We start from the raw sequence: 41757 nt of genomic DNA, 5'->3' as shown, positions 1-41757 counted from the left end.
ACCTGGCTCCATCACTACAATCACCACAGACCCCACACCGGGATCGGCGGCCAGACCCCCTCAGCCCGCGTTCACAACGTCACGGGGAAGTACAGCTAGCCCATGTCCACCTACCCCGGAGGGGTTCATCAACCCCTCACACCTCACGTAGATCTGTTGGTACCAACCGCGCGCTGACGCGCGCGAAGGCAGCAACAAAACGAACCATCCGACCCACCTGGCTCCAACGCCTCGCCGCCAGACTCGCCGCACGACTCCCCTGGCTGGCCACAGGCCACATCGGCAGGCTCTGCGATGCCCTCGGCGCCCTGCCCATCAGCCCAGAATGGAGTGCCACAGACATCATCGAGACCCTCGATGCCAGAAACCACCACCTCGGCCTCCTGGCCCTGCCGCCCACCAGCCAACACGACCCAGCCGCCCTGCTAGCCCACCAGCTCGCTGACGCCCTGGCCCACGACATCAACGCCCACGCCAACCGCCTCACCCGCCACGCGCAGCACCAGCAGCAGATCGCAACGCGAGCCCAACAGATCGCCCAAACACGCGCAGACGCCCAGGCCCACGCCGCATACATGGCGGACGCCGCTGCACGGGGTCGCATCAGAGCTCAGCGTGAGCAGCTACGAGCACGACTCCGTGAGGTCCGTCTCCAGCGCCGAGGACACAACGGCAATGTTGCTAGCAAACAAGTAAGTGATCAAGCACATATGATAGGTTGACTGTATGCCCGTTAAGGAACATGCCAGAGTGGTAGCTGTGGTGAACACCAAGGGTGGAGTGGGGAAGACCACCACCGCGATCCTTCTCGCTCTCGCGCTCGCCAAGACCGGCGACACTGTCGAGCTTCGAGACACCGACCCTCAGGGATCGGCCTCCGAATGGATCGACCGCGCACGAGAAGATGGCCAACCGGTCCCGGTGACCCTCACAGTCGCCAATACCAGAACACTCAGCCATCCAAGCCCTGCCGACTGGGTCATCATCGACACCCCCCCAGGCCACGCGTCCACGATCGACAAGGCCATTGACGCAGCAGACTTCATCATCGTGCCCACAGGGGCATCAGCAATGGACATGGACCGTGCCTGGGAGACCCTCGGACTCCTCGCCGATCTCCCCCACGCTGTCCTCATCACCCGAGCCACAGCTCGCACGACAAACCTCGATGCCGTGCAATCAGTCCTGGCCCAGGAGAAGGTCGCCCGCTTCGACACCGTCATCCCGAAGAGAGAGGCGATCGCCGCGGCCTTCGGCGCAACAAACCTGGAGGACCTGTGGGGGTACGAGCAGGTCGCCGAGGAACTAAAGGAGGTGCTCTCATGAAGGACGCGAACAAGAAGGCAGTCCAGGGGATGGCCCGCCGGCCCCATCAGTCTCATCCCGAGGTCGGCAAGACATTCGACAGGAACTCCGAGGATCTCGTTCAGTTCGTCTGCTACCTCACACCCGACGAACGACGACGACTCAAGATCCTCTCAGCTCAGACCGACACCCCCATGACCAAGATCGTCTCCGATCTCATCCGGGCCGAGCTGAACAAGCAAGACATTTAGCAAGCATGCTAGCAAAAAAGTAAGCTTTGTAAATATCACGCATGAATCGGTAGGGACCCGTCACGACCAGCACGATGGAGCCCACGGCCAGCGCTGATCCTTTTCGATGTCCCGGTCGAGTGAGTGGGGAGGATGCTGGGCCTCTCAGATATCGTCGAGATACTTCGACCGGGCCTTCATGGCATGGATGATGAGTTCATAGCCGTCGTCGAAGACCAGGACAACGAGCTCAACGAGTCGGCCGGCGGGATCGGCCCCGATCATGAGCCACCGACGAGGATCATCTCCATCGTCGAGGGGGCGACAGGTCAGGACATGAATCGCGGCGTACAGCACCGAGGAGTCGTCGAGGCTATCGCGGGCATAGTGCTTGCGGGCCGACTGATGCAGTTCAGGCAACACGCGTCCACTCGCGGATCGCGGCGCGAATCGCATCCGACCGGGTGGTGATCCCCTCAGCCTCGGCCTTCGAGGTGAGCGCGGCGATCGTGGCCGCGTCCAGGCGCACTGGAACCACCGATCCGGGTCCATCCCCGACGGGCGGCCGGCCGCGGCGTGGCCTCGGGAGTCGTGACAGGTCGTAACCGGCCTCGGCCTCATCGGCCCAGGCCTGGATCTGCTCGTCGGTGACGGGCTTGCCATGCAGCAGGTGTCCACTCATGCTATTAGTGTATACGAAAAGCACCAAGATATGTATACGAAACAGATTTCGAGAGCCCGTTTGATAGTGAGCAAGCATGCGTGTTGACTAGCGTGCTAGCGAACAGTCTTCATCGCGCGGAGAGTCCGTCATGACGGCATCACGCCGTGACGGTAGCCAGTTCGGCCCAGTGCGTGGTGCCCCGGTTGGACAGCGTCTCGCGGCGAATCTGCCAGTCCGGGGGCTGTGATCCCAGCCCATCCCAGCCCGAGGGACCCTCGGCCGCAGGCCGCGTTGACCTGGTCGACCAGGGGCCCCAGCCGGGTCAGGCGCGGGTCGGGGGAGAAGGGGTCGAGCATCGGCTGGGCGCCGGCCGGCACCAGATCCAGCAACGAGATCCCGGCCCGGACGTACCGCCGGCCGGGCTCGATGCGATCCAGCAGCAGATCGCAGGCGGTCCTGACGATGGTCACCGGATCATCAGCGGGATGAGGGAGCCGGCCAGCCAGGCTCACCTGATGCACGGGGGAGACATACCAACTCGTGGAGGCGAAGACCCACAGCCCGGCGGCCACCGAGTGCTGGTGACGCAGCCGGGTCGCGGCCTGCTGGTCATAGATCGCCAGGACCTGATGCATCTGGGTCTGGTCGGTCACCGGGGTCGAGAACGACCGGGAGAACATGATCTGCCCGGTCCGGTCAGCATCGCGATCATCGACGCTGATGCAGTCGGTGCCGCGCAGCTCCAAGATCGTGCGGGCCACGTTCACGTTGAACCGCCGACGCATGACCCCCGGATCGGCGTCGCGCAGCTGGCGGGCAGTCCGGATCCCCATGGCGGCCAGTCGGGCGTCTAGGCGCCGGCCCACACCCCACAGATCGGCGACCGCGGTCGCCTCCAGGATCGCGTCGACCTGGCCGGGACTGTAGGCATCGAGACTGGCGACATGATCCAGAGCGGGGGAGTGCTTGGCCCCATGGGACGCCAACTTCGCCAGGGTGTGAGTGGGACCGATCCCCACCGAGACCGGGACCCCCAGGTCATGGAGGACCCGCCGGCGAATCCGCCGGCCCATCTCCGTCAGCTCGGCCGGCCGGCCGCGCACCCGCAGGAAAGCCTCATCGATCGAGTACACCTCCACCGCCGGGGTGTACTCACCCAGGATCGCCATGATCCGCGCCGAGATGCTGCAATAAAGCTCATAGTTGGAGCTACGGGCGACCACGCCGTGGCGGTCGGCCCAGGCCTTGAGCTTGAACCAGGGGACTCCCATCTCGATGCCCAGCGCCTTGGCCTCGGCCGAGCGGGCGACCACGCAGCCGTCGTTGTTGGACAGCACCACCAGGGGAACACCCTCCAGCTCGGGGTGGAACACCCGCTCGCACGCCGCGTAGCAGGAGTCCACGTCGACCAGCATCACCCGGGCCCGCCGGCCCGAAGCAGACGGGGTCAGTGGTGCAGATGGTGCAGGCATGTCGTCACCACACCCCAGACCCGCAAGTCACTGATCGGGCGGATCACCGGATAGGCCGGATTCGCCGGCCGCAGCTCGGGCCCGCCTTCGCCCAGGTGCAGTGTTTTGACCGTGAGCTCGTCATCGACGACAGCGATCACCACGTCCCCGTCGACCGGCTCCAGGGACCTGTCGACGACCAGCTCGTCACCGTTGAAGATTCCGGCCCCGATCATCGAGTCCCCGGCCACGCGCACGATGAAGGAGGCCGGCCGGTTGGCCAGCAGGTGCTCGTTGAGGTCGACATCCCCGTCGAAGTAGTCGGCGGCAGGCGAGGGCCAGCCCGCAGGCACCGACTCGGTGGCCACCGGCACACCCATCAGTGCCGTCTCGGTGGCCACCTGGCCCACGACCTAACATGCCCACACCGTAACCGGCGACTCCGACACCCGCCAGACCCGCCACGGTCGCGTCTGGTGGTGGAGAAAGGTGTTGACGTACCGGCCCTTGAGAGCTTAAATGGATCCAACGCCCCACCCGATGGGAACGGGGAAGTAGAGGCCAGGACACCTGCGGTTTCGTAGGGCCTGGCCTTCGCGCTGTCTACAGACTGATCACGATCTCCTGGATCGATGCGGCCACTCGCGCATCCAGCTCTGTGCCGGCGACGCGGGCGTCTCCCAGCGCACCCAGGACGATGTCGGGGGCCCACAGCAGCGGTTCCTCGGCGCCTCGACGCCACTCGGCTCTCAGTTCGCCTGTGATGACACCACGACCGCGCAGACCATCGACGCGGCGTCGGTCGGTCCGATCCTGGTGCGGTGTCCGGGACTCGAAGACAACTTTGGTGACACCGGCCTGGTCCAGTTCCCAGAGGAGACGCTCGAAGCAGCGTCCCCGCGCCCGTTCTTGCCGGATGTCGATCATCGGGGCTCCGATCACCACGACATGATGAAGGCACAGCTCCGGGATCGCGTCGATCACCGGTTTCTTGCCCGCCTCGCCGAGGTCCCTCCAGTGCAGCTTGTTACCTCGTGGGGCGAACCTCGTCAGCACTTCGGCTGCCGTGTCATAGGACTCGGGGCTGGTGATCGAGGCGCCGAGCAGGTACATGGGTTCGCCGACCGTCCTGATACTCTCGTCAATCCAGGCATCCATTGTGGTTCACCACTTCTCGACGAGATACCGAGGGATTCCAGAAGATGAAGTTCGAAAACTCGGTGTCGGCACCAACCGTCTGGGAATATCTGTGATTGATTCCGGTGGGGGAGAGAGTGCCGCGATGATCACCCATTGGAACCCCTCCTCTGTCCTGTCATGCCGGCCGGTCTGGACCGCCCGGATCTCAGCGGAACTATACCACCCAAATCACTAGGGGTAGTGTCGCATAGGAGCTGTCGGCACTAGATGTAGTGATTCTTCTGGTCTGATGCTGGTTGTGATCCCTGACTGGGGCTAGAGACTGGTTGATGCGGAGGGCCACCAGGACAGAAACATAGCGGGTTCCACCGACACTTCTTGTTGCACCGATGGACGATCGGCATCTTGCTGGTCCACATCAAATAGATCAGGGCTCTTTATCGTTAACAGGAGGGGTTGTCGTTTTGCTGGCTTGAAGTCTCTTCCGTCGGCGCTGGGGAGTAGGCACACTGATGTCATGTCTGAGAGTGATCGAGCGTCTGTGACTCCGATCGATGCAGCGCGCTGTCGCCGGCGTGGCGGGGGTCCGGGCAGTGACGCACTGGATCGCATCCTGAACGCCGGAATCGACCTGGCACGTGCCGAGCGCGCCGGGGGTTCACTGGACGAGGCTGAACTGATGGTTCTGGACTGCTGCGATGAGATTGGGGGAGTCCGGGCCATCGTGGCTGCCGAGGCCGGTGACCCGTACCCCAGACATCCGCAGGCACCGTGCGGCAAAGACATCAAGACGTGAAGGAGCCCCGGCCAGATGACAGGGGCTCCGCAGTCCGTTTGCTCAGCGGTGGTCGCGGAACCAGTTGAGGATCCCGCGGGCGTCTCGGATCTCCGTGCTGGACGCGCCCTTCTGGCCGTCGTCGTCCTGGTACGAGTAGTCCGCGCGGATGCCGATCTCGTCGGTGAACGTGTCCGTGTACGTCTCGTCCCGGGTGTACTTGCCGTCGGAGCTCCAGCCGGTGAAGCTCTTCGTGTGCGTGTCCGACCTGCCCCGGTAGTCGTCGTCGTAGTTGTCCACGAAGTCGCCCAGGAACTGCGCCTCGTCGTCGGACAGCCGCGCGCCGGACACGTCGACGTGCTCCCCGATGTGCTCGCGGAGCCTCTTCTTCTCGCTGCGGTCCATTGCGCCCTCCTGGCCTCTCCGGCCGTGCATGGCCTCGCGGACGATTCTCCCGCATCGGGTGCAGCTGCGCGAGGCCGGACCAGCCGAGCGAGCACGGCTGAGCCCCGGTGCCGGTCGGAATCGGGGCTCCTTTCCCATCATCGGGCGAACATGTCCCGCGGCCTGTTCTCGCGCGTCCTCATGAACGCGGCGAGGTCCTCGGGATCGACGCGCCACCGCGCCGCCCTATCGTGGCCGCCGACGTTGATGCCGAGCAGCTCATGGCGATCATCAATGCCACCCGCGACGACTTCGACCGCGCTCTGCTCGGCACCCTCGGGCTCATGGGACCTCGCTCCGGCGAGGCGCGCTCGCTGCTCGTCGGCGACCTGCGGGCCGGGCACCTCTCGGTGCTGAACGGCGGCTCGGGCACCGACACGACGAAGACACGGGATTCGCGCCGGGTGCTTCCCGTCCCCGCGCTGCTGCTGCCGTGGCTGACCGAGCTCGCCGGTGATCGCCCGAAGAGCGATTGGATGTTCCCGAGCCCGCGGAGGAAGGGCGCGCCGATTGCGAAGCAGTACGCGAACCAGGCGTTCACCCGCGCCGTGGCGCGGGCGAACGAGGACCGCGAGGAGAAGATCCCGCGGTACAGCGCCCATGCGCTCCGACACACGTTCGCGGCGATCTCGTTGTCGGAGGCCGAGGCCGATCTCTTGAGCGTCTCGCAGGCGCTGGGCCACGCCCGCCCTTCGATCACCCTGGACCGTTACGGACATCTGTCGAAACGGGGCCTGGCTCCGCTCATGGCGAAGATTGACGCCCTCGTAGCGAAGGCGTCTTGATCGGACCCGGCCGATAATCTTGGGCCATGGACCAGGATTGCGGCGACGACCCCCGGCGCTGCATCGAGAGCCAGGTCTGACCCGTGGCCACGCCCAACGAGATGAGGCTCGCGGATCTAAAGGCCAAGTACGAGGAGCAGCCCAGCTCTGTCACCTTCGATCGGCTGTACACGGACGAGGTGGAGTTAGGCCACATGTTCAGCGTCCTCCACAAGCAGCTCAACGAGCACTTCGAGAGCATCAACGGCCGGGCGCGGAGCACCCATCACTACTGGGCCGACAACAGCCGTGCGCTGCTCGCGCTGATCGACGACATCGACAAGGACCTCTACAGCCTCAAGCGGGCAGGCATCGACGTCGCGCTCGACCCGCGCTATCAGGACGGGATCGAGCACTGCCGGCCGTGGCTCTCGTACAGCGGCGGTAGCGCCGTCCCCGAGGACTTCGTCGAGATCAAGATCGTCAAGTACGAGCCGGTGCTCACGAGATCGGCTGCGTCCATCGTCCTCGCCAACCAGCCCGAGAGGGTCAAGCTGAAGATGGTTGGGTCCGGCTCCTTCGCGAACGTCTACTCATACATCGACCCTGAGTACGACATCAAGTTCGCAGTGAAGCGCGCGAAGAGAGGGATCTCCGAGCGCGACCTCGCCCGGTTCAAGCGTGAGTTCAAGATCATGAAGCGCCTGAGCTTCCCGTACATCGTCGAGGTCTACCGCTACGACGACAACCGAGACGAGTACCGGATGGAGTTCTGCAACGACACGCTCCGGGCCCACATCGGCAAGCGCAACGCAGCGCTGAAGTTCTCCACGAGGAAGCGCATCGCCCTGCAGTTCCTTTACGGCCTGAACTACATCCACAGCGCAGGCGTCCTGCACCGCGACATCAGCCTGCAGAATGTCCTCGTGAAGACCTACCCAAGCGGGGCCGTCATCGTGAAGCTCTCGGACTTCGGGCTCTCCAAGGAGGCGGATTCGGACTTCACGCTGACCAAGACCGAGCTCAAAGGCACGATCCGAGATCCACAGCTGGAGAGCCTCAAGGCCTACAGCACCGTCAACGAGATCTACTCGATCGGCTGGGTGCTCCACTTCATCTTCACCGGAAGGGAGTCGCTCTCGCACGGCATCGATCCCGTCACCCGCATCGTGAAGCGATGCACCGATCAGGACCCGGCCGGGAGGTACCAGACGGTCCTGGAGCTCATCGCAGACGTGGAGACCCTGGAGCCGGGCCCAACGGACGAACCCGCATGACGAGGTCCGCCAGGCCCCTCGACCTCTCACGGTTCAGCCCCTGATGCGCGAACCTCCTGCGAGCATTGCCAGGCACCGACGCGCCGTCCGCGGTCACACCAGCGCTACACCCTCGATTGTGATGAGCCACATTGCGGTGGATCAAGGGATTGGGAGTCTGGCGCCGTACCTGCGCGCGGCCGAGAGGGCAGCGGAGACTCGGGCTGTGGTGATGCTTCCTGGACGCGACAGCTACGGGGGGCTCACCGATGCTCTGATCAAGTATCGGGAGACGATCACTGAACGATCCCAGCAGTTCAGGGGTGATGGTCCAGTGGTGTCCTACCTCCCGAGTGTCGACGGAATCCAGTTCGCGCAGCGGCTGTCTGGAGGGTGGCTCGGCGTCATCGCCTCGACGTCGGGCTGGTTGGACGGATGGGCCCGCTATGTGGCTGCCATCGATGCTCACACCGGTGAGAAGTACCCAGAGTTGAGCCTAGCGGCTCGAGAGGCCATTGATGAGATCGATTGGTCTGGCAACAACGGCTGGCCAGGCAGGAAGGACCAGTTCATGGTTCGTCAAGTCAGGCAAGGAGTCATCCACGCCCGTTCCGTCGGTCTGAGTGACGTCGACATTTACGGGTCCATGGTCGCCCTTGGTCACGGCCAGAAATCCATCGTGCGACTCATGAGGCTCATCAGGGAACTCTGACATGTGGCTGACACTGAGCGGCGTGCTGTTGGGCGGAGTGATCTCCCTGGTCGGGGTCTGGCTCACGAATCACCTCGGCATCAAGGAGCACATGGTCGAGCGACAGGCGACAGCCAAGGAGCAGCGGCGCGTCTTTGAACGCAACACTCTGCAAGACCTGAACAAGGCCATCACGAAGGCCATGCGAGACGTCACCGTCATACACCTGGCCGATCTCGATGCCGAGACCAAGACGGGCACCTACGGCGGCCACCTATTGCCGGAGGGGATCGAGATCGGGCACCTCGAGCACGCTCAAGAGCTCGCACATCTGACCAACCTGGTGCTGGACGACCATCTGCGTGACGAGGTGATCGCGCTGCGAGCCGGGATGTCTCATCTTGGCATTCCTGGTCCGCGGACGCGTGCGCAGGGCGAGATGGAATACGCCCAGCTTTCCAATCAATGCGTCGATGTGCAGGAGAAGATAGCCAAGGTAGTACGCGAACTCTGGAGCCCTCCAGAAGCCATCTGATCCAGTCCTGCGGTCCCTATCAGACTGCGTCTGCCACGATATGGGTATCCCCGCCATTGAGATCGTGCGCAGCTCCTTCTGGTGGGACCGGCTCCTTGCGAGGAGAGCACGCGGTGGAATGGCGGGCGTGACGGGCTGGTCCTGTGCTCCTGGCCGGTGTGAGGTCGATACGCTGTGGCCCAGTCGGGGCGGAAGGGAAACGCTGGTGGCGAAGGTCAGGACGATCCAGGATGTGATCGAGGAGTTCGGCTGCGAGCCGTCTGCGGTGGTGCGGGGGACTCGGTTTGAGGAGTTGATGGCTGGCTACTTCTCCAAGGATGCGACTCTGGCGGCGACCTATGACGAGGTGTGGCGGTGGCCGGAGTGGCCTCACAATGAGGGCACCCATGACACGGGGATCGATCTGGTGGCGCGCGAGCGTGAGTCGGGTCGGTGGGCGGCGATCCAGTGCAAGTTCTACGACCCGCGCCACCGGTTGCAGAAGGCCGATATTGATTCGTTCTTCACGGCCTCGGGCCGTTCCTGGGACGGGGTGGTCTTCGACAACCGGATCATCATCTCGACCACGGACCGGTGGTCCCGTAACGCCGAGGAGGCGCTGCGTCATCAGAGTGTTCCGGTGCAGCGGATCGGGATGGCCGATATCGCCGAGTCGCGGGTGGACTGGATGTTCCACTCCGATGACCCGTTGGGGTTCACGGCGCGCAAGGCCGTCCGGTTCGGGTTGCGTCCCCATCAGAAGGAGGCGATCGACGCCATCGAGGCCGGCTTCGCCTCCCATGATCGGGGGCAGTGGATCTCGGCGTGTGGGACGGGTAAGACGTTCACGTCGTTGAAGTTGGCCGAGCGGCGTTGCGCTGAGAACGAGGGGCATTTGACGGTGTTGTTCCTGGCGCCGTCGATCTCGTTGGTCTCCCAGAGTCTGCGGGAGTGGCTGGCCCAGTCCCAGACCCCGATCCGTCCGCTGGTGGTGTGTTCGGACACCAAGGCCAGCCGTCAGGCCGAGGACATCACCGTTCACGACATTCCTCTGCCGACCACTGATCCGGACCGGCTTGTGGCCGAGATGGCCCATGGTGGGCGTCGCGGCAAACAGATGACGGTGATCTTCTCGACCTATCAGTCCATCGATGTGGTGGCCCGGGCGCAGAAGCAGTCTGGGGCGGGCCCGTTCGATCTGGTCCTGTGTGATGAAGCCCATCGCACCACCGGTGTCACCCTGGCCGGTGACACGAGTGAGTCGGCGTTCATCAAGGTCCACGACAACGCCTATCTGCCGGCGGCCAAGCGGCTCTACATGACCGCGACCCCCAGGATTTATGGCACCGATGTGAAGAAGAAGGCCGATGACGCGGCCGCGGTGTTGACCTCGATGGACGACGAGGCGATGTTCGGGCCGGTGTTCCACCGCCTGGGCTTCGGGCAGGCTGTGGAACGGGGCCTGCTGTCGGACTACAAGGTGATGATCCTGGCGGTGGCCAATGACGCCATCGACCCGGGCATGCAGGCCTGTCTGGCCGGTGAGGGTCACGAGTTGAGCCTGGATGATGCGGCGAGGATCGTGGGGTGCTGGAACGGGCTGGCCAAACGCACCACCGACATGGATTTCGGTGAGCATCCGACGCCCATGCAGCGGGCGGTGGCGTTCGCCGCCAACATCAAGGCCTCCAAGGCGTTCGCCGGGGCGCTGCCCCAGGTCGTCGACCAGGTCATCGGTGATGATGCCGGGTTGCAGGTCGAGGCCCATCACGTCGACGGGACGATGAACGCGCTGACCCGGGGCGAGGAGCTGGCCTGGCTCAAGGCCCCGGTTCCGGAGGGGGAGTGCCGGATTCTGTCGAATGCCCGGTGCCTGGCCGAGGGTGTGGACGTGCCGGCGTTGGATGCGGTGTTGTTCCTGTCCCCGCGTAACTCGCTGGTCGACGTGGTGCAGTCGGTGGGCCGGGTGATGCGCAAGGCCCCGGGCAAGGACTACGGGTATGTCATCTTGCCGGTGGCGATCGACGCCAGTGAGAAACCGGAGGTGGCGCTGCGCGACAACAAGCGCTTCAAGGTCGTCTGGGACGTCCTGAACGCCCTGCGGGCCCACGATGACCGGTTCGAGGCGATGATCAACACCATCGACCTGGACCACAGCACCGGCGGCAAGGTCTCCATCGACGTGTTCCCCCCCGCCGACGATGACAACCGGCCAGAGGGCCAGCAGCCGGGCACCAACCCGTTCGCCGGCACCCAGCCGCTGCTGGTGGGTTCGGACCTGTGGCGCGAAGCGATCCTGGGCCGCATCGTCAAGAAGTGCGGCCAGCGGGAGTACTGGGAGTCGTGGGCCGATGACGTGGTGGCCATCCACGCCAACCAGGTCCGCCGCATCACCGGCATCATTGCCGCCGCCCGCCGTGACGGGGCGCCGGTCGCCGGCCAGTTCGACATGTTCCTTCAAGGCCTGCGGGCCAACCTCAACGAGTCGATCGACGCCGCCCAGGCCGTTGACATGATCTCCCAGCACCTGATCACCCGGCCCGTGTTCCAGGCCCTGTTCCCGGCGGGCTCGTTCGCCGAGCGCAACCCGGTCTCGATCACGATGGGACAGATGGCCACCGCCCTGGAAGGCTACGGACTGGCCGCAGAAACCGCACGGTTGGACCGGTTCTACGACTCGGTGGGCCGCCGCGCCGCCCAGATCCGCACACCGGAGGGCCGCCAGAGTGTCATCCACCAGCTCTATGAGCAGTTCTTCCGCACAGCCTTCCCCGCGCAGTCGTCCTCGCTGGGGGTGGTCTACACCCCGGTGCCTGTCGTCGACTTCATCCTGCGAGCCGCCGACCAGGTGTGCCGCGACCAGTTCGGCTACGGCATCACCGATGCCGGTGTCCACGTCCAGGACCCGTTCACCGGCACCGGCACGTTCATCGTGCGGCTGTTGCAGTCGGGCATCATCGCCCCGGCGGACCTGGCCCGCAAATACACCGGGGAGTTGTGGGCCAACGAGTACATGCTGCTGGCCTACTACATCGCCGCAGTCAACATCGAGACGACCTACCAGGCCCTGGTCGCCTCCCAGCAGCCAGACCGTCCGGTGGACTATGCGCCGTTCCCCGGTGTCACGTTGACCGACACGTTCCAGATCACCGAGGACGGTGACCGGGTCGACACGAGCCTCATCCCGGTCAACAACCAGCGCATCGAGGCCCAGCTGGCCGCCCCGATCAAAGTGATCGTGGGCAACCCGCCCTACAGCGCCGGCCAGACCTCGGCCAACGACAACAACGCGAACCTGCCGTACCCGACGTTGGACGAGCGGATCGCCGACACCTACGCCAAGAGGTCTTCAGCAACTCTCAAGAACAGCCTCTACGACTCCTACATTCGGGCGTTCCGGTGGGCCACCGACCGTCTCGGTGACCAGGGCGTGGTCGCGTTCGTGACCAACAACGGCTGGCTGGACGGCAACACCGCCGACGGGATCCGCAAGACCTTCCAAGCAGAGTTCTCCGACATCTGGGTCTACAACCTCCGAGGCAACCAGCGCACCGCCGGAGAGCGTTCACGTCAGGAGGGGGGCAAGGTCTTCGGCTCCGGGTCACGGGCCGGTGTGGCCGTGCTGGTCGCTGCCAAGAATCCCCGCCGGACGGGATGCCGGATCCACTACCACGGGGTGCCGGACTACCAGTCACGCGAGGAGAAACTCGGCGACATCACCGACGCCACCTTGACCACCACCGCCTGGGCCACCATCACACCCAATACGGATGGGGACTGGCTCAACCAGCGCAACCCCGCCTTCCAGGCTTTCATGCCGATCGGCCTCAAGGACACCCGCGACCCGACGCCGCGCATCTTCACGCTGCACTCCAATGGACTCAAGACCAACCGGGACGCGTGGTGCTACAACTTCAGCCACAAGGCCGTCGAGGCGAACATGAGTCGGATGGTCGACGAGTACAACCTCGAGGCCACCACCTGGACCGGCGACGAGAGCAAGCTCACCACCGATCCCACACGGATCAGCTGGAGCGCCAACCTGAAGTCTGATGCGCTGCGGGGCCGAACCCACCAATTCAAGCCCGAGCGCATCTACGAGTCCCTCTACCGGCCGTTCTGCCACCAGAACGCCTACTTCGACCGGTCGCTCAACGAACGAGTGAACCAGCTCGAGTCCATCTTCCCCACCCCCACACACGACACCATCGGCTTCTACGTCGTCGGTCCGGGATCAGACAAACCCTTCTCATTGATCGCGACGAACCGTCTTCCAGATCTGGCGATGTGGGGGTCAAGCAGCGGCCAGTTCTTCCCTCGCTGGACCTATGAGCGGGCCGACAGCAGCGCCCAGGACGCCCTGCCTGCACCCGACGAGACCGTCGACGAGTGGGGCTACCGGCGAGTAGACAACATCACCGACCAGGCCCTGAAGACCTATCGCGACGCGTTCGGCGCGCAGGTGTCCAAGGACGACATCTTCTCCTACGTCTACGCCGTCCTCCACTCGCCGCAGTACCGTGCCGCGTTCGCCGCAGACCTCAAGCGCATGCTGCCCCGCATCCCGCTGGCCGCCTCCCGAGACGACTTCGAGCGGTTCGTCGCGGCCGGCCGAACGCTGGCTGACCTCCACATCGGCTACGAGACCGTCGAGCCCTACCCGCTGACAGAACACCTCGGCGACGACACCACCGGTCCCGAGGCCTACCGGGTCCAGAAAATGCGCTGGAAGGACAAGACCACCAAGAAAACCCTCATCTACAACGCTCACATCACCCTCGACGACATCCCCGCCGTCGCCAACGAGTACATGCTCGGCTCCAGATCGGCGCTGGAGTGGCTCATCGACCGCTACCAGGTCAAGACCGACAAAGCGTCTGGCATCATCAACGACCCCAACCAATGGGCCACCGAGCACGACGATCCCCGCTACATCATCGACCTGGTCAAGCGCGTGACCCGTGTCTCCGTGGACACGGTTCGTGTTGTTGACGCACTGCCGGAGCTTCCGCTGTGACCTCTTCTGAACTAATGATCGTGACCAGACAGGATCGGCTGTTATAGATGGGTAACGCAGCAGTGGGCCTACCCTGGTTTTTCGGCGCTCCTGACTCTTCCGTGGGTCATGGTCGGCCGGGGAGGGTGGGGCGGTGGCCGCCGAGGGTGAGCATGGCCAGGGCTATGAGGGCTTGTGGGGACCGGAACCCGAACGCGACGCGGGTGATGAGTCGGATCTTGGTGTTGACGGACTCGATACGTCCGTTGGAGAGGCCGTGCTCGATCGCGGCGAGGATCCGGTCGTGGTGTTTCACGATCGAGCGTTGGAGTTTCACGAAGGCGGGGATACGACATCGCCTGGCCCAGGAGATCCACCGGTCCAGTGCGTCGATGGCTTGCTCGTAGGGCAGCTTGAACACGACCCGTAGTCCTTCTTTGAGGAGGTAGGCGCGGTGCAACCGAGGGTCGGTCTGCGCGATCCAGGCGAGCTTCGCGGTCTGTCTCTCGGTGAGATCCTCGGGGTTCTTCCACAGCGCGTAGCGTGAGTTCTTCAACCTGCGGGCCGTGTCACTGGCGGGTCTGGTGGGTGCGTCTTTGCGAAGTCTGCCGACGTTGCGGCGCGGTTCGCTCCTGGCGGCTCTGCGGGCATCGTTCCATGCCTGCCGGCGCACCTCGTCGAGGGCGTCGGTGGCCCATTTGACAACGTGAAACGGATCGGCGCAGCGCACTGCGTCCGGGCACTTCTCGGCGACGACGTCGCCGATCCAGTCTGCCCCGTCCGCACTGACATGCGTGATCCGAGCGCACCTGCCCGCCCCGGACGCCTCCAGCTCGTCAAAGAAGGCTCGCAGCGTCCTCTTGTCCCGCCCGGGCTTGGCCCACACGAGTCGGCCGGTGTCGTGACAGACGACGACGGTGAGGTACTTGTGGCCCTTCTTGTAACTGATCTCATCGATCCCGATGCGGGTGAGCCCGGCGAACAGGTCGGTCTCGGCGGCGGTGTCGTCCCACACGCGGGCAACGATCGCTCCGACCGTGCGCCACGCGATGCGCATCAACTCCCTCACGGCGGACTTGGAGGTGACCGTCGCCAACCACGCGACCTGCTGATCGAAGAATTTGGTGTGCCCGGCACCATGACGCGCCCACGGCACCTGCGCGACGATCACCCCATGCTCAGTACACTTCACACGCGGCGCCTCCGCTTCCAGCCACACCGGGACAGGGCCCAGGTCCAGCGCCCTCCACCGCCGCAGCCCCTCACCGAGGTCGTAACGGGCAGCACGTCTGCCGCACCTCCCGCACCGAGGCCTCAGCTTCCCCGACGCACGCACCGACGCGACCACGATGCCCTCGTCCGCGTCATACTCGACGACCGTGGTCTTCTCGACTCCCAGCAGCTGTCGCCATAGGGTGGTTTCCTGCACGCCGTTCTCCCTGTTTCGTTACTGACTCTCGACAAGCCAGGAACATAGACGAGAGAACGGCGTGCACCCGTTCAGACCCGCCCAACCACCCACAGATCAGTCACAAGAGCCGGTTTTTCGGACACCTGATGTGGCGGGGCCTGGTGGCCCTGGGGGAAGGTGTTGTCATGAGCACGGGGAACGAGAAGACGCGGAGGCAGCGTCGCAAGTTCACGGCCCAGTACCGCCATGAGGCGGCGAGGATGGTGATCGACTCGGGTCGCACGATCGCCGAGGTCGCCCAGGAGCTGGGGCTGGGTCCCCAACTGTTGGGCAGGTGGGTGAAGGCAGAGAAGGAGACCATGACGCCGAGCACGTTGAGTCCGGATGAACGCGAGGAGTTGAAGCGGCTCCGCAAGGAGAACGCGGACCTGCGGATGGACAACGAGTTCTTGGGAAAAGCAGCGGCCTTCTTCGCTGCGAAGCATCAGTGAGTGAGAAGTACACGCTGATGCAGGCGGAGAAGGCTCGGTACCCGATTGCCCGGATGGCCCGCCTGTTGAAAGTGTCCACTTCCGGGTACTACGGGTGGGTTGCGGCCCAGCAGCGGGATGGGGATCATCTTCTCCCCAGCCTCCGGGCGCGTCGGCGCCTGGATGAGGCGGTGCGCCGCATATGGGTGGACTCCCGAAGCACGTACGGGTACCTGCGTGTGTGCGCCCAGCTTCGCCGTGAGGGGGTGGTGGTGGATCGTAAGACGGTGGCGGCCTCGATGCGCCGTCAGGGCCTTGCGGGCATCAGCCCGCGCCGGTTCCGTCCGGTGACGACGATACCGGGGACGCGCACGCATTCGATCCCTGACCGGGTCAAGCGACACTGGGACACGGGGCAGGTGGATCGCGTGTGGGTCACCGACATCACCTACCTGAGGACGCGGGCCGGGTGGGTGTACCTGTGCGCCATCAAGGACGCTTGCTACCGGAAGGTCATCGCAACCGCCATGTCGACGACCATGACGACGGACCTCGTGGAGGAGGCGTTGCGCCGGGCTCGCATTCTTCGCCCGAACGCGCCCAGGAAAGTGATCATCCATTCCGACCGTGGCACGCAATTCACCTCCGAGCAGATGTATGAGTGCTGCCGGGAACTCCACCTCGACCAGTCAATGGGACGCACCGGGGTGTGCTGGGACAATGCGATGATCGAATCCCAGTGGTCCGTGTTGAAGGCTGAGTTCTACGACCGCTACGAGTGGGACACCCCCCAGCAGGCCATTCAGGGCGTGGAGGAGTGGATCTACGACTTCTACAACACGAAGCGCCTCAACTCAGCGATCGGCTACCAGACCCCAGTCGAGTTCGAAGCCCAACACGCGGCAGCCCTGACACGGGCCGCCTGAACCAATCCAACCGTCCGAAACTTGCGGGTAACCCCACGAAGACGTCGAGCAGGAAGACCCGCAAGAGCTCATGGCGAGGCTCACGGGCAACTACCGGCGAGGGAACGAGCGACAGGCCCGCAACCACCCCCGAAACCGCGGCCGCTGAACGACCGGCCATCGACACGACCGCGTGCACACGCCCTCGGCGCGGCAGTTGAGGACGTTCTGATCGCGGGTAGCCCGCCCGTTCCGCTCTAGCCTCTGCGGACGAGGATGAACCCGTCCCATCCCTTTACGCCGACAGTTTGGAGCACAGTGGCGGTCAGGTCGGGATTAGCGGCGATGGCATCGACGACAGCACGGACGCCTCGAACCGAGCCATCTTGCGATGCATACCCCTACAGGGTACACCTATTCGAACCACGATCCGGCAGGGTCTATTCCCGGGGCGGGTCGGTCAGCCTCCAAGACATGCGGTGCCTGCGTCGGCGGCGGGGCCGGACGCCGGGCCCGACCGCCCCCGTCGAAGCAGAACGCCCTCCGACCCATCGGGTCGGAGGGCGTTCTCGTGCCTGAGCGGTCAGGCCAATGGCTCCAGGGTGCCGAGCACCTCGTTGAAGGCCTCGGTGCTGGACGGGTGGGTCCAGATCCCGTCGCGCAGGTCGGAGACCTTGGCGCCCAGCCGGATGGCCAGGGCGACCATGTTGACCAGCTCCTGGGAGTCGATGGAGAAGATCGTCGCGCCGAGGATCTCTTGGCTGTCGGCGTCGACGAACAGCTTGAACAGGCCGTGGGTCTCGCCGACGATCTTCGGCCGGGGCATGGCGGCGATCTTCGCCACCTCCTTCTTCGCCATCAGGACGTTGCGGCCGGACTTGCGGGCCTGGGTCTCGTCCATGCCCACCATCGACAGCGGCGGGGTGATGAAGGTGGTGTTCGGCACCGCTACGCGGTCGCTGCGGCGGCGCGTGCCCTGGCCCATCACCGCGTCCCACACGATGCGGTTGTCGTCCAGCGAGATGTAGGTGAACTGCGGGCCGCCGTTGACGTCGCCCACCGCGTACACACCGGGGACGCTGGTCTGCAGCTGGTCGTCCACGACGACGAAGCCCCGCTCGTCCACCTCGATGCGGGCGGCCTCCAGGCCCAGCTCGCCGGTGACCGGCACGCGTCCGGCGGCCACCAGCACGGCCTCGGCCGCGAAATCGCCCTTGGTGGTGTGCACCACGGCGTGTGTGCCGTCGTCGTCCAGCGACGTGGGCCGGACGCCCTGCTCGATGGTGACGCCCATGTCGAGCAGGGTCTGCCTCACGGCCTCGGCCACGTCCCGGTCGACGCGGGGAACGAACTCCTCGCCGCGGTCGAGGATGGTGACCTTGGAGCCGAAGTGGGTGAACATGCTAGCGAACTCCAGCCCAATGAAGCCGCCGCCCACGATCACCAGCCGTTCGGGCAGCGGGTCGATGTGCTGGATGGTGGTCGAGTCGAACACCCGCGGTGAGTCGAAGCCGGGCAGGTCGACGCGGCGCGAGGTCGCACCGGTGCCGATCACCACGGTCTCGCCGGTGAGCTCCACCTGGCCCTCGGCGGTGTCGACGACGACCGTCCGCGGGCCGGTGAACCGGGCGGTGCCGTCCACCAGGGTGACGCCCGGCTTCTCCAGCATCTGGTGGTTCGCGGCGTTGAGCGTGCCGATCAGCGCGTCGCGGCCGGCGACGGCGGTGCGGAAGAACTCCTGCGGGTCGTCGGAGTCGCGACGCTCCTCGGCCGAGACGACGAGGTCCTTGGTCGGCACGCAGGCGATGTTGATGCAGGTGCCGCCGTACATCTCGGGCGAGCGCTCCACCAGCGCCACGGTCTTGCCGGCGGCCGCGAAGCGCCCCGCCAGGGTCTTTCCTGCCTTGCCCCAGCCGATCACCAGCAGGTCAACATCCATCACAATTCTCCTTCGCGTAGGCACGCTCTCGCTCGCAACGCTCGCAATCCACGAGGTGCGGGATTTGCCGGTGGGCATCCTTCCAGCGGCGCCGCTGAGATGGAAAGCCAACTGGTGACATCGCTCTGCTGGTCGGAGCCACGGCAGGTTCAACCGGTCGTCGCAACACCGGCTTCTTCCAAGGATCGTAGTTGCTCTTCGAAGACCTCGGCCGGTGTTCTCCAGCCGAGGGTCTTGCGGGGGCGGTTGTTTAGGGTGTGGGCCACGGCTTCCAGATCTTCTGCTGTCCAGCGGGACAGGTCGGTGCCCTTGGGGAAGTACTGACGCAGCAGCCCGTTGGTGTTCTCGTTGCTGGGCCGCTGCCATGGGCTGTGGGGGTCAGCGAAGTAGACCTTCGTGCCGGTCTCCAGGGCGAAGGTGGCGTGAGCGGATAGTTCCTTGCCGCGGTCCCAGGTGATGGTCTTGCGCAGCTGCTGCGGCAGAGCGGTGATCGACGCGGCGAGCGCGGTGTTCATCGCGACCGCACCGTAACCGCCCAGCGAGGGGCCGTTCTTGACCGGCGGCGTCTGGCCCCAGCCCTCCAAGCGAGGCAGATGGACCAGGATCGTGGCGCGGCTGTGGCGTTCGACCAAGGTGCCGATCGCGGAGCGGCCGGTGCCGATGATCAGGTCGCCTTCCCAATGACCGGGAACAGCCCGATCCGCGGCCTCCGCGGGCCGTTCGCTGATCACGACATCGGCGGTGACATGGCCATGGGGCTTGTTCCGCGAACGCTCACGCGGCGAGCGCAGAGCCCTGCCGGTGAGCAGGCAGGTCACCAGGTCCCGCTTCAGCGCCCCGCGGCCCTCGATGAACAGTGACTGGTAGATCGCCTCGTGACTGATCCGCATGGACTCATCATCACCGAACTCGATGCGCAGGCGGCGGCTGATCTGCTCCGGGCTCCAGGCCTTCGACCAGCGACGGTCGGCCCGGTGGGGCTTGTTCAACCCTTTCCAGACTGGCGTGTCTGGGCCGTTGACGGTGCGGCCGTCAGGGTGGGTGACCTTGCCGGCGAGCCGGTCCTGGACGTAGTCACGCAGCCGCGGGTTGGTCACCATCTTCGCTTCTTTGGGCCTCTTGGCGGCCTCGTGGGCTTTCCACTGGGCGACCATGGCTCGGTATTCGAGTTTCCCGCCTCGGGTAGCGGCGTTGCGGCGCAGCTCACGACTGATCGTGCCCGGATCACGGCCCAGAGCCCGGGCGATGGTGCGAACCCCCTTGCCCTGGGCCTTCAGGATGGCGATCTCCTCACGCTCGGCGAAGCTGAGATATCGCCCACTGGGTTCGACCAGACTGATCGGTGGCATGCCGCCAGCGTGGCGGAACCACCGCGAGGCCACCGGGATCGACACACCCACCACGAGCGCGGCCTCCGCCGTTGAGATCCCCGTCGCAATGAGACGCCAGAAGTCACGCTGCACCGTCCGAGACGGTTGCGGCCTGCCCGGAGAGAACATCGCCGGCCGCAAGGACCTGTCCGCTCGCCACTGACGCCGCAACCCCTCGGGGACATCGCCAGTCCTCATGCTCCAATGCTTGGTAGCCATCCTCCACACCTCTCACATCAAGGTGTTGCGACGACCAGTTGAATGCGCCCACAGAACGACACTCAGAGTGTGCTGAGGCCGTGCGCAGCAACGCGCGCACATCGGCAGATGATCAATGTGGCTCTTCACAATCGAGGGTGTAGTTGCGGCCTGAACCCTCCGGTCTCGAGCAGCGATCTGGCGATGTAGCTGGTCAGGTTGCGGAACCCGAGCGCGGAGCCGCGCAGGTGCTCGAGCCGGCCGTTGATCGCCTCCGTTGGGCCGTTGCTGGTGCCGGGCCGGTCGAAGTAGGCCAGGACGTCGGCGGCGCGCTTCTTCAGGGTTCTGCCGAGCTTGGTGATCTCGACCAGGACCGTCGGCACGCCGGCGCTGAGGTCGTCGATCAGCTTGGCCATCAGCTCACGGCCACGGCTTCGGTCCTCGTGCCGGTAGGCAGCGATCATCCTCTGGTAGACGCCCCAGGTCGCCTCGGCCTCGACGTGGTTGTCGTCGGCGAACAAGGACCTGAGTCGGGTTGCCTGCTTGTCTGTGAGCAGGTCGGCGCCGGTGCACAGCGTGCGTCGCGCCGAGTAGAGCGGGTCGCCCTTCATCCCGCGGTGCCCGTGGATGGCTTGTTGGACCCGACGGCGGCACACGTCCAGTGCCTCGCCAGCGAGCCTGGTGACGTGGAAGGGGTCCATCACGGTGACCACGTCGGGCAGTTCCTCGACGGGGGCGGTCTTGAAGCCGGTGAAGCCGTCCATCGCGACGACCTGCACGGCGTCGCGCCACGACTGCGGCCGGTCGGCGAGCCAGGACTTGAACGCCTGCTTGGAGCGGCCCTCGACCATGTCGAGCAGCCGGGCGGGGCCAGTGCCGTCACGGACAGGGGTGAGGTCGATGATCACGGTGACGTACTTGTCGCCGCGGCGGGTGTGGCGCCACACGAGTTCGTCGACTCCGATGACCTTGACGCCGTCGAATCGGGCCGGGTCGTTGATCAGCAGCCGCTTGCCTTCGGCCAGGACCGCGTCGTTGGCGGTGTTCCAGGCGACGCCGAGTCCTTCGGCGACCCGGGCCACGGTGAGGTGCTGGACCACGATCCCTTCCAGCGCCCACCGCAGCCCAGCACGGGACAGCTTGGCCCGCGGTTCGGCCGCCGCGCTGGTGTCTTGGCGCCACACGCGGGTGCAGCCGGTGCACCGGTACCGACGGACCGTCACGACCAAGGTCGTCGGCCGCCAGCCCTGCGGGGCGTGGGCGAGCTCGCGCGTGACCGAGTCGCGCGGGCTGCCTTCACAGCCGCAGCCGCGGCACCAGCGGTCGTCGTCGACGACCCGGCACGCGAGAACGGCACGGTCGGGCTCGATCCGTTGCCCGGTGACGACGAGCCCGAGGTCGTCGAGCCGACAGAACTTGGTCAGGTCGGGGCAAGCGAAGGTAGCGTCAGACAAGTCGAGGTCTTCTGGATGGAAGGTGTAGGAACCCCCATCATCGGGAGACCTCGGCCCCTACCTGGCCACCGCCCCAGCTACACCCTCATCTGTGATGAGCCGATTAAGATACCCGGTGGTTGGAAAACGTCTGCCACTGAGTACTTCTCCTGGTCAACTGGGTGCGGGTTCGGGTGGTCGACATCGCGGGTGGGGTGAGGCGTGTCGTGTCCCGATGAGGCAGGTGCCGTGGTCAGCGGGTCTCACTCGCTTATGTCGGGATGGGCGGTGCGCGCCTGCCACGCCGAGGTGACCATGTCGTCGATGGAGTGGCGCATCCGCCAGTCCAGGTCGCGGGCGGCGGCGTCCCCGTTGGCGACGATGCGCGCCGGGTCGCCGGGGCGGCGCTCGCCGATCACCGGCTCGAAGGTGTGGCCGGTGCCACGCTGCATCGCGTCCATGATCTCGCGCACCGAGAGCCCGTCGCCGCTGCCCAGGTTGTACACCGGCCGCAGCTCGCGCCCCTCGGCCATCGCCGTCGCGGCGGCGACGTGGCTGGTGGCCAAGTCGGCGACGTGGACGTAGTCGCGCACGCAGGTGCCGTCCGGCGTCGGGTAGTCGGTGCCGTTGATGCGGGGCGTGCGGCCCTCGATGAGCGCCTCGATGACCAGCGGGAACAGGTTGTGCGGGCTGGTGTCGTAGACCTCGTCGGTGCCGGAGCCGACGACGTTGAAGTAGCGCAGGCTGACGTGCTGCAGCGGCGTGGCACCGTCGGTGAGCTCCAGCGCGCGGGCCTGGTCGGCCAGCAGCCACTCGCCGATCAGCTTGCTCTGGCCGTAGGGCGACTCGGGGGCGGTGGGCTGGTCCTCGGTGACCAGGTCGACGTCGGGGGTGCCGTAGACGGCCGCCGAGCTGGAGAACACGATTCGGCTGACGCCGACGCGCTGCATCGCCTCCAGCACCGCCGCGGTGCCCTGCACGTTCTGGCTGTAGGTGTGCAGCGGCCGGGCGACCGACACGCCGGCGTACTTGTACCCAGCGATGTGCATCACGCCCTCGACGTCGTGCTCACGCATCGTCCGCTCCAGCAGCGAGGTGTCCTGCACCTGGCCTTCGACGAAGTCGACGCCGTCGGGCACGAATTCCCGGTGGCCGCTGGACAGGTCGTCGACCACGATCGGGGTGATGCCCTGCTCGATGAAGGCCCGCACGACGTGCGACCCGATGTAGCCGGCTCCGCCGGTGACCAACCACGACATGTCTTCTCCTGTGTCTCTGGGGATGCTCGAAGAGGGTGCTGGTGCTCACGCGGTCACGCGGTCTGCCGACGTGCGCAGCGCCCGGTTGGCCTTCTCGACGTCGAGCCGGGTGAGGAAGGCGAGGATGATGAGGTTGGCGATGGCGGGGATCCACAGGTACATGAAGTAGAGCATGTGGATCGCGGAGCTGCTCTGGGTGGTGGCGTTGCCGACGTAGCCGCTGGCGGCCAAGAGCCATCCGGCCAAGGCTGTTCCGACGCCGCCGCCGATCTTCACACCGAGGGTGGTGCAGGAGAACATCATGCCGTCGATGTGCTTGCCGGTGCGCAGGAAGGTGTACTCGGAGGCCTCGGCGATCAGCGCATTGAGAGTGCCTTGCAGGGGGCTCATGCCCAGAGAGGCGATCGCGGAGGAGGCGATCATGAGGGGGATGCTGCCCATGTAGCCACCGGCCACGACACCCAAGCGGCCCAGGACGGCGACGACGTAACCCCAGATGTTGAGGCGGTACATCTGTCCGTAGCGCTTGACCAGAACGGGGGTGAACAGCAGTCCGATGATCAGCGGAATGTTGATCGCCCATGCGAAGGCGCCCAGACGGGTCGCGTCACCGAGGACGTAGGTCATGAAGTAGATGCCCATGTTCAGGGTGGCGGTGAAGATCTGCTGGACCAGGTAGATGACCAGGATGATCAGATAGAACTTGTTGGCGAGCAGGATCCGGGCGCCCTCCTTGAACGAGTAGCGCTCGGCGGCGGCCGGATCGTGGCCCTCGTCAAGCTCTTCGGGCGGCAGCTCCTTGACCGACAGCACCGAGATCGTGTTAACCGCCAGACCGATGACGGCATAGATGATCGCGATGGCCCGCCACCCGTCGGCGCCGCCACCCAGCATGCGCACGCCCTGGACGGTGAAGGTCTGGATGAGCATGCTGGTGGTGAACGCGAACATGAAGCGGATGGAGCCCATCTGCACTCGTTCGGCGGAGTTCCTGGTGATCAGCGCCGTCAGCGCCGAGTAGGCGATGTTGTTCGCGGTGAAGAACACCGAGTTGAGCAGGATATAGGCGAGGAAGAACCAGATGTACTTGCCCGTCTCACTGAGCCCGCCGGGGATGGCGAAGCTGGCGACCAGGGTGACAGCGCAGCCGATGTAGGGCCACAGCATCCACGGCCGAGCCTTGCCCATTCGGGTATGGGTGCGGTCGAGCAAGGCCCCGAAACCGATGTCGGTGACACCATTGAACAGCTGGGCGACCATCATGAGCGTGCCGATGACACCGGCGTTGAGGCCCATCTGGTCGGTCAGGTAGATCATCAGGAAGGCCGACAGGAACGCGTAGACCACGTTGCCGGCGACGTCACCGGAGCCGTAGCCGATCTTGTTGCCCCAGGTCAGGTACGTCTTGCCAGAACTTGCAGCGTGTGTGGGCATGGTTTCGGGTCTCCCGGTGGGTTCAGCGGCGGGTGGGGGCGAGGACGAGGTCGACGTGGTACGTCTCGTCGTCGACCCGGTAGCGGGCGAGCAGCTCGGGGCCGCAGCTGTTGGAGCCGATCCCGGCCATGGCGTGGTCGATGCACAGCACCACCTGGTCGTCGGGGTCCAGCTCGACGTCGTGTCTCGTAATCGACAGCTGCTCTTGGGTGATCCGGGAGGCGTTGAACGAGAACGGTCGCGGTGAGGTGACGGTCAGGCCACGCGCCGCATCGGCTTGCTCCACACGGACCCAGTCGCAGTCTCCGCGGCTGCCGTTCTCCTGGGGGCGGAGGTAGTCGACGAACAGTCCGTCGATGCTGCTGGTGAAGTGGCCGTGGCGGCTGGCCTGCCGCTTGTCTGGGTAGTTCTCGCCCGGACCGAGCCCGACCCACGACGCCTGGTCGAGTTCCGGTGCCAGGAAGAAGCGCAGACCCAGTCGGGGCAGGGTTGGGAACTCCGGTGTGCGGGTGACGTCCATCTGGCACCGCAATCGGCCCGCGACGTCGATGGTCCAGCTGGCGTCGAGGCGCAGGATGGGCTGGATCGTCGCGGCGTCCAGGGTCATGCGGGCGCGCACCACCACGGACCCGTCAAGGGTCTGGGCGGAACACTCATGTGCGCGGACCGCGGCATACGGGTAGCGGGCCCGTTCCCACTCCAGGCGGATGCGTCGGTCGTTGTCGGTGGGCGCGCGCCAGATGTTGACCTCCGCAGGTGCCGTGAACATCTCCTGGTCGCCCACGAGCATCGACGTGGGCATCCCGGTGCCGGTGTCGAAACGGTACTGGAAGCCGTCACCACGCACCGTGATCGCGGAGGGGTCCTGCTCGACGGCGGGGGAGACGCCACCGGGCGGTGCCTCGAGCAACTGCACGGACTGCTGGTTGCGGGGGTCGGCGACAGGGACGGCGACCTCATCGAAGCCGAGCTCCTGGCCCGCGGCGCGCACCGCGTCGCCGACGCGGAGGCGTTGCGTCACACGCAGGTGACAGCGCCCTACCCGCGGCAGCTGGGGGCGGCAGGTCACTTGGGTTTCGGTGTGGGGCGGAACAGGACGCGTGAAGGACAGGTCGCCACGATCTAGGACGATCCCGTCGCAGACCAGCTCCCAGGACAGGTCGACCACCTCGTCGAGATTTGTGAAGTCCAGGTCGTTGCGCAGCGTCAGCATGCCCGCGCCGGGGTCGTGCGCGACGACTCGGGCTGGGCGCTGCACGTTCTTCAGTTCCAAAAGGCCGGGGTGGGGTCGGCGGTCGGGCCACACGAGGCCGTCGACGCAGAAGTTCCCGTCGTGGATGACTTCACCGGAGTCGCCGCCGTACAGGTAGCAGGGGCGGCCGTCGTCGGTGTGGTCGGCTAGGACGGCGTGGTCGCACCACTCCCACACGAACCCGCCGCACAGGCGAGGGTCGGTGTGGATGAGCTGCCAGTAGTCCTCCAGGTCACCGGGCCCGTTGCCCATTGCGTGGCAGTACTCCACCAGCACCAGCGGCTTGTCTGGATCGCCTGCGAGGTAGTCGAGCATCTCCTGCTGTGACGGGTACATGCGGCTGTACAGGTCGATGTTCGAGTAGTCATAGCTGCGCTTGGAATTGCGGTAGAAGGCGCTCTCGTAGTGGGTCACCCGGTCCGGGTCGAACTCCTTCATCCAGGCCAGGGAGACCTCGAGGGTGCAGCCATAGGCGCACTCGTTGCCGGCCGACCAAGAGAAGATGCTCGGCCGGTTCTTCTCGCGCTGGACGCAACGCTGCACGCGGTCCAGGGTCGCCTCCGTCCAGTCGGGACTGTCGGCGATCAGCTCGTTCCAGTGCTCGACGACGTTGTCCCAGGACTCGTCGGCCAGGAACTGGGCCTGCGTTCCGTGGCTCTCGTTGTCGGCCTCCGACATGACCAGCAGGCCGTACTGGTCGCACAACTGGTAGAAGCGGGGGTCGTTGGGGTAATGGGAGCTGCGCACGGCGTTGATGTTGTGCCGCACCATGAGTTCCAGGTCGCGGCGCATGTGGGCGACGTCGACGGTGGGTCCGGTGGCGGGGGCGGAGTCATGGCGGTTGACGCCCCTCAACGTCACCGGGCAGTCGTTGAGGCGCAGGACCACGTCGTCGATCGAGACCTCTCGCAGACCCACCTGGTCGGTGACGACCTCGTCTGGCATCTCCAGCAACAGGGTGTACAGCTCCGGGTGCTCGGGGTTCCACAGGCGTGGCCGGTTGACGTGGAGTTCGACGGCGTGGCTGTACCCGCGGGCGTCGTTGGCCTCGGCCAGCACACCGCTGGCCACCGTCGTGCCATCTGCGCCGAGCAGCGTGGCCCGGGTCTCGACCGGGCCACCCACGTAGGAGGCACGCAGGCGCACCGTGGCGCCGGCCTCGTGGATCTGGGTAGTGGTGAAGTAGTCGAACAGGTGACGGGTAGGGCGGTCGACGAGGTAAACGTCGCGGAAGATGCCGCTGGTGCGGAACTTGTCCTGGTCCTCGAGGTAGGTGCCGTCACACCACTTGAACACCAACACCGCCATGTGGTTGGTGCCCTCCACGAGCGCCTCGGTGATATCGAACTCGCTCGTGGCGTGGCTGACCTGGCTGTAACCGACGTAGTGCCCGTTCACCCACACGTAGAAGCAGGAGTCGACGCCCTCGAAGACCAGCGTCATGTCGGGCGCCGCCGCGTCGGCGTGGTGATCGAAGGTGGTCCGGTAGGCGCCGCAGGGGTTGTCCACGGGGACGTGGGGCGGGTCCAGCGGGATCGGGTAGCGCACGTTGGTGTACTGGTGAGCGTCGTAGCCCTGATGCTGCCAAGTACCCGGAACGGTGATTGGAGCGAAACCCTCGACCGTGCACCCGGGGTCCATGAAGGCCTCGTCCAGGTCGTTGACCGAGTGGTGGTAGCGGAAGTCCCACTGACCGTTGAGCAGTTGGACCCGGTCGGACGACTCACGGGCGGTGACGACATCGGTCACTGCCGCTGAGGCCGGCACGAAGTAGGCATGGGCGGCCAGCGTGTTCTCGTGCAGGACCTCCAGGCCCTGGTGGTGCTTCGGGATGCTCACCGCTGCTCCTGTCCGTTCCGGCCCCGACGGTGGGGTGGAACTCCTGTGGGGTGGTGGCCTCGTCGGACTCGGCAACTTCGCCGACCGTTCTGCGCCCCCACGTAAAAATGTTTGCGTCACCATCGGGATGCTTGTTCGATGTTGCGCCTTGGATGTGCAGAATGTCAAGGTCTTGAGCGCGAGCACTTGTTCGCGCAAACATGAACGTCGACGACGAGGTCTTCCGGCTGGGCCACACGCCCGGGGTCGGCGGTGAGGAGGAACGTGATGGGTGACGATCTGGCCCAGCAGGCATGGAGTGACGAGCAGGGCACGCGCGCGGCGCTGGAACTGTTCCAGCAGCACTTCGACGGGCGACCCGGCGGCGTCTGGGCGGCCCCCGGTCGGGTGAACCTCATTGGTGACCACGTCGACTACAACGACGGCACCTGCCTGCCCATGGCCCTGCCGCACCGCACCTTCGTGGCGGTGGCGCGTCGCAGCGACACTGCAGTACGCCTGGTCACCGGTCTGCAGACAGACGCCCCGTGGCGGGGTGACCTCGCAGAGGTGCGGCCGGGCGGCGTCGAAGGATGGGTGGCCTACAGTGCGGGACCCGCTTGGGCGCTGCGGGAAGAGGGCGTGGCGACAACCGGCTTCGATGCCGCAATCGTGTCCTGCGTTCCCGTGGGCGCCGGTCTGTCGTCCTCGGCTGCGGTCGAGTGCGCCATGGGTCTGGCCCTGGGGGAGCTGAACGGCGCACCGATGGGTGGCGACGACGCGGGTCGCGCCCGCCTGGCCGCACTGTGCGTCGAGTCGGAGAACCGGGTGGCTGGAGCCCCGACCGGTGGCATGGACCAGGCTGCGTCACTGAGGTCGGAAGCTGGGACGCTGCTGCACCTGGACTGTCGTGACGGATCCGTCGAGCACGTGGCCTTCCCCATGGGGGAGATGGGTGTCGACCTGGTCGTGGTCGACACCAGGGCCAGTCACGAATTGGCCGACGGGCAGTACGGACAACGCCGTGCGAGCTGCGAGGCGGCGGCCCGGGCATTGGGCGTCGCTTCGCTGCGCGAGGTGGCAGACCGCAACCGACCCGAGGATCTCGAGCCGCTCCTGGCGGCGCTGCCGGACGAGCAGATGCGGTCCCGGGCCCGCCACGCCATCACCGAGATGTGGCGGGTGGAGGACATGGTGAAGGCTCTGGGTGCGTGTGACGCCGTGGGGGCGGGCCGGTTGATGAGCCAGTCACATGCCTCGCTGCGTGATGACTTCGAGGTGAGCGTCGCAGAGCTCGACGGTGCGGTGGAGGCGGCCGTCGAGGCGGGGGCCTTCGGCGCCCGGATGACCGGCGGTGGCTTCGGGGGGAGCATCGTGGCGCTGGTGCCGCGAGGGCGGGCCTCGGACGTTGCCCACGCGGTAGTCGAGCGGGCGCAACAGGAAGGTTTCCCGATCCCGGAGGTGCACCTGGTCACTCCCAGCGCGGCCGCGGGGCGTCTTGCATGAGTGACCAGGTCCTGCGCTCGTCGACCCGGGGTGGCGTTGGCTGGTCGGGCCGTGCCACCGCACGAGACGTCGCAGCCGTGGCCGGGGTCTCGGCGCAAACCGTCTCCCGAGTGGCCAATGGAACACAGTCGGTGGCCGAACCGACTCGGCAAAAGGTGCTCGCGGCGGTGGCGCAGCTCGGCTACGCCCCCAACGCGGCCGCCCAGGCACTGCGAGCAGGGCGGTCGTCAAGCATTGGTGTGGTGGCCCACCACCTCAACCGGACAGGCGAGGCCAACATCATCGATGCGGTGTGCACCTCGGCACGCCAGCACGGGTATGACGTGGCTTTGGCCCACGCGGCCAGCGGGTCGGCCGAGGACGTGAACCGCGCGATTGCACGGGCTCGGCAGGGCGTCGCGGGCCTGGTCGTGCTGGGATTGGAGACGGCCGAACTGGCGACGGTGCGCATCCCGCCGTCCCTGCCCGTGGTGTTGGCCGACTCCCGGGCGGACCTGTCTGTGCCGAACGTGGGCCTCGACCAACAGGCCGGAGCACGCCTCGCGGTCGACCACCTGCTGGGCCTGGGGCACGACACTGTGCACCTGGTTGCCGGGCCGCGAAACTCGGTGCAGTCGAGGCAGCGGGAGCAGGGCTGGAGAGAGTCCCTCCAGGCGGCCGGACGTCGGGTGCCCGCGACGGTCAGCCATGGTGACTGGAGCCCCGCCTCCGGGTACCGCGCCGGCTTCTTGGTCGCCGATGACTCCAGCATCACCGCGGTGCTCGTCGCCAATGACGAGATGGCCGCTGGACTCCTGCGAGCCCTGCACGAACGCGGCCGCAGGGTTCCCCGTGACGTGGCCGTGGTCGGCTTCGACGACGTCAGCGCCGCCTGGCTGTGGCCCCCGCTGACCAGCGTCCAGCAGGACTTCACCACGATCGGCTTCCACCTGGTCGACGTCCTGTTGCGCCAGATCGACCGCCGCGACCATGGCGGCCCGGTCCGGGAGTCCATCCTCGTACCACCACACCTCCAGGTCCGCGCAAGCAGCGGGATCCCCAGCACCGCAGAAGGAGAACACCATGACTGACATTGGCCTGACCCAGGCCCGCGACAAGATGCATGCAGCAGGGGTTGGAGCAGCAGCGATCCGGGTGTTCGAGTCCCACTATGCGAACTTGGCCGATGGAGCCGGCGGGTATGTCCGCGAAGCCGACATCGAACCCCTCCTCGAGGTCGACATGGCCAGCGACGTCGACATCGATCGCCGTGAGGCAGAGGATGCACTCGACCGGACGGCGATCCTCAAACTCAATGGCGGCCTCGGTACGTCGATGGGTCTGGCCAAGGCCAAGAACCTGCTGGAGGTCCGCGACGGGCTGACCTTCCTCGACATCATCGCCCGCCAAGTGCTGGCCGCCCGTCAGCGCCATGGCGTGCGACTGCCGCTTCTGTTCATGAACTCCTTCCGTACCGACGCCGACACCCGCCGCGCGCTCGAGGCATACCCCCAGCTCGCCGTCCCGGGCTTGCCCCTGTGCTTCTTGCAGAACCAGGAGCCGAAGCTGAGGGTCGACGACCTCACTCCGATCGACTGGCCTCGCGACCCCAGCCTCGAGTGGTGCCCACCGGGCCACGGGGACGTCTATACCGCGCTGGACGACTCTGGAATCCTCGACCTGCTCTTGGAGCGTGGCTACGAATACCTGTTCCTGAGCAACGGCGACAACCTCGGGGCCACACCGGACGCACTCCTGGCCGGCTGGTTCGCCCAGTCATCTGCCCCGTACGCCGCAGAGTTGTGCACCCGTACCGCCAATGACCGCAAGGGCGGGCACTTGGCGATCCGCCGCCGCGACGGACAGCTGGTACTGCGCGACACGGCGCAGACAGCGCCGGAGGAAATGGACTTCTTCACCGACGAGCACCGCCATCCCTACTTCCACACCAACAACCTGTGGGTCCACCTGCCCGTGCTCAAGCGAACCCTTCAGGAACGCACCGGCGTGCTGGGCCTTCCGCTAATCCGCAACGAGAAGACCGTCGATCCGGCGGACCCCACCTCACCCGCGGTCATCCAGATGGAGACCGCGATGGGTGCCGCCATCGAGGTGTTCCCGGGAGCCAGTGCCATCGGCGTGGACCGCAACCGGTTCCTGCCGGTCAAGACCACCAATGAACTCCTGCTGTTGCGCTCGGACCTGTTCTCCTTGGATGAGGATCACCACCTGACCGCCCGAGGACCGATTCCTGAGATCCGTCTGGACAACCACTACAAGATCGTCCAGGACTTCGATCGCCGCATCCCCTACCCCCTGGGCCTGCTCGGAGCACGCAGCCTCACGGTCTTGGGTGACGTCAGCTTCGGGCAAGGCGTAACCGTCCGCGGCCACGCCCGCATCGACACGGCAGAGCCCATGCTCGTCCCTGACCACGCCGTCCTCGGCGGCCCGGCTTGAAACCGTCGAGCGCCACCCCCAGATCCAAGGAGGACACTGAGGTTTTCTCACCAGGCTCCTCGCACGTGAGTAGCGATCACGAGGGCTGAGCGGACGATCTGGGTGATGCGCCAGGGGTCGAGGGTGACTTTCTGGAGGGCCTTGAAGTGTTTGATGATGGCATTGGCTCGTTCGGCTGGGGCGCGGAGTTGGGTGATGAGCCGGTTGCGGGTGTTGGTGTCGGGGCCAGGCCGTGGCCCTTGATCGGGTGGCAGATGCCGATGCCGGCGCCTTGGTAGCCCTTGTCGGTCAACGTTTTCAGGCCTTGTGCGGCGGCTGGGTAGAGGGCTGGCAGGACGTGTTGGCGGGCGGCGGTGAGGTCGTGGGTCGAGCCCGGGGATACCGGCGAGGTCCAGATCGGGAAACCGGAGCTGTCGGTGAGGACTTGGACGTTGCCGCCGTGGCGGTGGTGTTTTCCCGAGTACCACGCATCGGTGGTTTTCCCTTGTCCGGCAGGGGTGTGGACGGCGGTGGTGGCGATCAGGGTGCCGTCGAGGCAGACGAACGCCGCGCCGTGGGCATGTTGTTCGTCGAGGACCTCGTGGAGGTCGGGTGCGTGGTCGGCGACCACGTCCAATGCCTCGTGGAGGTAGCGGTAGCAGGTGGCTTGGGACAGGCCATGGTCACGGGCCAAGCGGTGGATGGGGGTCGCATCACACATCCAGCGGCAGAGCAGGATCGCTTGGGTCCAGCAGGTGGCGGCGCGTTGCCAGGGGCGGCGGTCATGTCGGCGTCGGTGGGCCGACAGCCACGCGGAGATGCGGCGAACGATGGTGGTGGGAAGGTCAAGGGTGGCACGATAGGACAGCATGCGGGCTCGGTTCTGTTACAGGGACGGTCTCTTGGCAGAAACCGATCCTGCACCACCCGACCCGCATGCACCCACCCGAGTCGACCATCACCCCTTGCCACAGCATCAACGCCGATGATCCACGGTCAGGTCTGGTGAGAAAACCTCACTGTAAATGACGACGCGCTCATCAGTATGATGCAGTCATCTATGTTCATGCAAATTACTGCGATCGAACTGTATATTCGCCGAACGACATCGAACTGATGATGACCAAGTCGACTGCTTGCTCTCTTTCCAACGCGCGGTTCGCTGGGATGTGAGGTAGTTGCGGCCTCCTCACTGGAGGTATCGACCTTGGCCAGCGAGGGCGGTGTAGAGGGTTTGCCGGGAGACGTTGAGGTCTCGGGCGATCGTGGTTTTGGGGACGCCGTCGGTGATGCGCCGGCGGGCTTGGTTGATCTGGTCGGGCGAGAGTTTCGGGGTCCGGTTGTAGACGCCGCGGGCTTTGGCCAGGGCGATGCCCTCGGCCTGGCGTTCTTTGATGGTGGCTCGTTCCAGTTGAGCTACAGCGCCCAGGATGGTGAGCATGAACTGTCCTTGGGGTGAGTCGGTGTTCAGGGCGGGCTGGTCGATGAATTGGATCTGGACGTCCTTGTCCTTGAGTTGGTTGACCAGGGTGAGGAGGTCGGTGGTGGAGCGGGCGAGCCGGTCTGGAGACTTCACTCGGACGAGGTCGCCGGAGCGCACGTAGGCGAGCATGGCCTGGAGCTGGGGCCGGTCGGTGGTCCTGGCCGAGATCTTCTCGGCGAAGAGTCGATCAACCTGGCCGATGGCTTCCAGTTGTCGTGCGGGGTTCTGGTCGGTGGTCGAGACTCTGACGTAGCCGACGGTCTGTCCAAGATGTCCATTCATGTCTAGACACTACGACATGAATGTCTATTGTGTCTGGAATCGGTGTGGTTGGACATGGTTTTGCGTGGGGTGGGGGAGTGTCTGGTGGGGTATACCCCACCAGACATGAGGCAGGGCCGTGTGAGAGGACGGCAGGTTGCACCCGGAGGCCCGGGCGGTGGTCGTGTTTCTGCCTGTGTCGGGAGGGCTCAGTCGTCGTCCTGCTTCTGGACGGTGGGGACTCGGTAGATGTAGAGGGCGGCGCCGAGGAGGAAGGTGAGGCCCGCCAGTGATGCGGCGATGGGGTCGCGGGCGTACTTGACCGGCCATGACCACAGTGCTCGGTCCATCTCCATGCGTCCTGCGAACAGGGATGCGGCGGTGTAGGCGATCGGCACGGTGGAGGCGAGCTGGGTCAGTCCGATGGCGGCGGCGATGAGCGACAGTCCTGTCAGTCCGAGTGCGTTGCGGAAGGAGACGACGGCCATCGAGGTGGGCAGTAGGGCGGTGACGGCCAGGTAGCTTGCTGACAGGGCGAGTGCGGTGGTGGCATCCCACCACCAGACCGGTCGGCGTCGCGCCGCTTCCAGGGCGACGTCACGTCGGGCCAGGGCCCAGGCGATGGCGACAGCGCCCACCAGTGGGACGACGGCCGCGTTGGCAACCTCCACCCCCGTCCCCGACAGCAGCGGGGGCACCTGGACCAGGATTCCGGAGCCGATGACGACCCAGGCCAGGCAGGCCAGCTGAACTGCGGCGACCCGGGCGAGCCCTCGTTGACGGCACCACAGGATCAGGCCTTGGCTCCTCATCGGCAGGCCCGGACGGTGTCGATCAGCGTCGTGACGCGGGCCACCTGATCGGGCTGCGACGCGCCGGCCAGTGACGTCACCCATGTCAGGGAGTCATGGTCGAGGGGCACATCTGTGGAGCGGGGATGGTACTGCCCCGAATGCACGAACAGCCAGGTGGCTGCTCTCTCCTGGTCTTTGGCGATGGAGGCCGAGACTCCGTACCTGGAGCTCTGGCAAGGGGCGTAGGCCATCGCGAATGACAGATCGTAGGCTGCCTGCTCGGTGGTGGCCGCAGGGTAGGGGCTCCATCGGATGGTGGCGGGTGTGGCGGCGGTGGCTCCCTCGCTCACCTGGGTGGGGGTCGCGATCCCGAGCTTCTTCCAGGTGGCTGTCACCGAGGTGACGGTCCGGCTGGTGGTCTCCAGCCGTTCCTGGTGCTCGGGCCACATGCAGGTTCGCGGCGTCGCGGTGGTGCAGACCTGCTCGCCGGTGCGCGGAACGGTGGGTTGGGCGTCCATCCCGTGCGCCCGGGTTGCGGCGATGCTGCCGAAGGCGAGGGCGCCTACCACGAGGGCGACGAGTCCGGGGAGGGGCTTCAGCGCCGTCTTGCCGAGACTGGCCACTATCAGGATCCATGAGGTCAGCAGGATCCCCGCGCCGAAGATCACGCCGGCCTGGATCGCTCTGGTGTCGATCGAGGTGTCGGCGGTGCAGCAGTCGGCGTAGTAGCCGAAGAGGTACCGCAGGGTGATCACCGGGACCGCCGGTCCGTAGAGCACCAGGAGGATGGGTGCGGCGAGGACGAGAGGGACTGACACGGTCAGTCTGCAGGTGATTCCCAGAAGTATGCCGACGGATGCCCAGGCGAGTGTCCAGACCTCGCCGACGACCACGAGCATCCACAGGTCACTGGCCTGATAGCTGAGAATGATCGCCGCGATGATGAGGAGGGATGGGGCGATCGCCAGGATCAGCGGGAGGGCGAGGATCCTTGGTGTGCTGCGGGCCTGATGGTGGGTGAGGACGCCACCGGTCCAGTAGCGGCGGGTCTCCAGGGCGCAGGACAGCGCGACCGGTGCGGCGAGCAGGAGCAGTTTGTTCAACTGTTCGGCGGCGGGACTGAACTGTGTGTACAGGGGATCCTCAAGATCGTGCTGCCATGAGAAGACCACGATGAGAATGGTCACGGGGAGCAAGCGCACGCCGTAGCTGGTGCGAAGCAGTGTGGCCCATCTCACTGCCGGCTCCTGCTCACCAGGTTCAGGTATGCCGACTCCGCCGGATGGTGGGAGCCGGGATCCCCGAGCGTGAGGAAGTCTCGCACCGATCCGGTGAACTGCACTGATCCGCGGGCCAGCACGATGATGTGGTCGTAGATCTCGGCGACATCGTTGATGTCGTGGGTGGAGACCAGCAGACACAGGTCTTCTGGGAGTCCCGACAGGATGGCCCGGTAGGCGTGCTGCTGCTCGGGGTCCAAGCCGGCGGTCGGCTCGTCGAGAAGGATGTGGCGGTGGCCGCTTGCCAGGACCTGTGCAAGGCCCACGCGGCGCAACTCACCGCCGGAGATCTTGGTGGGACGCCGTTGGGCCAGGGCTGACAGTCCCACCCTGGCCAGCGATGACCGCGCCGCATCGGCCGCCTCCTCCACCGAGCGCCCGGCGAGCCAACCGCTGTAGGTCACCTGCTCGACAACCGTCAGGCCCGCCAGCGGCCGCACTCGCTGGGGCATCAGCGCAACATGGCGACGAAGCGCCGACTGGCCACTCTCGCCGCTCTCCAGCGCGATCCGCCCCGACCTGGGCGACAGTCCCCCGGAGGCCAGTTCCAGGAGGGTCGACTTGCCGGCCCCGTTCGGACCCAGCAGGACCGTTCTGCCCACCGGGAGGTCCAGACTCAGACCCTCGTAGAGGGTGGAGCCTCGTCGGTACCCGAAGGACACCTCGGTGAAGGAGAGCCCCGGAGCCGACCGATCGTTCCGTCGACGCGACGGCTGGATCTCAATACTTGACACGCCAATCCTTCACGGTCAGCATGGGCGCTCCAGAGATTTGGCCATTGATCTTAGTGACCCTGATTCTGTAGCTCGCCGCCCTCACATCACCCCAATACACAGAAACGGTCTTGGTGCATGTTGCTGTCCTCTCGCCCATATCTGCATCAGGCATAAGACTCCGCTGGCGCCTCAAGCTGTAAGTGACATTTTTTGGGATCCATCCTCCTTCGGTCGCGGCGTCTATGCATTTACTATAGTGTGACACACTGGTTGAGACACTGTCGCTGTTCTTGTCTGTCCACCAGCGAGATTCGAACCCGGTGAGGGCATTCGTGATTGATGAGGTGAAGCCACCTTCGGCTTGAGCGGTCGGTGCTATGCCCGTGAGCAAGACAGCTGTGACTGCAAGACTGATGAGCTTGTTCTTTCGGTTCATGTCGTGTACCCATCTCGTCCTTGGGAAGAACGGTTTTGACTCGATCTGATCACTCTGTATCGCCATCGGCGTTGTCGTGGGTATGCGCAGAAGGAAAGTACTGCCAGCAGTCGCGAACTGTCAAGAGGGGCCGGGTCTGCTGTGTTGTACCCAAGTCCGCAGGTCGCCAGGGTCTGGTTTCCGTGGAAACTGACGGAAGGACTGTGCGTGGCGATTGGCGGTATTCATCGACTGATCCTCTCGAATCGTCCTTGGACGGTGATCGCGAAGGCGTTGAGTTCGAGATTTCACCTGAGCATCCTTGACCCGACCGCTCACGATTGGGTCAAGGTGTTGGATCGCCACAGGTACGGCCAATTCAGCGCAGCCTGCTCATTCTGGGAGTGGTTACGCGCACGAGCCTGTCTGTGGTAGCAGGTGCTGAGGCCGGTCTGCCGGACTCTTCTGTCCGGCATACGTGGCTTTCTCATCAACTACGAGTCCGGACTTGACAGGAGCGTGGCGACGGAATCCGAGTACGAGTTCAGGCTTTGCGCCACCGTGGAGCTTGCTCCCAAGGGTCCAGATGCTGTGGCTGTTCAGTTCACCTGTTACGACGACATGCCCGATGCTGAGCCTGCTGCCGTGGAGGAGATGGTGCGGGCCGAACGGGCGATGACCAACCCGCTCTTTCCATGCGCACAGGAACGGGACAAGTGGGGTCATCACAACCCAGGCTGGTCGCGGTCCAGCAGGGAGAGGCCGCCGGCGACGTGCTGGGCGTCAGGCCAGAACCGTTCGATCACCGGCGGCTTGGACCGGCAGCTCAGACGGGCTGCGCCGCGTCATGCTCGCTCACCGACGCATCGACTCGCCGGCAGCGTTGAGGAGATCGGGATCGTCCTACGCCGGCTGCGTGTTGTGACGATGATGGGCGAGGTTGACTTCTTTCAGATGTTCGGGGCGTCGGGTATCGGGACCGAGTCGAGGTAGGGGCACAGGCCGATCCACGGTTGATGGTCCTCCACCCATTGGCGCATCTCGGGTGGGGGGAACTCGGTGTGGATCCAGTCGCGGGTGGTTGTTGTCCCGTCGCAGGGATCGGCCCCGGAAACCATGTGCACCAGATGATCCCAGGGTTGGGACTCCATCTCCCAGACGAGGGCGAGGACCGTGTTGGCGTCCTCGGGGTCGGTGTCCCAGTCCTGCACCGGCCCGGCCCACACCGGCACCTGGACCCGGCTCGGCGTCGCCCGGTCTGCCGACAGCAGTCGATTCTCCTGGTCCCACTCACCCTCCAGGTCCCAGCGGACCCCGGTCGTCAAGGCCACCCGGCACCGCACCAGGAGGCCGACCCCCCACCCCACATGTCCTGGGATCTCCTCGGGAATCAACGGAGCCGGTCTCATCCAGTACAGCGGGGAATCCGGCATCTGGTAGGTCCAGCCCCGCGCCCATGCGTGCGTTCGTGACGTCGCGGCTGCTTTCACTTCTGCTCGACGGGGACCGACCAGCCTCCGCCATTCCCACTCCCACTGACCTTTTTGGTGATGTAGAGAGTCCATCGGCCATTGGGGTAAGAAAGAGAATCCGGAATGCAAAGGTGAGGATTCTTGTACTGTCTCGTCTGAATGAGAGCCTTAGCACGCGACCCGCAGGTGGCCCTGCTCTTATACCAGATGCCTTCGACGAGATAGCGCCACTCATCGGCGTGTGCACGAGGAGACGCCAACTGAGTGGATACGACGATCAACCCCACAAGAATCGCCAAGAATGACTTCTGTACTCTTCTATAAGTCTTCAAAATCCCCATGCTGAACGATAGGACTCGACGAGGGGCACCGTCAAGAGGTTCCCTGAGATGTGTCGATGTCTGACGGTCATGAGATTGACTGATCGTAGAAGCCCGCGTGGTGTTGGAATCGTGACGCCAACACGTCATAGAGGGCAAAGGACCCTGGGGACTCGCGGTAGTCCTGGTGAGTGGGAGATTTTTCACACCTTGGAAGCGATGATCGCCTGACCACCTGGGGACGACTCCGCTGGAGCCGGGGCGGACTCGCCCACAGTTGAGTGTTCCAGGCGGCCTTGACCGAAGAAACGGGAAGAGCCGGATCAGCCAACCGCTCAAAGCGACTCCGCCCTGGCGTGCTGTGCCCTGCCGGCCCCGGTTCCATCGAAATGCGGATCATCTCTTCATGCGTCACGGTGTTCACAGACATCGTTGACCACCTCCTGCATCTGATAACACACCATGTGATCTGCTAACGTCAAGCCACAAACAACGATATCTGCTGCAAACGAAGCATTAACCTCATAAAGGCTGAAAGACCGGTTCGACCGCTTCGACCGGTTTGAACTGAAAGTGTGTTCTGAAAGGTTCAGAGAAATGGAATCAGCGATGTCCCATCTCGATGACTTGATCGACCAGCTCGACTGCGTCCTCTCGGTTTCCCAGGCCGCGAAGGCACTGGGTAAGCATCCGACCTCGATCACCAGAGCCATCGAGAGGAAGGAACTCCTCGCCTATCGTCTTGGCTCCGATGGTCACTGGATGATCCTCCGCGAGGATCTACGAGATGCTCTTAAGGCCGGCACACCAAGCCTCCGCGAAGATGATCTGTGATGAAGCTCCGCCATCTCCTGCCGGCGCTACTGGCCGCCCCGCTGGCGCTGCTGATGCTCTTCGTCCTGGTCGTCTCGCCTCCTCCGACCAGCACCACGGATGCCTCCATCTGTGGCACCGGCACCCTGAAGGTGCCCACTCAGGCTCAACCATGGATCGCCGAGGCGGCCACCACATCAGGCCTGCCCGCCGCCTGGCTCGCGGCGGTCGCCTACCAGGAGTCGCGTTTTAACCCCACCGACTTCTACCACGATATTAATGGCGGTACTTGGGGCTTATTCCAACTGAATAGAGAGGAATGGGAAAAGGTCTATCCAGCTGCTAAAGGATCACAGGGGACGCCGCCTGGAAGCACGGATCCCATGATCCACGCGCACTATGCAGGGATCTACCTTAAAAACCGGCTCAAGGTCGTCCAGGCGATGAAACGAGCCCACCCTGAAGCGGCATACGCCAAGCTGTCAGACCTCGATGCTCTCGTCATCGCCCACAACGCAGGCGAGGGGAACCTGCAACGTTATCCCAGCATTCCGCCCATCACGAAGTCTTATCTGGCGAACGTTCATAAGTCATTCACCCCGGGGTCGTGCAGTGCAACAGCCGGCGATTCAGGAAAGTCCGGACAAGACACTTACGGTCCGTACTGGAAGTCAGAGGCCGGCCGCGCCGATGGAGTCGACCCGTGGAGCTTCTATTGGGGAGAATGCGTCTCCTACGCCGCCTGGATGATCCGCACCACCACCGGCTACACCGACTTCACCAACAACTGGCACGGCCAACACTTCGGCAATGCCCAGGGCTGGGCCGCCGCCGCCCGAGGAGCTGGCATCACCGTCAACCAGACGCCAGCCGTAGGTGCGATCGCGCAGCGCACCAGTGGAGCCTTCGGCCATGTCGCCCTCATCACAAAGGTCAACTCCGATAACTCCTTCGACGTCAACGAGTACAACTACGCCTCCCACCACACCTTCGGGACTCGCAGCCACGTCAAGATCGGCGCCGACTTCGACAACATCCTCCACTTCGAGAAGAAGGGATCCTCCTCATGAGACGTCGCACCCTCCTGGCCAGCATGGCCCTGGTGGTGAGCCTTTCCGCATGCACCACTGGCAAGACCTCCAGCTCGCCGGCTCCTGGCCCATCGAGCCCAGCCGGCAGCCCGGCGTCCTCCTCGGCGTCGGCCACTTCCTCGCCGGCCTCGGCGGCCGCCACTCAGACTGCCGCCCGAGGAGCGAGCAGCTCCACGATCCCTTCATGGGCCACAGACCCTCTTGCCGAGACCGCTGCCCGGTTCATCATCATCGCGGCTACGCCTGATTCCAGGCTCGACCCTGAACCGACTCATGCCTGGCGCAGAGCCACCACCATGTGCACCAAACAGCTGGCTCAGCAGATCGCCACACAGCGCGACCCCTACGGAGGTACCTGGTGGCAGCAGCTCCGCCAACACGACGGATGGGTCGCCATCGTCATCACCAACATCCTCGGTGATCAGGCTCAAGCCCCAGAGGCATCATCAGCCTCCCCCACTGCCTCCATCACGGTGATGTTCACCCGTGATTACCACCGGGCGGCTCAGCTACCCCAGCACGACCGGCAGGTTCACACATGGACTCTGACTCTCGATACCACCACCCACCGCATCACAGACTTCACACCCGACGCCAACTGAACGATCAAGGAGACAGTCATGAATCCCTCCATCACCATCCAGGACACAGGCGAAGGCACCCTCACCATTGACGGCGCCGACCCGCTGACCCTGTCAGCAGACACACCCGACGCCGCATACCACGCCCTCCTGCGCCGGGCCAGCAGGTTCGCCGAAGAGTCCGGCGAACCTCTGACCGTCACTGTCACGACGCCCGAGGCCACACGAGAGGTCAACATCGATCCCGATGGAACCGCCTCGGCGCTGCGCTCAACACCCAGCGAGGACGACACCCGGCCGGCAGAGCCCACTGATCGCTCACCCCACCGAGGGATCACGCCCAGCGACGACCACGTCGCCTCGGTGGCACCTCGACGCAGCTTCCTCACCACCAACCGCATTCAAGAACCTGCGACTCATGGCTGGCAAGGCCTCCTCAATCATCTCGGCTTCCGTCTGGCCCAAGGCCCAGCTGAGCAAAGCGTCCGAGAAGACACCACCGCGGTTAGTCAACGCTGGCCAGGAGTCCGCACCATCGTCGTCGCCAACGGGAAGGGAGGTGCAGGTAAGACCCCTGGACTGAGTGAAGCTTCCCGGACTTCTGAGGAAAGTCATAGTTTCGAGAATCGGGTAGGATCACATCATGTCAGGATCGAAGTACAGTCCGGAGTTCAAGAACCAGGTCGTTCTTGAAGTCGTGGACAAGCATCGCACCATCAAAGCCGTAGCAGAATCATACAATCTTGTCGCTCAGACTGTCGGCGTATGGGTCAAGGAGTATCGCAAGAAGAATCCGGACCCGGAAACCGAGAACCTCACCAGTGCCGAGTCGGCCGAACTCGAACGGTTGAGGAAGGATCTCTGTGAGGCCCGGATGGAGAACGAGTT

The 41757-nt window shown here is 65.1% G+C and carries 36 protein-coding genes and 1 pseudogene; 18 read left to right on the top strand and 19 right to left on the bottom strand.

Going from position 1 to position 41757, the window contains the following annotated elements:
• From G554_RS17630 to G554_RS0107710, 3 genes are all read left to right on the top strand, one after another.
• The coding region (locus G554_RS17630; RefSeq protein ID WP_154654223.1) for an integrase core domain-containing protein at positions 1 to 99 on the top strand (99 nt) is incomplete at its 5' end.
• A gap of 660 nt (positions 100 to 759) precedes the next feature.
• On the top strand, positions 760 to 1326 hold the full coding sequence (locus tag G554_RS0107715) for a ParA family protein (protein ID WP_051232694.1): 567 nt from the start codon (positions 760 to 762) through the stop codon (positions 1324 to 1326).
• Positions 1323 to 1556 carry a hypothetical protein gene (locus tag G554_RS0107710; RefSeq protein WP_027587457.1) on the top strand — a complete coding sequence of 78 codons (234 nt, stop codon included), beginning with the start codon at positions 1323 to 1325 and terminating at the stop codon, positions 1554 to 1556. The genes G554_RS0107715 and G554_RS0107710 overlap by 4 nt, the downstream gene beginning before the upstream one ends.
• Before the next feature lie 144 nt (positions 1557 to 1700).
• On the opposite strand, the gene G554_RS18380 is transcribed toward G554_RS0107710, so the two are convergent.
• From G554_RS18380 to G554_RS15340, 6 genes are all read right to left on the bottom strand, one after another.
• Positions 1701 to 1955, bottom strand: a complete 255-nt coding sequence (locus G554_RS18380) for a hypothetical protein (protein ID WP_245569995.1) — start codon at positions 1953 to 1955, stop codon at positions 1701 to 1703.
• Entirely contained in the window at positions 1948 to 2217 is a 270-nt protein-coding gene (locus G554_RS0107700) for a ribbon-helix-helix domain-containing protein (RefSeq protein ID WP_027587455.1), read from the bottom strand. Before G554_RS0107700 ends, G554_RS18380 begins: the two co-directional genes overlap by 8 nt.
• A gap of 128 nt (positions 2218 to 2345) precedes the next feature.
• On the bottom strand, positions 2346 to 3671 hold the full coding sequence (locus G554_RS15350; RefSeq protein WP_211220435.1) for a Y-family DNA polymerase: 1326 nt from the start codon (positions 3669 to 3671) through the stop codon (positions 2346 to 2348).
• Entirely contained in the window at positions 3647 to 4051 is a 405-nt protein-coding gene (locus G554_RS0107690) for a LexA family protein (RefSeq protein WP_027587454.1), read from the bottom strand. Before G554_RS0107690 ends, G554_RS15350 begins: the two co-directional genes overlap by 25 nt.
• Before the next feature lie 202 nt (positions 4052 to 4253).
• The gene (locus G554_RS15345) at positions 4254 to 4808 is read right to left on the bottom strand and encodes a hypothetical protein (protein ID WP_013161960.1); all 555 of its coding nucleotides are present in this window, start codon (positions 4806 to 4808) and stop codon (positions 4254 to 4256) included.
• 820 nt (positions 4809 to 5628) lie between these two features.
• Entirely contained in the window at positions 5629 to 5970 is a 342-nt protein-coding gene (locus G554_RS15340; RefSeq protein ID WP_013161957.1) for a hypothetical protein, read from the bottom strand.
• 107 nt (positions 5971 to 6077) lie between these two features.
• Here G554_RS15340 and G554_RS0107665 point away from each other — a divergent pair, with 107 nt between their 5' ends.
• The 5 genes from G554_RS0107665 to G554_RS0107645 all read left to right on the top strand — a co-directional run bounded on the left by G554_RS0107665 (position 6078) and on the right by G554_RS0107645 (position 14251).
• A complete protein-coding gene (locus G554_RS0107665; RefSeq protein WP_425393349.1) occupies positions 6078 to 6794 on the top strand; it encodes a tyrosine-type recombinase/integrase in 717 nt (238 codons plus the stop codon).
• Between the two features lie 83 nt (positions 6795 to 6877).
• Complete coding sequence (locus G554_RS0107660; protein ID WP_027587451.1) at positions 6878 to 8050, top strand: protein kinase family protein; 1173 nt, start codon at positions 6878 to 6880, stop codon at positions 8048 to 8050.
• A 121-nt stretch (positions 8051 to 8171) separates the two neighbouring features.
• The gene (locus G554_RS0107655; protein WP_027587450.1) at positions 8172 to 8741 is read left to right on the top strand and encodes a hypothetical protein; all 570 of its coding nucleotides are present in this window, start codon (positions 8172 to 8174) and stop codon (positions 8739 to 8741) included.
• 1 nt (position 8742) lies between these two features.
• Positions 8743 to 9255, top strand: a complete 513-nt coding sequence (locus tag G554_RS0107650) for a hypothetical protein (protein WP_027587449.1) — start codon at positions 8743 to 8745, stop codon at positions 9253 to 9255.
• Positions 9256 to 9460: 205 nt separating this feature from the next.
• Complete coding sequence (locus G554_RS0107645) at positions 9461 to 14251, top strand: DEAD/DEAH box helicase (protein WP_036925058.1); 4791 nt, start codon at positions 9461 to 9463, stop codon at positions 14249 to 14251.
• A 106-nt stretch (positions 14252 to 14357) separates the two neighbouring features.
• Here the strand turns inward: G554_RS0107645 and G554_RS0107640 are convergent, their stop codons facing one another.
• Entirely contained in the window at positions 14358 to 15659 is a 1302-nt protein-coding gene (locus tag G554_RS0107640) for an ISL3 family transposase (RefSeq protein WP_027587447.1), read from the bottom strand.
• 167 nt (positions 15660 to 15826) lie between these two features.
• On the opposite strand from G554_RS0107640, the gene G554_RS0107630 reads away from it, so the two are divergent.
• Positions 15827 to 17037 (top strand): IS3-like element ISPfr11 family transposase gene (locus G554_RS0107630; RefSeq protein ID WP_154654222.1). Its coding sequence is split into 2 segments (ribosomal slippage): positions 15827 to 16091 and positions 16091 to 17037, totalling 1212 coding nucleotides; the frame shifts between segments, so codons are not numbered across the junction.
• Between the two features lie 562 nt (positions 17038 to 17599).
• Here the strand turns inward: G554_RS0107630 and G554_RS0107625 are convergent.
• The 6 genes from G554_RS0107625 to G554_RS0107600 all read right to left on the bottom strand — a co-directional run bounded on the left by G554_RS0107625 (position 17600) and on the right by G554_RS0107600 (position 27740).
• A complete protein-coding gene (locus G554_RS0107625) occupies positions 17600 to 18955 on the bottom strand; it encodes an FAD-dependent oxidoreductase (protein WP_027587445.1) in 1356 nt (451 codons plus the stop codon).
• A gap of 149 nt (positions 18956 to 19104) precedes the next feature.
• Entirely contained in the window at positions 19105 to 20523 is a 1419-nt protein-coding gene (locus tag G554_RS0107620; RefSeq protein ID WP_036925056.1) for an IS30-like element ISPfr9 family transposase, read from the bottom strand.
• Between the two features lie 146 nt (positions 20524 to 20669).
• Positions 20670 to 21977, bottom strand: coding sequence for an ISL3-like element ISPfr4 family transposase (locus tag G554_RS0107615; protein WP_027587443.1), 1308 nt, complete (start codon positions 21975 to 21977; stop codon positions 20670 to 20672).
• A 242-nt stretch (positions 21978 to 22219) separates the two neighbouring features.
• A complete protein-coding gene (gene galE, locus G554_RS0107610; protein ID WP_013160161.1) occupies positions 22220 to 23215 on the bottom strand; it encodes a UDP-glucose 4-epimerase GalE in 996 nt (331 codons plus the stop codon).
• A gap of 45 nt (positions 23216 to 23260) precedes the next feature.
• On the bottom strand, positions 23261 to 24649 hold the full coding sequence (locus G554_RS0107605) for an MFS transporter (protein WP_027587442.1): 1389 nt from the start codon (positions 24647 to 24649) through the stop codon (positions 23261 to 23263).
• A 22-nt stretch (positions 24650 to 24671) separates the two neighbouring features.
• Complete coding sequence (locus tag G554_RS0107600) at positions 24672 to 27740, bottom strand: glycoside hydrolase family 2 TIM barrel-domain containing protein (RefSeq protein WP_027587441.1); 3069 nt, start codon at positions 27738 to 27740, stop codon at positions 24672 to 24674.
• Between the two features lie 267 nt (positions 27741 to 28007).
• On the opposite strand from G554_RS0107600, the gene galK reads away from it, so the two are divergent.
• The 3 genes from galK to G554_RS0107585 are packed head-to-tail and all read left to right on the top strand — an operon-like array spanning position 28008 to position 31664.
• Positions 28008 to 29225 carry a galactokinase gene (gene galK, locus G554_RS0107595; RefSeq protein WP_036925055.1) on the top strand — a complete coding sequence of 406 codons (1218 nt, stop codon included), beginning with the start codon at positions 28008 to 28010 and terminating at the stop codon, positions 29223 to 29225.
• Positions 29222 to 30295 carry a LacI family DNA-binding transcriptional regulator gene (locus tag G554_RS15335; protein ID WP_036925053.1) on the top strand — a complete coding sequence of 358 codons (1074 nt, stop codon included), beginning with the start codon at positions 29222 to 29224 and terminating at the stop codon, positions 30293 to 30295. The genes galK and G554_RS15335 overlap by 4 nt, the downstream gene beginning before the upstream one ends.
• Entirely contained in the window at positions 30288 to 31664 is a 1377-nt protein-coding gene (locus tag G554_RS0107585) for a UTP--glucose-1-phosphate uridylyltransferase (protein ID WP_027587439.1), read from the top strand. The genes G554_RS15335 and G554_RS0107585 overlap by 8 nt, the downstream gene beginning before the upstream one ends.
• Before the next feature lie 47 nt (positions 31665 to 31711).
• Here the strand turns inward: G554_RS0107585 and G554_RS17230 are convergent.
• From G554_RS17230 to G554_RS0107565, 5 genes and pseudogenes are all read right to left on the bottom strand, one after another.
• A pseudogene (locus G554_RS17230) lies at positions 31712 to 32514 on the bottom strand (transposase family protein).
• Positions 32515 to 32832: 318 nt separating this feature from the next.
• The gene (locus G554_RS0107580) at positions 32833 to 33408 is read right to left on the bottom strand and encodes a recombinase family protein (protein WP_027587438.1); all 576 of its coding nucleotides are present in this window, start codon (positions 33406 to 33408) and stop codon (positions 32833 to 32835) included.
• Positions 33409 to 33596: 188 nt separating this feature from the next.
• Positions 33597 to 34199: a hypothetical protein gene (locus G554_RS0107575; protein ID WP_027587437.1), complete on the bottom strand. Its 603-nt coding sequence runs from the start codon at positions 34197 to 34199 to the stop codon at positions 33597 to 33599.
• Positions 34196 to 35419, bottom strand: a complete 1224-nt coding sequence (locus G554_RS0107570) for a DUF7224 domain-containing protein (RefSeq protein ID WP_027587436.1) — start codon at positions 35417 to 35419, stop codon at positions 34196 to 34198. Before G554_RS0107570 ends, G554_RS0107575 begins: the two co-directional genes overlap by 4 nt.
• Positions 35416 to 36195 (bottom strand): ATP-binding cassette domain-containing protein, encoded by a 780-nt coding sequence (locus G554_RS0107565; RefSeq protein WP_245569994.1) that lies wholly within the window; start codon positions 36193 to 36195, stop codon positions 35416 to 35418. The genes G554_RS0107570 and G554_RS0107565 overlap by 4 nt, the downstream gene beginning before the upstream one ends.
• Positions 36196 to 37030: 835 nt before the next feature.
• On the opposite strand from G554_RS0107565, the gene G554_RS0107560 reads away from it, so the two are divergent.
• Entirely contained in the window at positions 37031 to 37585 is a 555-nt protein-coding gene (locus G554_RS0107560) for a hypothetical protein (protein WP_027587434.1), read from the top strand.
• Here G554_RS0107560 and G554_RS0107555 read toward each other — a convergent pair.
• Positions 37543 to 37923 carry a hypothetical protein gene (locus tag G554_RS0107555; protein ID WP_154654221.1) on the bottom strand — a complete coding sequence of 127 codons (381 nt, stop codon included), beginning with the start codon at positions 37921 to 37923 and terminating at the stop codon, positions 37543 to 37545. The two genes, G554_RS0107560 and G554_RS0107555, sit on opposite strands and share 43 nt — an antisense overlap.
• A gap of 1070 nt (positions 37924 to 38993) precedes the next feature.
• Between G554_RS0107555 and G554_RS0107550 the strand changes: the two genes are divergently transcribed.
• The 5 genes from G554_RS0107550 to G554_RS0107525 form a co-directional block, all read left to right on the top strand.
• Positions 38994 to 39218: a helix-turn-helix domain-containing protein gene (locus G554_RS0107550; RefSeq protein ID WP_027587432.1), complete on the top strand. Its 225-nt coding sequence runs from the start codon at positions 38994 to 38996 to the stop codon at positions 39216 to 39218.
• Complete coding sequence (locus G554_RS17225) at positions 39218 to 40267, top strand: CHAP domain-containing protein (protein WP_084648402.1); 1050 nt, start codon at positions 39218 to 39220, stop codon at positions 40265 to 40267. The genes G554_RS0107550 and G554_RS17225 overlap by 1 nt, the downstream gene beginning before the upstream one ends.
• 317 nt (positions 40268 to 40584) lie before the next feature.
• Positions 40585 to 40890 (top strand): hypothetical protein, encoded by a 306-nt coding sequence (locus G554_RS0107535; RefSeq protein ID WP_027587430.1) that lies wholly within the window; start codon positions 40585 to 40587, stop codon positions 40888 to 40890.
• An 18-nt stretch (positions 40891 to 40908) separates the two neighbouring features.
• Positions 40909 to 41562, top strand: a complete 654-nt coding sequence (locus tag G554_RS17625) for a hypothetical protein (protein ID WP_154654220.1) — start codon at positions 40909 to 40911, stop codon at positions 41560 to 41562.
• Positions 41513 to 41757 (top strand): transposase (locus G554_RS0107525; protein WP_027587428.1); only part of this gene is annotated, 245 nt, incomplete at its 3' end. The genes G554_RS17625 and G554_RS0107525, both read left to right, overlap by 50 nt.

The organism is Acidipropionibacterium thoenii DSM 20276 (assembly GCF_000423445.1).
GTDB classification, from domain to species: Bacteria; Actinomycetota; Actinomycetes; order Propionibacteriales; family Propionibacteriaceae; genus Acidipropionibacterium; species Acidipropionibacterium thoenii.
Note: the sequence above shows the minus strand (reverse complement) of the source record. Positions and strands in the feature narration are given on the sequence as shown.

Bases quoted from the DNA above. Each gene is read 5' to 3' on its own strand.
- G554_RS0107700 (WP_027587455.1), bottom strand. From the start codon at position 2,217: ATGAGTGGACACCTGCTGCATGGCAAGCCCGTCACCGACGAGCAGATC.
- G554_RS15335 (WP_036925053.1), top strand. From the start codon at position 29,222: ATGAGTGACCAGGTCCTGCGCTCGTCGACCCGGGGTGGCGTTGGCTGG.
- G554_RS0107710 (WP_027587457.1), top strand. From the start codon at position 1,323: ATGAAGGACGCGAACAAGAAGGCAGTCCAGGGGATGGCCCGCCGGCCC.
- G554_RS0107575 (WP_027587437.1), bottom strand. From the start codon at position 34,199: ATGAGGAGCCAAGGCCTGATCCTGTGGTGCCGTCAACGAGGGCTCGCC.
- G554_RS0107580 (WP_027587438.1), bottom strand. From the start codon at position 33,408: ATGAATGGACATCTTGGACAGACCGTCGGCTACGTCAGAGTCTCGACC.
- G554_RS15340 (WP_013161957.1), bottom strand. From the start codon at position 5,970: ATGGACCGCAGCGAGAAGAAGAGGCTCCGCGAGCACATCGGGGAGCAC.
- G554_RS0107625 (WP_027587445.1), bottom strand. From the start codon at position 18,955: ATGGATGTTGACCTGCTGGTGATCGGCTGGGGCAAGGCAGGAAAGACC.
- G554_RS0107605 (WP_027587442.1), bottom strand. From the start codon at position 24,649: ATGCCCACACACGCTGCAAGTTCTGGCAAGACGTACCTGACCTGGGGC.
- G554_RS0107655 (WP_027587450.1), top strand. From the start codon at position 8,172: ATGAGCCACATTGCGGTGGATCAAGGGATTGGGAGTCTGGCGCCGTAC.
- G554_RS17225 (WP_084648402.1), top strand. From the start codon at position 39,218: ATGAAGCTCCGCCATCTCCTGCCGGCGCTACTGGCCGCCCCGCTGGCG.
- galK (WP_036925055.1), top strand. From the start codon at position 28,008: ATGGGTGACGATCTGGCCCAGCAGGCATGGAGTGACGAGCAGGGCACG.
- G554_RS15350 (WP_211220435.1), bottom strand. From the start codon at position 3,671: ATGCCTGCACCATCTGCACCACTGACCCCGTCTGCTTCGGGCCGGCGG.
- G554_RS15345 (WP_013161960.1), bottom strand. From the start codon at position 4,808: ATGGATGCCTGGATTGACGAGAGTATCAGGACGGTCGGCGAACCCATG.
- G554_RS0107585 (WP_027587439.1), top strand. From the start codon at position 30,288: ATGACTGACATTGGCCTGACCCAGGCCCGCGACAAGATGCATGCAGCA.
- G554_RS0107550 (WP_027587432.1), top strand. From the start codon at position 38,994: ATGTCCCATCTCGATGACTTGATCGACCAGCTCGACTGCGTCCTCTCG.
- galE (WP_013160161.1), bottom strand. From the start codon at position 23,215: ATGTCGTGGTTGGTCACCGGCGGAGCCGGCTACATCGGGTCGCACGTC.
- G554_RS17625 (WP_154654220.1), top strand. From the start codon at position 40,909: ATGAATCCCTCCATCACCATCCAGGACACAGGCGAAGGCACCCTCACC.
- G554_RS0107535 (WP_027587430.1), top strand. From the start codon at position 40,585: ATGTGCACCAAACAGCTGGCTCAGCAGATCGCCACACAGCGCGACCCC.
- G554_RS0107620 (WP_036925056.1), bottom strand. From the start codon at position 20,523: ATGAGGACTGGCGATGTCCCCGAGGGGTTGCGGCGTCAGTGGCGAGCG.
- G554_RS0107650 (WP_027587449.1), top strand. From the start codon at position 8,743: ATGTGGCTGACACTGAGCGGCGTGCTGTTGGGCGGAGTGATCTCCCTG.